The organism is Aeromonas sp. ASNIH8, from assembly GCF_002919855.1.
GTDB classification, from domain to species: domain Bacteria; phylum Pseudomonadota; class Gammaproteobacteria; order Enterobacterales; family Aeromonadaceae; genus Aeromonas; species Aeromonas caviae.
Window position 1 is genome coordinate 1 of sequence record NZ_PQLN01000035.1, and the last position, 41,887, is coordinate 41,887.

General features: G+C 62.1%; 48 protein-coding genes, 2 pseudogenes and 1 riboswitch. Of the genes and pseudogenes, 22 read left to right on the forward strand and 28 right to left on the reverse strand.

What is annotated here, in order from left to right; genetic code table 11:
• A pseudogene (locus C3418_RS10985) lies at window positions 1-173 on the forward strand (IS1595 family transposase); the annotation flags it as partial.
• A gap of 229 nt (window positions 174-402) precedes the next feature.
• Window positions 403-615 (forward strand): hypothetical protein, encoded by a 213-nt coding sequence (locus C3418_RS10990; protein WP_103858497.1) that lies wholly within the window; start codon window positions 403-405, stop codon window positions 613-615.
• Window positions 616-733: 118 nt separating this feature from the next.
• Here the strand turns inward: C3418_RS10990 and C3418_RS10995 are convergent, their stop codons facing one another.
• Both C3418_RS10995 and C3418_RS11000 read right to left on the reverse strand, forming a co-directional pair.
• Window positions 734-1,108 (reverse strand): hypothetical protein, encoded by a 375-nt coding sequence (locus tag C3418_RS10995; protein ID WP_103858498.1) that lies wholly within the window; start codon window positions 1,106-1,108, stop codon window positions 734-736.
• A gap of 148 nt (window positions 1,109-1,256) precedes the next feature.
• A complete protein-coding gene (locus tag C3418_RS11000) occupies window positions 1,257-1,508 on the reverse strand; it encodes a hypothetical protein (RefSeq protein WP_039039818.1) in 252 nt (83 codons plus the stop codon).
• Between the two features lie 245 nt (window positions 1,509-1,753).
• Here C3418_RS11000 and C3418_RS11005 point away from each other — a divergent pair, with 245 nt between their 5' ends.
• Window positions 1,754-2,077: a hypothetical protein gene (locus tag C3418_RS11005; protein ID WP_103858499.1), complete on the forward strand. Its 324-nt coding sequence runs from the start codon at window positions 1,754-1,756 to the stop codon at window positions 2,075-2,077.
• Between the two features lie 85 nt (window positions 2,078-2,162).
• Here the strand turns inward: C3418_RS11005 and C3418_RS11010 are convergent, their stop codons facing one another.
• Genes C3418_RS11010 through C3418_RS11025 form a run of 4 tightly spaced genes read right to left on the reverse strand, consistent with a single transcriptional unit; the run spans window position 2,163 to window position 4,707 of the window.
• Entirely contained in the window at window positions 2,163-3,065 is a 903-nt protein-coding gene (locus C3418_RS11010; protein ID WP_103858500.1) for a hypothetical protein, read from the reverse strand.
• Between the two features lie 11 nt (window positions 3,066-3,076).
• On the reverse strand, window positions 3,077-3,844 hold the full coding sequence (locus C3418_RS11015) for a hypothetical protein (protein ID WP_026035107.1): 768 nt from the start codon (window positions 3,842-3,844) through the stop codon (window positions 3,077-3,079).
• A 12-nt stretch (window positions 3,845-3,856) separates the two neighbouring features.
• Window positions 3,857-4,399, reverse strand: a complete 543-nt coding sequence (locus C3418_RS11020) for a hypothetical protein (protein ID WP_042864495.1) — start codon at window positions 4,397-4,399, stop codon at window positions 3,857-3,859.
• 23 nt (window positions 4,400-4,422) lie between these two features.
• Window positions 4,423-4,707, reverse strand: a complete 285-nt coding sequence (locus C3418_RS11025; RefSeq protein WP_024943298.1) for a DnaJ domain-containing protein — start codon at window positions 4,705-4,707, stop codon at window positions 4,423-4,425.
• 267 nt (window positions 4,708-4,974) lie between these two features.
• On the opposite strand from C3418_RS11025, the gene C3418_RS11030 reads away from it, so the two are divergent.
• Complete coding sequence (locus C3418_RS11030) at window positions 4,975-5,385, forward strand: EF-hand domain-containing protein (RefSeq protein WP_041212307.1); 411 nt, start codon at window positions 4,975-4,977, stop codon at window positions 5,383-5,385.
• A gap of 76 nt (window positions 5,386-5,461) precedes the next feature.
• Here the strand turns inward: C3418_RS11030 and C3418_RS11035 are convergent, their stop codons facing one another.
• The 4 genes from C3418_RS11035 to C3418_RS11050 are packed head-to-tail and all read right to left on the reverse strand — an operon-like array spanning window position 5,462 to window position 9,219.
• Complete coding sequence (locus C3418_RS11035; RefSeq protein WP_103858501.1) at window positions 5,462-5,986, reverse strand: protein disulfide oxidoreductase; 525 nt, start codon at window positions 5,984-5,986, stop codon at window positions 5,462-5,464.
• A gap of 3 nt (window positions 5,987-5,989) precedes the next feature.
• A complete protein-coding gene (locus C3418_RS11040; RefSeq protein WP_010672791.1) occupies window positions 5,990-6,730 on the reverse strand; it encodes a DsbA family protein in 741 nt (246 codons plus the stop codon).
• Between the two features lie 10 nt (window positions 6,731-6,740).
• The gene (locus tag C3418_RS11045; RefSeq protein WP_181023091.1) at window positions 6,741-8,783 is read right to left on the reverse strand and encodes a protein-disulfide reductase DsbD; all 2,043 of its coding nucleotides are present in this window, start codon (window positions 8,781-8,783) and stop codon (window positions 6,741-6,743) included.
• Window positions 8,784-8,838: 55 nt separating this feature from the next.
• Window positions 8,839-9,219, reverse strand: coding sequence for a hypothetical protein (locus C3418_RS11050; protein WP_039039817.1), 381 nt, complete (start codon window positions 9,217-9,219; stop codon window positions 8,839-8,841).
• A 163-nt stretch (window positions 9,220-9,382) separates the two neighbouring features.
• Between C3418_RS11050 and C3418_RS11055 the strand changes: the two genes are divergently transcribed.
• The 4 genes from C3418_RS11055 to pspG all read left to right on the forward strand — a co-directional run bounded on the left by C3418_RS11055 (window position 9,383) and on the right by pspG (window position 11,455).
• The gene (locus tag C3418_RS11055; RefSeq protein WP_039039739.1) at window positions 9,383-10,111 is read left to right on the forward strand and encodes a 1-acylglycerol-3-phosphate O-acyltransferase; all 729 of its coding nucleotides are present in this window, start codon (window positions 9,383-9,385) and stop codon (window positions 10,109-10,111) included.
• Between the two features lie 206 nt (window positions 10,112-10,317).
• Window positions 10,318-10,980, forward strand: coding sequence for a phage shock protein PspA (pspA, locus tag C3418_RS11060; protein WP_010672795.1), 663 nt, complete (start codon window positions 10,318-10,320; stop codon window positions 10,978-10,980).
• Window positions 10,981-10,982: 2 nt separating this feature from the next.
• Entirely contained in the window at window positions 10,983-11,189 is a 207-nt protein-coding gene (locus C3418_RS11065) for a PspC domain-containing protein (protein WP_010672796.1), read from the forward strand.
• Window positions 11,190-11,236: 47 nt separating this feature from the next.
• Window positions 11,237-11,455 carry an envelope stress response protein PspG gene (pspG, locus tag C3418_RS11070; protein ID WP_010672797.1) on the forward strand — a complete coding sequence of 73 codons (219 nt, stop codon included), beginning with the start codon at window positions 11,237-11,239 and terminating at the stop codon, window positions 11,453-11,455.
• Window positions 11,456-11,505: 50 nt separating this feature from the next.
• On the opposite strand, the gene C3418_RS11075 is transcribed toward pspG, so the two are convergent.
• Window positions 11,506-11,841 carry a GIY-YIG nuclease family protein gene (locus tag C3418_RS11075; protein WP_069785614.1) on the reverse strand — a complete coding sequence of 112 codons (336 nt, stop codon included), beginning with the start codon at window positions 11,839-11,841 and terminating at the stop codon, window positions 11,506-11,508.
• Window positions 11,838-12,731 (reverse strand): EamA family transporter RarD, encoded by an 894-nt coding sequence (gene rarD, locus C3418_RS11080; protein ID WP_103858503.1) that lies wholly within the window; start codon window positions 12,729-12,731, stop codon window positions 11,838-11,840. The genes C3418_RS11075 and rarD overlap by 4 nt, the downstream gene beginning before the upstream one ends.
• 102 nt (window positions 12,732-12,833) lie before the next feature.
• Between rarD and C3418_RS11085 the strand changes: the two genes are divergently transcribed.
• Window positions 12,834-13,424 carry a uracil-DNA glycosylase family protein gene (locus C3418_RS11085; RefSeq protein WP_103858504.1) on the forward strand — a complete coding sequence of 197 codons (591 nt, stop codon included), beginning with the start codon at window positions 12,834-12,836 and terminating at the stop codon, window positions 13,422-13,424.
• Here C3418_RS11085 and C3418_RS11090 read toward each other — a convergent pair.
• A complete protein-coding gene (locus C3418_RS11090; RefSeq protein ID WP_103858505.1) occupies window positions 13,421-14,278 on the reverse strand; it encodes a DMT family transporter in 858 nt (285 codons plus the stop codon). The genes C3418_RS11085 and C3418_RS11090 overlap by 4 nt on opposite strands.
• Before the next feature lie 91 nt (window positions 14,279-14,369).
• On the opposite strand from C3418_RS11090, the gene C3418_RS11095 reads away from it, so the two are divergent.
• Complete coding sequence (locus C3418_RS11095; RefSeq protein WP_042079379.1) at window positions 14,370-15,287, forward strand: LysR substrate-binding domain-containing protein; 918 nt, start codon at window positions 14,370-14,372, stop codon at window positions 15,285-15,287.
• Window positions 15,288-15,383: 96 nt separating this feature from the next.
• On the opposite strand, the gene znuB is transcribed toward C3418_RS11095, so the two are convergent.
• Both znuB and znuC read right to left on the reverse strand, forming a co-directional pair.
• A complete protein-coding gene (gene znuB / locus C3418_RS11100) occupies window positions 15,384-16,163 on the reverse strand; it encodes a zinc ABC transporter permease subunit ZnuB (RefSeq protein ID WP_103858506.1) in 780 nt (259 codons plus the stop codon).
• Between the two features lie 9 nt (window positions 16,164-16,172).
• Window positions 16,173-16,937 carry a zinc ABC transporter ATP-binding protein ZnuC gene (znuC, locus tag C3418_RS11105; protein ID WP_039039733.1) on the reverse strand — a complete coding sequence of 255 codons (765 nt, stop codon included), beginning with the start codon at window positions 16,935-16,937 and terminating at the stop codon, window positions 16,173-16,175.
• A gap of 94 nt (window positions 16,938-17,031) precedes the next feature.
• Here znuC and znuA point away from each other — a divergent pair, with 94 nt between their 5' ends.
• Together znuA and C3418_RS11115 are read left to right on the forward strand one after the other, a co-directional pair.
• Entirely contained in the window at window positions 17,032-17,970 is a 939-nt protein-coding gene (gene znuA, locus C3418_RS11110; protein ID WP_103858507.1) for a zinc ABC transporter substrate-binding protein ZnuA, read from the forward strand.
• A 76-nt stretch (window positions 17,971-18,046) separates the two neighbouring features.
• Complete coding sequence (locus C3418_RS11115; protein WP_041212317.1) at window positions 18,047-18,721, forward strand: transglutaminase-like cysteine peptidase; 675 nt, start codon at window positions 18,047-18,049, stop codon at window positions 18,719-18,721.
• Here C3418_RS11115 and C3418_RS11120 read toward each other — a convergent pair.
• Together C3418_RS11120 and C3418_RS11125 are read right to left on the reverse strand one after the other, a co-directional pair.
• On the reverse strand, window positions 18,716-19,657 hold the full coding sequence (locus tag C3418_RS11120) for a TAXI family TRAP transporter solute-binding subunit (protein WP_103858508.1): 942 nt from the start codon (window positions 19,655-19,657) through the stop codon (window positions 18,716-18,718). The genes C3418_RS11115 and C3418_RS11120 overlap by 6 nt on opposite strands.
• Window positions 19,654-20,955: a LapD/MoxY N-terminal periplasmic domain-containing protein gene (locus C3418_RS11125; protein ID WP_103858509.1), complete on the reverse strand. Its 1,302-nt coding sequence runs from the start codon at window positions 20,953-20,955 to the stop codon at window positions 19,654-19,656. The genes C3418_RS11120 and C3418_RS11125 overlap by 4 nt, the downstream gene beginning before the upstream one ends.
• A gap of 270 nt (window positions 20,956-21,225) precedes the next feature.
• Here C3418_RS11125 and mepM point away from each other — a divergent pair, with 270 nt between their 5' ends.
• A complete protein-coding gene (gene mepM / locus C3418_RS11130) occupies window positions 21,226-22,563 on the forward strand; it encodes a murein DD-endopeptidase MepM (RefSeq protein ID WP_041212320.1) in 1,338 nt (445 codons plus the stop codon).
• A 63-nt stretch (window positions 22,564-22,626) separates the two neighbouring features.
• On the opposite strand, the gene C3418_RS11135 is transcribed toward mepM, so the two are convergent.
• On the reverse strand, window positions 22,627-23,571 hold the full coding sequence (locus tag C3418_RS11135; protein ID WP_043152907.1) for a D-2-hydroxyacid dehydrogenase: 945 nt from the start codon (window positions 23,569-23,571) through the stop codon (window positions 22,627-22,629).
• A gap of 161 nt (window positions 23,572-23,732) precedes the next feature.
• On the opposite strand from C3418_RS11135, the gene C3418_RS11140 reads away from it, so the two are divergent.
• From C3418_RS11140 to C3418_RS11150, 3 genes and pseudogenes are all read left to right on the forward strand, one after another.
• A complete protein-coding gene (locus C3418_RS11140) occupies window positions 23,733-24,314 on the forward strand; it encodes a YjaG family protein (RefSeq protein ID WP_042864483.1) in 582 nt (193 codons plus the stop codon).
• Between the two features lie 225 nt (window positions 24,315-24,539).
• Window positions 24,540-25,883, forward strand: a pseudogene (locus C3418_RS11145) (potassium channel family protein).
• Between the two features lie 237 nt (window positions 25,884-26,120).
• Window positions 26,121-26,720: a Yip1 family protein gene (locus C3418_RS11150; RefSeq protein ID WP_029314835.1), complete on the forward strand. Its 600-nt coding sequence runs from the start codon at window positions 26,121-26,123 to the stop codon at window positions 26,718-26,720.
• A 114-nt stretch (window positions 26,721-26,834) separates the two neighbouring features.
• Here the strand turns inward: C3418_RS11150 and C3418_RS11155 are convergent, their stop codons facing one another.
• Window positions 26,835-27,167 carry a hypothetical protein gene (locus C3418_RS11155; RefSeq protein ID WP_039039727.1) on the reverse strand — a complete coding sequence of 111 codons (333 nt, stop codon included), beginning with the start codon at window positions 27,165-27,167 and terminating at the stop codon, window positions 26,835-26,837.
• A 383-nt stretch (window positions 27,168-27,550) separates the two neighbouring features.
• Between C3418_RS11155 and C3418_RS11160 the strand changes: the two genes are divergently transcribed.
• Window positions 27,551-29,044, forward strand: a complete 1,494-nt coding sequence (locus C3418_RS11160; protein WP_103858510.1) for a histidine-type phosphatase — start codon at window positions 27,551-27,553, stop codon at window positions 29,042-29,044.
• Window positions 29,045-29,096: 52 nt separating this feature from the next.
• Here C3418_RS11160 and C3418_RS11165 read toward each other — a convergent pair whose 3' ends face one another.
• Window positions 29,097-29,972 carry a DMT family transporter gene (locus C3418_RS11165; protein ID WP_103858511.1) on the reverse strand — a complete coding sequence of 292 codons (876 nt, stop codon included), beginning with the start codon at window positions 29,970-29,972 and terminating at the stop codon, window positions 29,097-29,099.
• Between the two features lie 96 nt (window positions 29,973-30,068).
• On the opposite strand from C3418_RS11165, the gene C3418_RS11170 reads away from it, so the two are divergent.
• Window positions 30,069-30,527 (forward strand): Lrp/AsnC family transcriptional regulator, encoded by a 459-nt coding sequence (locus C3418_RS11170; protein ID WP_103858512.1) that lies wholly within the window; start codon window positions 30,069-30,071, stop codon window positions 30,525-30,527.
• 81 nt (window positions 30,528-30,608) lie between these two features.
• Here the strand turns inward: C3418_RS11170 and C3418_RS11175 are convergent, their stop codons facing one another.
• From C3418_RS11175 to treR, 4 genes are all read right to left on the reverse strand, one after another.
• Window positions 30,609-31,229 (reverse strand): sugar O-acetyltransferase, encoded by a 621-nt coding sequence (locus C3418_RS11175; protein ID WP_043152895.1) that lies wholly within the window; start codon window positions 31,227-31,229, stop codon window positions 30,609-30,611.
• Window positions 31,229-32,893 (reverse strand): alpha,alpha-phosphotrehalase, encoded by a 1,665-nt coding sequence (treC, locus tag C3418_RS11180; protein WP_103858513.1) that lies wholly within the window; start codon window positions 32,891-32,893, stop codon window positions 31,229-31,231. The genes C3418_RS11175 and treC overlap by 1 nt, the downstream gene beginning before the upstream one ends.
• Window positions 32,894-32,981: 88 nt before the next feature.
• Window positions 32,982-34,412, reverse strand: a complete 1,431-nt coding sequence (gene treB, locus C3418_RS11185) for a PTS trehalose transporter subunit IIBC (protein WP_103858514.1) — start codon at window positions 34,410-34,412, stop codon at window positions 32,982-32,984.
• Window positions 34,413-34,598: 186 nt separating this feature from the next.
• Window positions 34,599-35,546 (reverse strand): trehalose operon repressor TreR, encoded by a 948-nt coding sequence (gene treR / locus C3418_RS11190; protein WP_041211765.1) that lies wholly within the window; start codon window positions 35,544-35,546, stop codon window positions 34,599-34,601.
• Between the two features lie 134 nt (window positions 35,547-35,680).
• Between treR and C3418_RS11195 the strand changes: the two genes are divergently transcribed.
• The 3 genes from C3418_RS11195 (at window position 35,681) to ansB (ending at window position 38,125) form a co-directional block, all read left to right on the forward strand.
• Entirely contained in the window at window positions 35,681-36,631 is a 951-nt protein-coding gene (locus C3418_RS11195; RefSeq protein WP_103858515.1) for an AEC family transporter, read from the forward strand.
• Between the two features lie 111 nt (window positions 36,632-36,742).
• A complete protein-coding gene (locus tag C3418_RS11200) occupies window positions 36,743-36,937 on the forward strand; it encodes a heavy-metal-associated domain-containing protein (protein WP_042015137.1) in 195 nt (64 codons plus the stop codon).
• Window positions 36,938-37,066: 129 nt separating this feature from the next.
• Window positions 37,067-38,125 carry an L-asparaginase 2 gene (gene ansB, locus C3418_RS11205; protein ID WP_010675782.1) on the forward strand — a complete coding sequence of 353 codons (1,059 nt, stop codon included), beginning with the start codon at window positions 37,067-37,069 and terminating at the stop codon, window positions 38,123-38,125.
• Window positions 38,126-38,219: 94 nt separating this feature from the next.
• On the opposite strand, the gene C3418_RS11210 is transcribed toward ansB, so the two are convergent.
• Window positions 38,220-39,206, reverse strand: coding sequence for a sodium:calcium antiporter (locus C3418_RS11210; RefSeq protein ID WP_244053665.1), 987 nt, complete (start codon window positions 39,204-39,206; stop codon window positions 38,220-38,222).
• 89 nt (window positions 39,207-39,295) lie between these two features.
• A riboswitch (yybP-ykoY riboswitch) is annotated at window positions 39,296-39,402 on the reverse strand.
• 191 nt (window positions 39,403-39,593) lie between these two features.
• Here C3418_RS11210 and C3418_RS11215 point away from each other — a divergent pair.
• Complete coding sequence (locus C3418_RS11215; protein WP_010675780.1) at window positions 39,594-40,181, forward strand: superinfection exclusion B family protein; 588 nt, start codon at window positions 39,594-39,596, stop codon at window positions 40,179-40,181.
• A 63-nt stretch (window positions 40,182-40,244) separates the two neighbouring features.
• Here the strand turns inward: C3418_RS11215 and C3418_RS11220 are convergent, their stop codons facing one another.
• The 3 genes from C3418_RS11220 to C3418_RS11230 form a co-directional block, all read right to left on the reverse strand.
• Window positions 40,245-40,703 carry a methylglyoxal synthase gene (locus C3418_RS11220; RefSeq protein ID WP_041211864.1) on the reverse strand — a complete coding sequence of 153 codons (459 nt, stop codon included), beginning with the start codon at window positions 40,701-40,703 and terminating at the stop codon, window positions 40,245-40,247.
• A 250-nt stretch (window positions 40,704-40,953) separates the two neighbouring features.
• Entirely contained in the window at window positions 40,954-41,433 is a 480-nt protein-coding gene (bfr, locus tag C3418_RS11225; RefSeq protein WP_103858517.1) for a bacterioferritin, read from the reverse strand.
• Between the two features lie 131 nt (window positions 41,434-41,564).
• Window positions 41,565-41,759 (reverse strand): (2Fe-2S)-binding protein, encoded by a 195-nt coding sequence (locus tag C3418_RS11230; protein ID WP_103858518.1) that lies wholly within the window; start codon window positions 41,757-41,759, stop codon window positions 41,565-41,567.
• Window positions 41,760-41,887 lie beyond the last annotated feature (128 nt).

The window sequence follows — 41,887 nt, forward strand, 5'->3', positions numbered from 1 at the left end:
GCAGTTGTCATAAGCTCGGAGCGAAGCATTTACCAAGGCATCTTGCTGAATACTGCTTCCGGTTTAATCATCGTTTTGACCTCAAGAGTATGTTTGTTGAATTGGGGCATGCAGTCGTGGCAAGCCCTCCGATGCCATATCGGCTCTTGAAGCTGGCTGAGGGTCATGGGTAATCAGGTAATGGTATGTCGAGTTTACATATAGGGCTGTAGGTCTGATTAGCGAAGCGTAATCAGACGTTCGCGAAAACCGGTTGCCCCTATCCTGCTGTAACCCATTTTATCTTCCCGTTTTCCACACGCCACTGGGCCAATTGCGGGGACGATTACGCTGCGCTAATCGACCCTACTTTTTCCCGCTCGCTAAGCTTAAAGGGAGCAGCACAGTGCCAGGAGGCCAATCATGAAGATCGACAAAGCCATCGGACTGATCGAGGCCCACGGAGTCTTTCACGGGGATCACTACAGCTTCAACAGCGGCGAGTTCGTGCAGTGGTGCCAGGAAGATACTCACCAGACCCTTAGCCTGGAGCAGGCCAATCACGATCTGGCACCCTTCTGCATCCGGGTCGGTTTTGCCGAACCGGTCCGGTCGTGGCGTTACTATCTCACCTGAACTACCTCACCTGAGGGGTGACGCAGAGGGCGGGACGAGCCGCGCGATGCGGTGAGTCAGTGAAAAAGGAGCCGGCAAGGCTCCTTTGTTGTGATGGGCAGGGCGCTGGGCGAGGGCCCTAGTTGTCGAAGTTCCAGGCGATGGGCAGCTCAAGATCGAAAACAAGCTGATCCCCGTCGAGGGTGAAGGCCACGCTGGTCTGGTGCTGGTCGTATTCGTCGAGAAGGCGGCAGCTCTCGGAAAAGTTGGATTCGTAGCCGAGGCGGGCAGTGCCGCCGGTACGAGCCTCGTCGAGTTCCACCCCCAGCACCCGCAGGGGATCCTTCTGGCTGAGCTTGACCCGGCTGTCACCCACATCCACCAGCCGCTCCAGCAGGGGGAAGAAGTCCTGCTTGTTGGCCTCGATGGCCCGGGAGATGGCTTGCTCCAGCTCGGTGGCGCTGGCAAGGGCGGGATCCAGCGTGTAGCGGGTCTGGATGCTTTCCTGAGTCATATTGTGCTCCTTGGGGCAATGAACCTGCGTCGGCCATCAGCACGATAGGCGGTGAACAAGGCGTGCCTAGCCATTAAATAAGGTGGTGATTCATTCTGGTGGATAAAACCATCACAAAAAACCGATAAAGGCAGCATATTGCTTCTCATCAGGCGGGAATGCGGCCATTGCGCACCAGGGCCCGGCGAATATTTTTGCACATCTTGCCGAAGCGGTTGAGCTCGTCGAAGCTGGGCGGGATGCCGCGATCGATCTGATATTGCCAGTAGCAGAGGTCCGTATCCACCAGCTCCATCAGCTTCTTGGGGCAGCCGATGCAGGTGTTGTCCGGCCCGCATTTGAAGGTATCCGGTTGATAGAGCGGAAATTCCGCCTTCACGGCGTCGATGATCTGCTGCATGGCGGTCATGCGGTCCGGCTTTCTGCTCACGGCTCGTTCCCCGGCGGCTTGTATGGGGGAGTCATTATATCCCTGACAAAATGTGGGCCAATGACGCTTAGGAGGTAGTCCGCCTTGCGTGCACGCCACCGCGCACCGGATCCTGCGCCTGCTTCCCCCTGGTGGCCTCTTCTGTCTGGCGCCGTTTCGGGTCATGATGAAAGCCCCGAACGAACCACTTTTTGACTGACCCCTCTGGAGGTGTGATGAGACCCTGTGCCCTGCTGTTGCTTTTTCCCCTGGTGTGCCAGGCCGAGGTCAGCCCGAGTGAACCCGTGCAGGAAGGTACCCTGGCCAATCAGCAGCTGATCCGGGATGCCATGGTGGGGGTCGCATCCTGGGTGGCCACCAAGGGGTGTGACGCGCCGGAGCGCTTCGTGCCCGTGGTGCTGCAACTTCCCGAGGGGGAGCCGGGCAGTCGCCACTGGCAGGAGCGCTGGACGGTGACGGGCTGTGGCAACGACTATCCCGTGGTGATCGATTTTCGGGAGACCGGGATGCAGAGCGCCATGTGGACCATTGCCCGATAGGGTCGGCGCCGCCATCTGCGAGCTGCAAAGATGACAACGCCCGGCAAGCCGGGCGTTGGGACAGGGTGAAGGGGAAAGCCCGTCATCAGAAGTCGTGGTAGAGGGGCCAGCCGAGCAATGGATGCTTGAGACCGGCGCGCATCTCCATGTTGTCGAGCTTCTCCGGCGAGGCGTCCTCTTTTTGCAACTCCTGGTACTGACGCACAAACCCCAGGGTATGCAGCAGGTTGGGCACAAAGCCCGGGCTCAGCTCCTGACGCAGGGCGGCGGCCATGTCGGCGGGCAACGCGCTCAGCATCAGGGTGAGCTGGGCGGCGAGGTAGTCGGTGTCGTACCAGCCCTCGTCGAGCTCAATCTCCCGCGCCAGCTTGCGCTTGAGATCCTGCTTCACCCTGAGGGGGGCGGCGCCACTGCCCTTGCCGCAGAGGATGCGGTAGAGCAGCGCCTCGGCCAGCTTGTCCTCCATGGTGGGGTGGTCGCTCTCGCAGGCGAAGAAGTGCTGGTCGATGAGCGCCATCAGGCGGCTCTTGTTGTGCTCGGTCAGCGCCTTCTCGTACTCCTGCCACCCTTGCCACTCCTCCACATCGGGCGGGCTCGAGATCTTGTCCAAGAGCCGCGCATCCACGTCACCGTATAGGCTGTTGCCAGCCTGCTTGGGGCTGACGGTGATGAGCATCGACCAGCCCTTCTGGAACGGCTTGATGGGGCCTTCCGGCGCCTGCAACAGGGCCAGTGCCTTGGCCGGATCCCGTTGGGAGAGCTCCTGCAGACCGAGGCTCACCACGCCGATGACGTCGTGGGCGGCCTGCTCCAGCAGGTGCATCTTGTACTTGTTGTAGTACTTGTCGGCGAATTTGAGGCTCATCAGTACCGCCTTGCCCTTGATGGCGGCGAGCTGCTGCTGACTCAAGAGTTCGTTGTCGCGGCCAAAGCGCAGCACCTGGGTCAGAAAGGGGCCCTGGTTGGCATCGCGAATGACTAACTGCATGAATGGGCTCCTTAATCCAGAAAGCTGAACATGTCGTCGACGTCACCGTACTCGTCTTCCTCGACCTTGTTCTTCTCTTTGGCCTGCATCACCAGCTCGGCGGCAAACTTGTTGATGATGCCGTCCCAGGTGGAGTGCTCGTTGCGCAGCAGCGACTTGATGGATTTTTCCACCTCGGGGGCCAGCTCGCGAATGAGCATCAAGAGGCTGCGCGGGTCGTCCAGCGCATAGTCGTGGCTGTCTTCGGCCTGCTGGCGCTCGCTGTAGCGCAGGGACTCTTCGAGATCTTCCTCTTCGGCGTGCAGCACGTCGCGATAGCCTTCGTCCTCTTCATAGCGATCGCCGCGATAGAACTCGATAAAGGGGATGGCGAGGTAGAAGAGACCGGCCGGATCTTCGGCCACGCACTCGAGGATCTCCCGCTGCTTGGCCTCGCTATCCTGGGTGCGGATCAGGTAGTTGAGGAAGTCGAAGGTGTGCTGTTGCAGCTCGTCGGCGTTGTTCTTGATCGCCTCTTCCCAGTAGAGGGGCTGCTGGCAGACGATGTCGCGGATCCGCTCCGGGGTCATCAGCTCGGAGATGATGGAGGGGAAGGAGATGTCGTGCTGGCCGTTAATCTGGGTCAGGGTAACGATATCAATGTTTTCAATCACTTCTGCCAACTGGTCGTCAGACATGGTCTTGGCGATCAGCTCGAACTTCTCGCTGGCCTGCTTCGGCTCGATGACGGCCAGCTCTTTGATCTCGATGGCGGTAATTTCTATCAGACTGTTGCTCATGCCTTGCCCCAATTAGAAACGGACTTCGTCGTACATATCCTGATCGCCGTCGTCATCACCATAGCGGTCACTGCCGCCGTGGTAGTCGGCGTCGGCATCTTCCCCGTCTTCCTCTTCTTCATCGCGCAGCTCGTAATCGTCATCAGCGCGGTGGCTGCCGCGGGGCAGCGGGTTGTCCAGCAGGAACAGCACGGCGCAGGCTTCCATCAGCTGATCTTCGCTCTGGGCCCGCACCGCCTTGACCAGCGGCAGGATGGCATTGTTGAAGCCGACACTCACCTTGAACTCGTCCCAGGAGGGCTGCTCGCCGCTGGCGAGCCACTTGTTCCACTGCGACTTGGCCTTGGGCGGGAACTGCACCCGGCCATAGAGGGCAAGCGGCAGGTATTCGGGCATGAACTCCAGCATGCTCATGTCGGCCAGCAGCAGGGCCTTCATCTTGTCGGTGAACTGCTCGAGCCCCTTGGGGTCATCCTGATCCCGGTAGGATTCGATGTTCTCGCTGGCATCGCTTTGCAGGGCCTTGAGCCGTGCCTGGTCCCATTTTTTTTGCATAGTCGCTCTTCTTGCCTGGTGGCTCAGGGGTAGAACTGGTCCCACATCTCCTGCATGGCAGCAGCGGGATCGGTCACGATGACGTTGTTGAAATCCTTGATAAAGGCGGCCCGCTGTTTCGGATCGGACAGCACTTCATAAGCCTGCTTTACCTGGTGCAGCCGGGCGGCTGCCTGCTCTTTCTCTTCTTCGCTCGCCCCGTGCAGCTTGTCGGGGTGGTACTGGTTCGACAGCCGTCGATAGGCTTTTTTGATGTCGTTTTCACTGGCATTGGACTTGACGCCCAACACCCGGAAGTAGTTGTTCATGACGGATCCTGCCTCACTGGCATGGTGGAATTCATCCTGTGTCGACCTGGTGGCGCAACGTCGGCAAACCAGGCTCGGCAAAAACCGGAGATTTTAACGGAAAGCCGGCGCCTCTGCCATGAAAGTGCGGTCTTTCTGTACGAAAAGAGTGGGCGGTGCGAGATGGCGGCGGGGCTACACTGGCAGAGGGGGGCGGCAGGCCCCGGCGTTGCCCGGCCCCCTCTTGTCCGAACCATCCGGATTCTGCCGTCACAAGGAGTCATCGCCATGGTCAAGTCCGCGTTTTTCGTGCTCGCGCTGGCAGGCAGTGCCGCCTCTGCCAGCGACATATTGCCCGTCTCGCCGCTGATGGGGGATGTCACCAGGGCCCAGTTCATGGAGCGCGCCGCCCAGCGCTTTGCCCTGCAAGACAAAAACGGTGACGGCGTGCTGTCGGTTGCCGAGAAAGAGGCCAATCTGGCAAAGCTGGCTGGCGTGATGCAGCAGGCTGGCAAGCCGGTCCCGGAGCGGATGAGCCAGCTCAAGCCGTCGCGGGAGACCACCAGGGCCCAGTTCATGGCGCGGCAGGAGGCGCTCTTCTCTCGCCTGGACAAGAACGGTGACGGGGTGATCGGGGAGTCTGAGCGTCTCGACATCAAGGCCAATCTGGAGAAGCGGGCGATGGAGGCCGCCCAATAGGGCGGGTTGTCAGCCCTCTGATGAAAAAGAGCCCGGTAGCGATACCGGGCTCTTTGCATCTCTGGCATGAAGGGGGCTACCAGCTTGCCCAGAGCAGCCGCAACCTGAGCCCCCAGGCGCTGCTCCAGCCGGTGGTGCTGCTCACCAGAGCCCCATCCTTGATGACGAGGAAGGTTGGCGTCACCCCCACCTGCCAGCGGGCGGCCAGATCCCCGGACTCGTCGTTGTGGGTGGGGAAGGTCAGCCCCTTCTTCGCCATCCCGGCGCGCAACGGCTCATCGCTGCCGGAGCGCAGGGCCACCGTCAGCACATTTTCACCCTCCTGCCAGAGCTGCTCCACCGTGGGAGTGGTGAAGCGGCACACCCCGCACCAGCTGGCCCAGTAGTAGACCAGCAGGGGCTTGCCGCGGCTCTGCTCGGCCAGAGTGGTGGTGGTGCCGTCCTGCAGGGTGAAGGGGGCCTCCATGGCACCCGCCGGCAGGGTGGGGCTGCGCCACAGATCCACCAGGGTGGTGATGACGAGCGCCATCAGCAGCAGCCAGAGCGCCTCCTTGCCCCAGCGGCGCCAGCGGGGGGCCCTTATGCCTGTATCCTCGGCCATGGCTTAGCTCCGCTTGGCCAGCTCGGCTTTGACCAGCTGCTCCAGCTCGTCATAGGGAATGGCACCCGGTACCAGCTGGTTGCCGATAAGGGTCGCCGGGGTGCCTTGCACGCCGAGCAGGGTGCCGATGCGCAGGCTGTTGCGCAGCTCTTCGGTGGCCTTGCCTGCGGGCTTGAGGGTCAGGTTGTCGGTGGCGGCCAGCGCCTTGTTGATGTCCGTCTCGGTCAGCATCCCCTGCTTGCTCATGAGCTTGTCGTGCAGGGGGAGGAAGCGGGCAGGATCCTGTTGCCACAGGGTCAGGCTGTACTGGGCTGCCTTGGCGGAGGTCTGCCCCTTGAAAGGCAGCAGCTTGATCACCAGCCCCAGATCGTCCGGATAGGCCGCGAGCAGCTTGGCGACCGCCGGGTCGAACTGCTTGCAGTAGGGGCAGTTGTAGTCGGTGAACAGCACCAGGGTCAGCTTGGGATGCTTGGCGCCGAGGCGCGGGCTGGTGGGGCTGTTGAACAGCACGTCCTGGTTGCCCTTGATGAAGTCACCCATCTGGGCTTGCTGGGTCGCGGCGTTCTGTTTCTCCCAGGATTCGGCTGCCTCGTCGAGGATCCCGGGGTTGGCGATCAGGGTCTCGCGAATGAGCTCCTTGATGCGGGCCTCCTGCTCCGGGGTGAAGGGGGCGGCGTGCAGCGTGGGGGTGCCCAGGGTGGCGGCTACCAGGGCGGTGCAGAGGGTCAGGGTTCGCAGTCTCATGGCATTCTCCTTAGAAATGGGTGGCATCGGCCTGAACGAGGCCGGCCTTGTGCAAGCTGTCGAGCAAGTCGGCCTTGTCCAGCAGGGGAGAGAGGATCTCCCCTTCCGGCAGGCCGGGCCCGTAGATCTGGTTGAAGGGAACGGCGGCGGCGCCACGCTGGCGCAGGAAGGCGGAGATGGCATCGCTCGGCCGGCTCCAGTCGCCGCGAAGGGCCACCACGTCCGGGGCCGACAGGGCGCGCTGCACCTCGTCACGCAGCAGCACGTTGTATTTGTTGGCCTTGCAGGTGACGCACCAGTCGGCGGTGACATCCACGAAGACCCGCTTGTTCTGGGCCAGGGCGTCGGCGATGGCCTGTTCGGAGAGCGGCTGCCAGGCGATGCGATCGACGCTGCCACCCCCTTTCACCGTGAGGGCGCCCCCCAGCAGCAGGGCGCCGCCGATGAGTGCCGAGAGGGAGAGGGCCAGGGTGAAACCGCGCAGGCCATAGCGCCAGAGGATGCCCATCAGCAGTGCCAGCACCATGGCGGCCATCAGCCAGCCGGTGGCCGTGCTGCCCAGATGGTTGCCAAGCAGGCTCGCCAGCCAGAGGCTGGAGCCTAGCATCATCAGCCCGAGCAGGATGCGCAGTTGCCCCATCCAGCGCCCCGGTTTGGGCAGCCAGAGGGCGAGGCGCGGCAGGGCCGCCACCAGCAGCCAGGGCAGGCTCATGCCAAGGCCGAGGGCCGTGAAGATGAGCCAGAGCTGGCCGAGCGGCGCCGCCAGGGCAAAGGCCACCGCGGTGCCGAGGAAGGGGGCCGAGCAGGGGGTCGCGAGCAGGGTGGCGAAGCTCCCTTGCAGGAAGTGGCCGCCGAGCCCCTTGCCGCCGAGGGTGGCGAGGCGAGTGCTGAGATTGCTGGGCAACCTTATCTCGAACAGCCCCAGCAGGTTGGCGCAAAACAGCAGGGTCACCGCCACCATGAAGCCGATGAAACCAGCGCTCTGGAACTGGATCCCCCAACCTACGGCCCCTTGTGTGGCGCGCAGCAGGCTGCTCATGGCTGCCAGCACCCAGAAGGAGGTGATTATCCCGGCGCTGGCGGCGAGGAACTGCTTGCGCACGCCTCCTTGTTCGCGCCCCTGCTGCTGCAACACGGTACCGAGTTTCAGGGCCAGCACCGGCAGCACGCAGGGCATCAGGTTGAGGATGAGACCGCCGAGCAGTGCCGCCCCCAGCAGCCAGAGAAGTGGCTGCTCGGGGGCCGGCAGGGCGAGGGGCCCGGCGATGGTGGCGCGGGTCTGCCAGGCCTGCTCGCCGCTGGTGAGCAGCAGGCCGAGGGATTGGCCACGCAAGTCAGGGGCATCCCCCTGCCAGCCGTCGCTGACCGGCACCCGGGCGATCAGGGTGGTGCCGCTTACCTCGAGCGCGGGCTTGCCGAACTCGGCCCCCTCCAGCGCATCGATGAAGAGCGCAGGTTCCTGCCAGCCTTCTGCCCGCTCGGCCCGCAGTTGCAGCTGGTTATGCTGGTAGCCGAGCTCGACCCGGGTGTCGGCGGGCAGCGTCTGTGGCAGGGTGCTCATAGCCCGGGCCCAGGCGAAGTCGAAACCGGCCGGCGCCTGCCCATCCGCCGCCAGGGTGAAGGGGTAGTCGGTCAGGATGCAGACATTGCTGCAGGTGGAGAGGCGCAAGGTGCCCTTGAGCGGCTGTCCGACCGGGTAGCCCAGGTTCAGGGGGAAGCGTACCTGCTCCTGATAGCCCTGGGTGCTGAGCCCGGCGACCTCAAAGGGGCGCGGAGTGGGCCAGTGCCACTGGAAGTCGCCGACCGGCTCATCCCACAGGATCTGGGGCGCTATGCCCCCTTCACCCGGGCTGTGCCAGTAGGTCTTCCAGCCTGACGCCAGCTGGACATCGAGCAGGATGCGGGTCTGATCCGGGACGCTGCGGTCGGCTTGCAGCCTGACCTTGGCGTGACTGTTCTGGGGGCGGGTGAGCCACCCCGTATCGCTGGCCAATCCGCTGGATTGCCACAGCAGGCTGCCCAGTAGCAGGGCCGCCTTGAAGAGATTCGACATGTGTTGGGTCTCGCAAAAAAATGAGTGACAGCAGGCTGAAAAAGCGCGGCTGAACTCATTCCCGCCAGACGCAGAGGGTGAGGTGCAGTCGCCGCTCCGGCGGCGAGACATTGATGGGGGGAGGCAGTGCCGGCGCGCGCCGTGACAGGGGCACCAGCAGGGCAATCACGAAGGCGATGGCGAAGAAGAGTTGCTCCACGCACAGCAGACTGGCGGCGCTCAGCCACTTGCCGTTGAGCTGGCAGCTGTTGGGCTGCACACTGGCGGGCGTGCCCTTGTCGGCCTGGTCGTCGGCTGAGGCAAACTGGGGCAGGGTCTGGCAACTCACTGCGTGATCGAGCAGGGCGAGGCGGGCCAGCGGCTGGGCCGCGCAATTGAGCACCAGCAGGCAGACCAGCAGCAGGAGTCGTGTCGCCGCGCGTTGTTGCAAAATCATGCTCGCCCCGTTCATCAAGATGGCCACATCCTAGCGGGCAATGGCGGGTGGGGCAAGCCGGGGTGGCCGGTGGCGTCCGGGGCTGGTCGGTTCTGTCTGGCGAACGCTTGTTCGCTAAAAGGGGGACCAGTATACTGCGCCGAGTCAAATTCCGAGGTGTTCGATGCTCAAACTTGCCCGTGTGCTGCTGCTGGCACTGCTGCTCGTCTTCTGGTTCCTGTTCGGCCTGTTGCTTTGTCTGGTGCGCCCGCGCCACCCGAACAACGTCTATGTCTTCGCCCGCATGTATCATGCGGTCTGCCCGCTCATCGGCCTCAAGGTCCGGGTGACGGTGGCCGACGAGGTCAAATCGGTGGGACCTGCGGTCTACGTCTGCAATCACCAGAGCAACTACGACATCTTCACCGTGACCGGCGCCGTGCAGCCCGGCGTGGTGGCCGTGGGCAAGAAGAGCCTGCTGTGGCTCCCCTTCTTCGGTCTCATCTTCTGGCTCTCCGGCAACGTGCTGATCGACCGCTCCAACCGCTCCCGCGCCATCGGCACCATCGGCCAGGTGGTGGATCGCATCAAGCATCGCGGCACCTCCATCTGGATGTTCCCGGAGGGGACCCGCTCCCAGGGGCGTGGTCTGCTGCCGTTCAAGGCGGGGGCCTTCCACACTGCCGTCCAGGCCGAGGTGCCGGTGGTGCCCATCGTCTGCTCCAGCTACTTCGGTCAGGTCGATCTCAACCGCTGGGACAACGGCGAGGTGCTGCTGGAAGTGATGGCCCCGGTGTGCAGCAAGGAGCACGGCGCCGCCGGCATCCGCGAGCTCTCCGACACCTGCCGGGAGAAGATGGAAGCCAAGCTGGCGGAGCTGGATGGCAAGCTTGGCCATCGGCCGGCGGCCTGAGCCCGGTTGCAGAGAAGAGAGGGAGCCGCTGGCTCCCTTTTTTATTGGTGAAAATCACCATCTTGTTGGTTTTTTTCACCACGCTGTATCCAATGAACATCCATCGTTAACTTTCATCTATTTGTAAATAAAAGAAAAAATATTCTGGCACGGCTCTTGTAATGTCATGGGAAGAGAGTGACACCCCATCAACAAGGAGCCAGACCATGAGCGTATTCAGCCGCCTGACCGACGTGATCAATGCCAACCTGCACAGCCTGCTCGACAAGAGCGAAGAGCCGGAGAAGATGCTGCGGCTGATGATCGAGGAGATGGAGCAGGTCCAGGTCGAGATGAGAACCCAGGCCGCCCGCGTCATCGCCGAACAGAAACAGCTGGAGCGCCATCAGCAGGCGCTGCGCAACCAGATCCAGGAGTGGGCAGCCAAGGCCGAACTCGCCATCCAGAAGGGCCGCGAAGATCTGGCCCGTGCCGCCCTCACCGAGAAGCTGGCGGAGATGAAGCAGTGCGAGCGGCTGGAAGAGGACAAGGCGCGGGTGGCCGAAGTGCTGGCCCAGCTCACCGCCGACAGCGAGCGGCTGGCGGCCAAGCTGACCGAGGCGCGGGAGAAGCAGAAGATGCTGACCCTGCGCGAGCAGACCGCCCACAGCCGCATCCGCGCCCGTGCCCAGGTGGACAACCAGCGCATGCACGAGCTGGTGGCCCGCTTCGACGGCTTCCAGAACCGGGTCGATCAGCTGGAGGCCCAGCTGGAGGCGGCGACCCTGGGGCAGAATCCGTCCCTCGAGGCCCAGTTCCGCGAGCTGGAGCTGAACGACGAGATTGAGCGGGAACTGGCCCGGCTCAAGGGTCAGAAGGTGGAGGCATAACCATGACACCCTGGCCCAAGGATCTCGCCCATCGCAAGCTGACCGGGGTCTGCGCCGGTCTTGCCAGAGGGCTGGGGGTGTCCAGAGTGACGGTGCGGGTGGTGGCCCTGCTCGCCCTGATCCTGATGCCGCCGCTGGCCCTGGCGCTCTATCTGGTGGGGGTGCTCGTCATGCCTCCCCGCCGTGAACTTCAACGCTGGCTGGGGTGATCTCCGGATCGTCCCGTCGGCAAGTGCAAGCCCGTGAGGAGCACAACATGCTGGAATTTATCGTCTTGATCCTGGTGCTGATCGGCATGGCGCTGACCGGATTCACCGTGCTGGCCATGCTGCTGGTGAGCGGGGTCTTCGTGCTGTTTGGCGCCCTGGCCGGCATGTTTGCCCTCATCATCAAGCTGGCGCCCTGGTTGCTGGTGGTGCTGGTGGTGTGCTGGCTACTCAGCAACAGGCGCAAGCAGTCGAACACCTACCGTTAAGCCTCCCTGATTTCGCATCCTTCCTTGGCCACTGCTTGCAGTGGCCCTTTTTATGGGGGCGACACAGGGTCGGTGTGCGGGGTGGCAAGCCAGGAAAGGCTCCAGCCGTGCCACAGCGCCGGCTCGTGCACCAGGCGCTCCTTGAATGCCTTGCTCTGCTGCTTGAGGCGGTACTCGAGGCGCAGCGCCTCGGGTTTGCCGGGGACCTCCTGCTGCCATACCAGGGAGAGGGGGCCCTTGCCGCGCAGGGCTCTGGCACCCTTGCCGCTCTGGTGCTGACGCAGTCGCCGCTCGGGATCCGTGCTGATCCCCGCATAGAGTGCCCCGGCGCCAGTGCGCACCAGATAGACAAACCAGCGGGAGGGAGTGGGGGTGGCGAGGGTCACGAGGTGCGCCACCTGGCCCGCTGGCGCCCAAGCCGGTGCAGGGGCAGCAGGCTCACCAGCAGGCCGGCCCAGACGAAGGCAAAGCCCACGGATTTCACCGGATCCGGGATCTCGCCAAACCAGAAGAGGGCGAGCAGGAAGGCGAGGCTCGGCTCTATGTATTGCAGCAGCCCCACCGTGCTCATGGGCGTGCGCGCCACCGCATAGCAGAACAGCCCCACCGGCAGCAGGGTGGCGGGGGCACTGCCCATCAGCAGCAGGCGCTCGGTCCAGTCACCGGCCATAAACTGGCTGGTGCCCTGCAAGGTCAGCCAGCCGATGATCAGCAGGGCGACGGGCAACTGCACCAGGGACTCCAGATAGAGGCTGGTACCGGCGTCCAGTCTCACCTTCTTCTTGATGAGGCCGTAGAGGGCGAAGTTGGCCCCCATCACGAGGGAGAACCAGGGCAGCTCGCCGTAGGAGAAGAGCATGTAGGCGAGCCCCGCCAGGGCGAGCGCCACCGCCAGGTGTTTTTGCGGGGTGAGCTTCTCTTTGAGGAAGAGCACCGCAAAGGCGATGTTGAACAGCGGGGTCATGAAGAAGGCGAGGCTGGTGGCCAGCACCTGGCCCGTGGTCAGGCACCAGGTGAACATGCACCAGCTGATGGACATCAAGGGGCCCGCCAGCAGCACGAGGCCGAGCTGCCGGGGATCGCCGCGCAGGGCCCCCCAGGGTACCCGATGGCCGAGGAGCAGAAGCAGGCCTCCCAGCAGCACCACGGACCAGAGCACCCGGTGGGAAAGCAGTTCCCACATGTTGATCTCGGGCATGAACTGGTAATAGAGGGGCAGCATGCCCCACAGCACGAATGAGAGGGCCGCGCTGCCGGTGCCCATCCAGTTCTTCATCTCTCTCCGTTTATTAAACTAAACAATGGCGGCTGCATGATAAGTATCCGCCGCCACTTTCACAAGCGGGAGCGGGGAGAAAACTCTGGTACTATCGGGTCCATGAACCGACTCGATATCCTGTTTGAACAGATCCGGGCCTGCCGCCTGTGCGAGGCCCACCTGCCGCTCGGCCCAAGGCCGGTGATCCGCGGCAACGAGCGCGCCCGTCTGCTCATCATCGGCCAGGCCCCCGGCACCCGGGTACACGCCAGCGGCATCCCCTGGGACGACCCCTCCGGCGATCGGCTGCGCCAGTGGCTCGGGGTGGACAAGAGCGTCTTCTACGACGAATCCCGCATCGCAATCATGCCCATGGGGCTCTGTTACCCGGGCCGGGGCAAGTCGGGGGATCTGCCCCCAAGGCCGGAGTGCGCCCCCACCTGGCACGACAAGGTGCTGATGCTGTTGCCCAACATCGAGCTGACCCTGCTGATCGGCCAGTATGCACAGGCTTACTACCTGCGGGAGGCGGCGAAAGGGTCGCTGACCGAGACGGTGCGACACTGGGCGGACTATGGCCCGGCCTGGTTGCCGCTGCCGCACCCGTCACCGCGCAACACCCTCTGGCTCAGGAAGAATCCCTGGTTCGAGCAGGCCGTGATCCCCCATCTGCAGCAGAGGGTCGCCCCCCTGCTTGACCCGGCAGGCTAGAGCGCCGGCTCGGCCTGCGGCTTGGGCTTGCTGCGGGCCATGGCGACCAGCGGCAGTATGATGCACAGGCACCCCAGCAGCAGCGGCAGCCCCGGCTGCTCGTCAAACAGCCAGACCCCGATGGCGACTGCCATCAGCAGCCCGGTGTACTCCGCCGAGGCGATCTTGCTCGCCTCCGCCTTGCGATAGGCCATCACGCACAGCCCCGCATAGACCATGATGAGCGCCGAGGAGCCGAAGGCGGGCCACCACATCTGCCACTGCCAGTCGCCCCCTTCCCACCAGGCCAGCGCCAGGATGAAGGGCATGCTCAGCACATTGGTGAAGAACAGGGTCTGGGCGATGGGCTGCTGGAGCGGGATCCGCTTGATCAGCAGATTGTTGACCGCCAGGGAGAGCGCCACCCCCAGGGCCGCAAGGGCGGCCCAGTTCACCTCGGTGGGGCGCAGCACGATCAGCACCCCGACAAAGCCGATGAAGGCGGTCAGCACCTTCTGGCGCGAGATTGCTTCCCCCGCCAGCCACACCGCCAGCGGCACCATCATCAGCGGCGCCGCATAGAAGAGGGCGTTGGCGGTGGCGAGCGGCAACCGGGTGAGGGCGATCACCATCAGGCAGACGCCGACGGCCCAGATATGGGCTCGCAGCAGGTGCCACTTGAGCGCCACCGGCGGGTTGCGACGCCATGACCAGAGCAGCCAGGGGGCCAGCAGGATGGCGGCGGAGAGCTGGCGGAAGAAGACGAACTGGAACACCGGCTGGTCCGGCTCCAGCACCTTGACCAGGGCGTCGGAAAAGACCGCCACCATATTGCCCAGCACCAGATAAAGGATGCCGATCCCCACTGCATTCATACCACCTCCCATGTTTGATGAGGGAAGGGTAGCCCGCGTGCCGTTATCCAGTAAAATGATAAAAAGTCACCATGCATGAGAATTTTGGATAATGAAGCTGCCCCCCCTGCGTGCCGTTCAATACTTCGAAGTGGTTGCCCGTCTGCTGAGCTTTTCCCGCGCGGCCCTGGAGCTCAACGTCAGCCAGAGCGCGGTGAGCCACCAGATCCGCCTGCTGGAGGATTTCCTCGGGGAGCGGCTGCTACTGCGTCAGGGGCGACTGCTCTCCCTGACGCCCCAGGGGGAGACCTATTTCGAGGGGATCTCCGCCGGGCTGGTCCAGATAGCCCAGAGCAGCGAGCAGTTGCGCGGCGGCGGCGAGATGCGGGTGCGGCTAGCTGTCTACAGCTCCTTTGCGGTGAAGTGGCTGATCCCCCGCCTGGCCGGGCTGCGCCAGCTCCATCCCGAGCTGGATCTCAGTCTGGAGATGGTGGCGGAAGACCCCGAGCTCTCCGACAGGGTGGCGGACGGCTTCATCACCGTCTCCCCCGAGGGGCCCGGGTACCTGCACGATCTGCTCTATCGGGAGCGGCTGATGCCCGTCTGCAGCCGGCGCCTGTGGCAGCAGGTGGAGGGGGAGTGGCCCGCGACCCTGTGGCAGTTGCCGCTGCTCTCCATCCAGGCGATCTACAAGGAGAAGGGAGAGGACTGGCGGCGCTGGGCCGAGGTGGGGGGCCTGACCATTCCCCCCGAGGCGAGGGTGCACCATTTCAGCCATATCCTGCTGGCGCTGGAGGCGGCGAACTGGGACCAGGGGATGGCGCTCATCAACGACTACATGCTGCAGCCGGAGGACCCTCGCCTGGTGCGGCTGCCGTTGCACGCCCTCGAGACCGGCGACAACTTCTATTTCGTCTGCAAGCGCTCGCGCGCCCATGAACCCGCCATCAGCCGGCTGCGCCAGTGGCTGTGGCAGGAGTCGCAGGCGAGCCTGAGGCCCGGGGAAAACGAGCCCCTCAGGCGCGTCTGAACCGACTTGGTACGAAGAGGCTGGCGGCGCAGACCACGACGGACTGGCCTGGATTGCGGGGGCTGATGGCGCTGGCGAGACCAGCGCCATCGATCTTCACGTTCGCTTGAACTGGCTCAGTACAAACAAGGTGGTGGCGCAAACCACCACAGATGGACCCGCCGGGGTGTCCTGATACCAGGAGAGGGTCAGCCCGCCGAGTACGGCGAGGCAGCCGATGAGGGCCGCAAAACCGGCCATCTGCTCCGGGGTCTGGCTGAAGCGGCGGGCGGTGGCGGCGGGGATGATCAGCAGGGAGGTGATGATGAGCGCGCCGACGAACTTCATCGCCACGGCGATCACCAATCCGATCAACAGCATCAGCACGCAGCGCAGCACCTCGACCCGCACCCCCTCTACCCGCGCCAACTCTTCCGAGATGGTCATGGAGAGCAGGGGATCCCAGAGCCGCCACAGGGTGAGCAGCACCAGGGCGCCGCCGCCGTAGATCCAGAGCAGATCCATGGGCTGTACCGAGAGCAGGTCGCCGAACAGGTAGGCCATCAGATCCACCCGCACGTTGTCCATGAAGCTCAGGGTCACCAGGCCGAGCGACAGGGCGCTGTGGGCCAGGATGCCGAGCAGGGTGTCGGTGGCCACCTGCTGGTTGCGGCTCATGATCACCAGCAGCATGGCCATGGCGAGGCAGCAGACCACCACCGCCAGGGTGAGGTCCACCTGCAGCAGGATGCCGAGCGCTATGCCGAACAGGCAGGCGTGGGAGAGGGTGTCGCCAAAATAGGCCATCTTGCGCCACACCACGAAGCTGCCGAGGGGGCCGGCCAGCAGGGCGATGCCGAGGCCGGCCGCGAGGGCGTATAACAGAAAGCTGTCCACGTGAAGATCCTAGTTGTTGCGAGAGGGCAGGCGGATGACGGGAGCCTGCGGTTCATGATGATGGTGTTCGCCATCGCAGTGGTGATGGTGGGTATAGACCGCCAGCACCTCCCGCTCCGGCCGCCCGAACAGGCGGGCAAATTCCGGGTGGCGGGCCACGCTCTGTGGCTCGCCGTGGCAGCAGACGTGGCGATTGAGGCAGATCACCTCGTGAGTGCTGGCCATCACCAGGTGCAGATCGTGGGAGACCATCAGCACGGCGCAGTGGAACTCGGCGGCCAGCTGGCTGATGAGGGCATAGAGCTCGATCTGGCCCGTGATATCTACCCCTTGCACCGGTTCGTCCAGCACCAGCAGCTCGGGTTTGACCAGCAGGGCGCGGGCCAGCAGCACCCGCTGCATCTCGCCACCGGAGAGCTTTTGCATCCGGTTGTCCAGCAGATCCTGGGCACCGACCCGATTGAGCGCCTCCTCGATGGAGAGGCGGCTGTTCTTGCCAAGTTGCAGGAAGCGGCGCACCGTCAGGGGGAGGGTGGGGTCCAGATAGAGGCGCTGGGGTACATAGCCGACCCGCAGATCGCGGCGGCGAACGATGTCCCCCGAATCTGGGCTGAGCAAGCCCAGCACCAGCTTGCTCAGGGTGCTCTTGCCCGCCCCGTTGGGGCCGACCAGGGTGGTGATTTTGCCTTTGTTCAGGGTAAAGGAGACCTTGTCGAGCACGAGTCGTCCGTCAAATGAGAGACAGACCTCTTTCAGCTCCACCAGTTGGGTCATGACAGCTCCGGGGTTTACAGCCTGTGAGAGTTATAATATAACAGCGACGTTGGTTTGTTATATTATCACACACACACACCCTGACGAGACCTCTATGCGAATTCTTGCTCTGATCACTGCCCTGATGGCGGTGAGTCTGCCTGTCCGTGCCCTCGAGGTGCTGACCACCATCAAACCCCTGGGCTTCATCGCGGCGGCGATCACCGATGGCGTGAGCGAGCCCGGGGTGCTGCTGCCCACCGGCGCGTCGCCCCACGATTTTTCCCTGCGCCCTTCCGATATTCGCAGCATCAACGAGGCCGATCTGGTTGTGTGGGTCGGTCCCGAGCTGGAAGGCTTCATGGCCAAACCCCTTGCCCGGCATCCTCATGTATTGACCCTGACCCAGGTTCCCGGCATGCCGCTGTACAACTATGCGACCCAGGGCGAGCATGACGAGCATCACCATGATGACAAGGATCATGACCATGCCGCCCACGACCACGGCGCGCACGACGAGAGCCATGAAGGGCACCACCACGAAGGGGTGGATCCCCACATCTGGCTGGGTCCAACCCAGGCCAAGGTGATTGCCAAGGCGATCGCGACCGAACTGGGCAAGCTGGATCCTGCCAACCAGGCGCGCTATGCCGCCAATCTCGCGGCCTTCGAGGGCAAGGTTGACGCCCTGGACAAGGTGATCGCCGTGCAGATGAAGGCGGTGGATCAGAAGGGCTACTTCGTGTTCCACGAAGCCTATGGATACTGGGAGCGCCACTACGGCATGAGCTCCAAGGGACACTTCACCGTGAGCCCGGAGCGTCGCCCGGGAGCCAAGACGCTGATTGACATCCGCAAGGCGCTGGAAGAGAAAAAGGCGAGCTGCATCTACGCCGAGCCGCAGTTCTCCCCGGCAGTGATCGAGTCGGTCGCCCGCAATACCGGGGCCAAGGTGCTGCTGCTGGACGAAGTCGGCGAGCAGGTGCCGCTCGGTCCGGACGGTTATCCGCAATTCATGCAGCAGTTGGCGGACGCCTTCGCCCAGTGCCGCTAAGCCTTGCCCAACATTGACGATAGAGGTGACGCGGCCAACTATACTGACCTCCAGCATCTGATATGGAGTGTCAGTCATGAAATGGTTGCTCGTCTCTGCCTGCACGCTGACCCTGCTGGGATCCGGCATACAGGCATCCGGTCTTTCCGAACACATCGCCAGCCCGGAACTCAGGGCAAAAATGCAGGCGGTCTATGGCGCGAGAGCGATCCAGCGGTCCGAGGCCTTCTCTCGTCTGCTGACGCCAAGGGCCGGAACGACGGACCAGCAGAAGCTGGAGCTGGTGAACAACTACTTCAACAACCTGACCTACAGCGAGGATCCCAGACTGTGGGGGGATGATGATTATTGGGCCAATCCGCTGGAGTTCATCGGGGCGAGAGGTGGGGATTGCGAGGACTACAGCATCGCCAAGTACTACACCCTGATGGAGCTGGGGGTCGACGAGAAGAAGCTGCGGCTGGCCTATGTGAAGGCAATTCGTTACAACCAGTTCCACATGGTGACGTTGTACTTCCCGACCATCAAGTCAGATCCCCTGGTGCTGGACAACATCAATGGCCGCATCCTGCCGGGGAGCAAGCGCAATGATCTGCAGCCGGTTTACAGTTTCGATGCCAAAAGCATCTGGATCATGAAATCCCGCCGCGAGGGAACCCTGGCGGGGAGTGCCGATCGCCTGGCCCAGTGGACCTCGATGCAGAGCCGGTTCTCCAGCGAGCATCTGCGCTCCCCCCGTCGCCAGCTATAACTTGCCCGCCGCCTTCAACTCCTCGAAATATTTTCCCGCGCCCGGATGCTGTTCGACACTCAGCACCGGGCCTATTTTGTTGCGCGCCTTGTGAAACAGGTTCGCATAGCCATAGGTCTGTTCGTTGAAACTGGTTTGCTGGCTCAGCATGGCCCGGGTCAGCCGATAGACCTCGTCATCGGGAGTGGCGGCATTGGTCACCAGGGTGGCGGCGATGGCGAAGGTGGGGGTTGCCTTGAGGTTGCCCGGGTAGATGCGTGCCGGCACCTGGCTGCGCTGGTAATACCTGACCCCTTTGAGCAGCTGGTCCCTTACGGGCCCCTCGATCGCCAGGAAGCGCACGGCGCAGCGCTTGGCGGTGTCCAGCACGATGCGGTTGGGATGACCCATGACAAGGCCATAGGCATCGATCTGTTTATTGCACAACGCTTCGGAGAGATTGGCGACGCTCTTAAAATCGAGATCCTGCTCCTTTGCGCCCAGAACATTGAACAGGGCCAATGCCGTTTGACGAGTCCCTGAACTCTTCAGGCCCATGTCGATGGGGGCCAGCTTGAGCTGCTCCAGGGTGGTGATATCCCCATCGGCTCGCACCACTATGGTGAAAGGTTCGGCGTGGGTGGCAAAGAGCGCCCTCAGCTCGGGTTGTGGCTGGGCAGCGAAAGGCCCGGTGCCCTGGCTGGCCTGATAGAGCCAGTCGGACTGGACGAGCGCATAGGGTACCTCTCCCGTTTTCAGCTGGCGGAGATTTTCGATGGACCCGGAGCTGGCCTGTAGTTTGCAGGGCATCGTGGGGTCACTTTTTTTGGCCAGTCTGCAGAACTCCTTGATGACCTGGTAATAGATGCCTTGCTCCCCCCCTGTGCCTATGGTCATGGTGGTCGCGTGCAGGGTCGGTTGCCACAGCAGGGCGAGCAGCAGCAGCGGGATCCTCATGATGCATTCTCCTGAGTGGCATAACCATCGATGCCCCAACTGCGCAGCATGTCCACATCGCTTACGTCGCCGGCTTCCGCCAGCAAGGTGTAGCCGGAAGCATGGAGGCATTGGGAGAGCAGGTTCCAATAAAGGGGGGACTGGGTGAGCTGGCAACTGATGAAGACGGGTCTGATGGGGTCGAGCCTGGCCAGATTGTCGTTGTTCATCGGGATGTTGCTGAATGCCAGCTCAATCCCCTGGGACTGGAGTGCGGTCAGTCGTTCCTCGGCCAGGGGGGGGAAGATCGCCAGATCCCAGCGCCAGTCCAGCGTCTTGCCACGAGCGCTGGTCAGCACGGGGGCAAACTGCGCCCAGTCTGGGTGGCCGAGCAGGCTGAGAGGCAGCTGGAGCCCTTCCGCCTTCTGGGTCAGCCAGTTGTTGAGCAGCCCCCGAATTTCATCCGGCGAACTGTCCGTGGTGGGGGGGTGCTTGGGTAGCAGGCGGCTGTAGAGCCTGATACTCCCCTGAGTGGAGAAGAAATGCTGCTGATAGGTGTTGCCATCGGTGTCGACCAGCCCAACGAGCTTCTGGTGGGTCGGGAGAGCGTCGTGCTTGCCAAGCTGGGTGATCTTGAGCCGCTGTTGCAGCAGGTCCCGCTTGCGTTCAGAGACCAGCTGGTTGATGGAGACAACGACTTCCTGCAATTCGCGAAGCCACGGGGTTGGCAGGTTGCCGCTGAACTGGCGTTTGCGGATCCGGGCCAGTTGCAGACTGATCTGTTCGAGGGGGCGCAGCAGGCGGCGGCACACCCAGGTGATCACCAGGCTGAACACCAGCAGGCCGGCGAGCAGCGCAAGTCCGGTACGACTGATGGCGTTCCACAGATGCTGGTAGGCGTAACCCTTGTGTCCCTCGAGCGTGAGGGTACCGAGAATGCGCCAGCCGTCGGTCAACTCCTGCTCAATCTTGACCGGTGGCATGTCGATAACTGAGGGGAGCCAGCCTGGAACATTTTGCTGTGCGGTGTGGAACACCTTCTGGAACAGCACCTGGCCATCCGGATCCAGCAGAACGACGGAGTTGACGAAGCCTCCGTCGAACATGGCGTTCACTATGGTCTCGGCAAGGACCTTGTCATCTTTGAGCAGAGTGCCCTGCAGCACCAGCCCCAGTGCGGTGATGGCGGTTTCAAGGTTGGCCGACATCTGGTCGAGAATAGACTGTCGTACCGTCGTGATCTCCAGCACGAGCAGCAGCGCGGCGCCGATGGTGAAGAGGATTAGGATGATTACATTTAACAATTTTGCCAATGACATACCCACTCCATGGAGATGTTTTTGCAACATTTTCTGGGCCGGAGAGCACCACAACCGGACTTGATTCTTAAAAATAGAAAAAAATGGCTGAAAATGACGATCATTTCTGCCCATGCTGGAAGGTTATGCATAAAATGTGAGTTTCGTGCATGGAGCTATGAACTTTTTGTAAGTATTTAGGTCTAAAAGCCAGATATTCGGTTTTCATAATAAAAACTCATAAAAACAGACCCACAACCACCACCCTTAGATCTAATAACAGGATAGCGGATGAAACGTCTCCGTCCCTTGGTAGCCCAGGCTGCCAATTGGGAACCCCCGGTTCCCCGCAAGCATTTCTATGCCATGCTATTGCTCACGGCCATGACGCTGTCAGCGGTAGCCGTATTGCCAGCTCCCGGTGACATCCTGGAGCGGCCACTGCGTCTGGAGTTGCCGATCGCCACCACGGGCACCGCAACCAACGAAGACAACACCGACTTCAACGACATTCCGGATCACGAGCTGGTCGAGTCAGCCGCTCCCGAAGACGACATCCCGGCGGATGCCACGCCTCAATGGCAAGATTACCGGGTTCGCAATGGCGAGAACCTGACCACCATCTTCAACAACCTGGGGCTGTCCACCACCACCCTCTACAAGGTGCTGGATGCGGATGCCAAGAACAACCTGGCGCGTCTCAAACCCGGTCAGACCATCGAGTTGCTGATCGATCAGGACAACATTCTGCAGCAGTTGAAGATCCGCCTGAACATCAAGCAGACCCTGGTGCTGGAGCGTACCGACGACACCTATAGCGCCAACATGCTCAATGAAGAGGTAGAGTGGCAGCAGAAGAGCTATGACGGTGTCATCAACGGCAGCTTCTACGTCAGCGCCCGCAATGCCGGTATCCCGGCCAACCACATCCAGAAGATTGCCAACCTGTTCCAGTGGCGCCTCAACTTCGCCAAGGATTTGAAAAAAGGTGACAAGTTCAAGGTGCTGGTCCGTCAGGAGACGGTCGACGGTAAGAGTACGGGCAATACCCAGTTGCTGGGGGTCGAGGTGTTCAGCCAGGGCAAGGCCGTGTCAGCCTGGTTGTCGGAAGATGGCAACTATTATGACGGTCAGGCAAACAGCCTGGAGCGCGGCTTCCGCCGTTATCCGACTCACAGCCGTTACCGGGTCAGCTCCAGTTTCAACCCGAATCGCCGTCATCCCATTACCGGGCAGGTCCGGCCCCATGAGGGGACCGACTTTGCCCTGCCGGTAGGCACGCCCATCATGGCGACCGGTGATGGTGTGGTCCTCAAGGCAACCAGCCACCCGCTGGCAGGCACCTATGTTGTGATCAAGCACGGCCGTACCCTGATGACCCGTTATCTGCACCTGAGCAAGCTGCTGGTCAAGCCGGGTCAGAAGGTGAAGATGGGTGACAAGATTGCCCTCTCCGGCAACACGGGCCGCTCCACCGGTGCTCACCTGCACTACGAGGTGCGCATCAACAACCGCCCGGTGGATCCCATGAAGATCAAGCTGCCGATGGCGGAGCCGCTCTCCGGTAAGGACAAGCGTCAGTTCCTCGCCAAGGTGAAGAGCTACCGCAAAGAGATGGAGGCGGGCTGAACGGCTCCCTCCTGACGAAAAAGGCCCCGCAAACTGGCGGGGCCTTTTCATTGCAGAACGGCTTCAATAACCCTTGTCAAAGTCGATCCTGCCGTCCAGCTGCTGACCATCGATGAAGCGGATGTAGTTGCGGATGAAGATCTGGGCCACATCTTCCGGGAAGCTGTAGGCGCTGTTGTGGGGCGTCACGATGAGATTGGGCTGGTGCCAGAGCGGGCTGTCAGCGGGCAGGGGTTCCTGCTCGAACACATCGAGCACCGCCATGGCGGGCTTGCCGGCTTGCAGTGCCGCCAGCAGATCCCCCTCATGGACGGCATTGCCCCTGCCGACGTTGAAGAAGATGGCGCCCGGTTTGCAGTGGCCGAAGCGTTCGGCGGTGAAGAGATGGCGTGTCTCGCGGGTGGCGGGCAGCACGCTGACGATGACATCGGCCTGGGCCAGCATCTTGTTGAGTGCCGGCAATTGGTACACCTGATCGAACCCGGCACGCTCACGGCCACTGTGGCTGATGCCGAGCACCCTCATGCCAAAATGTTTGCCGGTGTGGGCGATATGCTGCCCTATGCTGCCGGTGCCGAGCAGCAGCAGCGTCTTTCCCTTCAAGCCCTGATAGGGATGGCTCTGCCAGACGCCCTGTTGCTGCTGCTCGCGATAGAGTGGCAACTGGCGGGTCAGGCTGAGCAGATGGCCGAACACATACTCGCTCATCAAGGGGCCGAAGATGCCGCGGACATTGGTGAGCAGGTAGTCGCGGCGGCAACTGGCGTCCAGCAGCACGTCGACCCCGGCATAAGTGGACTGGAGCCAGCTGAGCTTGCCGGCCTTGGCCAGCAGCGGCTTGGCCCGGGCAGGCTCGGCCATCAGGATATGAGCGTCACCGATAAGCTGTTCGGCCTCGGCCTGATTGTCGGCCCGAAGAATGTGCAGATGGGGAAGATGGGCCGCCTTGAGCAGGCGTTCATAGTGGCTGTTGTCCTGACTCAACAGCAGCAGGGTACGTTGGCTCATACTCTTGTTCCTTATCGTGTTTATGGCAAGGCGAGAGGGATGCTGTCTCCATCTTACCCCAGTTGATCGGGCAAGATAGTCGAGCAGGGCGCTTTTTCATTTTTAGACGGGGCCCTCGTGGGCTACAATCTGCCCCACATTTTGCAAAGGATCCGACTCCAGTGTTTGGTGACAAGTTTTATAAGCGACTGGCCGAGCTGCAGCCCTGGCAGCAAACCGTCTATACCCTGGCGCTGGCAGAGCGCATGTACCCCAACTATGTGCTCTTTACCCAGGCCTCCGGTTTCGGGGATGCGAGGGCATTCCGTCACGCGCTGGATCAGATGTGGAACTACCTGACGGTCAAGGGATCCCGCGTCAATCTTGGTGCCATTCTGGAAGCGTTTGAAGTCTACATTCCCGATCCCCGCAAGTTTGAATCCTACGGCGCCTATCCGGCACTGGACGCCTGCGTGGCGCTGGGTTGTGCCTACAACTCGGTGATCTGCCGGGTGGGGGAAGAGGCCAACGACGCCAGCCATGCGTCTGTCGGCACGGTCGCCGGCTTCATAGAGATGCTGGAAGAGCGGGATCTCAGCGATGAGGAGCTCTATGAGCACGAGTACATGGAGGCCGAGCTGGAGTTCCAGGTCGAACTGCTCAAACGGGTGGCCCATGAACGGGACAGCGATCGCATCCTTGCCATCCGCGCCTTCGCGGCCCAGGACGGCGTCTCCAACATCGGCATCAGCCTGGAGGCGTAACGCCATCGCGTACTGCCCATAGAAAAAGCTCCCGGTCGGGAGTTTTTTTTATCTCTGAGCGTTCATTTTTTGGTGTGTGAGAAAGCATTTATGCATTTTTTTCAAATGGTTAACTTTTTTTCTCCTGATTCTTAGGGGCCATTCGTTGCTGTTGTAAGCTCGCTTCTATTGGTTGCACTTGACAGAGAATCACCGACGAGAACAACTCCATTACTGAGGTCATCTATGAATGCAACAGAGCTTTGGCTGCTTTCCCCCGAGCAATTCAACGAGTGACGGCGTGAGAACGATTATCCCCGTATCTGGGCGCTGCTGGTGGCGTCGCTGCCCCATTTCGACGACTGGATGGCGGAGCAGAAGATAGAAAAAAGCGTGATCTTCCAGATCGGCATCGCCCGCTTCATCAGCTCCCGCTGCGTGCTGAGCCTTTGTGTCTACATGAGCGACGACAAGGTCCGCCTGTATGAGAGCGCCTCGAGTGCACTGGAATCCCTGCGCAAGAGCGGCCTCATCCGCTCGGAGACCCGTTTCGAGCCTTACAGCATGTGGCTGGCGGGAAAACATGGCAATGACGAGGTGAAACGGGTGCAAAGCCTGCTTTCGGTCTCGGAGAACAACAAGGGGGAGGCCCAGGTGCTGGGCAAGCATCGTTTGCTCAACATCGGCGGTGTTACCCTCAAAAGCCCCATCATCTCCGGCCGGTTGCTCGATTTTACCTGTCTCGACGAGCTCTCTCTCGATGGGGCCGTCAACAACTCCAAGGTTTATCTGTGGCACTGCTCGGCCAAGGGGGTCAGGGTCAATGGCGGGGTGATCGGGCTCGATCTGTTCGACTCCCTGCTGTGGGACCACAGGGCCTGGGCCAAGAAGCGGGAGCTGGCGCTGGAGGACGGGGTCTTTCAGGACTTCACCATAGAGTGCGAGGAGATCCGCTTCCACTCCTCCCGGGCGGTGCTGAAAAACTTCAGCGTCAGCGCCAAGAACTTCGATGCCACCATGGAGCACACCAACCTGGACAAGGTGGAGGTGGTCTACAACGACAATGGGCGGATCGACCACAACGAGGCGAGCAAACTCTATCGCAATGCCAAGCGTCTCTTCTCCAGCGTGGGTGACACCGTCGACGCCGGCGAGTGCTACTACAAGGAGAAGCTGCACGAGATGAAGTCCCTGGCGAGCCCGCGGGAGCTGTTCCGGGAGCGCTGGTTGCGCAGCGGTCCGATGACGAAGTGCTGGCTCTCCCTGTTGTGCTATCTCAAGTACGCGGGCAAGTTCATCAGCTTCATCACCTGGGGGTTTGGGGAGCGTCCCATCAGAAGCCTGCTGATGTCGATGGGGGTGATCCTGCTGGCGACCCTGACCTATTTCCTGGCACCGGAGTCTGCAACCCACGGCCATCTGGGGCGCTCCCTCTATTTCAGCATCGTCACCTTCGTGACCCTGGGTTATGGGGACATCTCCCAGACCTCCTCGCCGCTGCAACTGCTGTCGGCCATCGAAGCCTTCTGCGGCATGTTCCTGACCGGTCTCTTCCTCGCGGGTTTTGCCTCTAAAACCAAGCAGTATTGACGGGAGCGCCGACGGCGGGTGCCATCAGTGCCCGCCTCCGGTGCCCTCCTGCTGTCTTCCCATCCCTCCCGGCTGTCCCGGCGACCTTGCTTGACGCAGCGGCGGTGGAGCGACTTTATTTAAAGTCATCGCATGCCATGACAAGCGATGGCGCCACCAGCGCCCGGACATGACGCAATCAGAGGAGAAAGCCCGGTATCGATCCGCCAACCACCGATGTAGAGAAGGAATAACGCTATGATATTGAATCACTTATGGGGATTGTATGCCCATCCCCACACCGAATGGCATACCATAGACGAGCGGCACGACAGCTTCAGAAACAGTCTGACCCACATCCTGCTCGTGGCCCTTATCCCTCCCATCTGCGCCTACTATTCCGCCGTTCACATCGGCTGGAGCATCGGGGTCGGCGATCCCATCACCCTGACCGCCAACAGTGCATTCAAGCTGTCGGTCGCCATGTACGTGACCCTCATCATCGGCGTGCTGGCACTCTCCTATCTGGTGCACTGGATGGGGCATACCTTCGGCTCGGATCCCAGCTACACGACCTCGCTGGAGCTGGCGGCCTACACCTCCACGCCACTCTTCATGGTGGGCTTCTCCGCTTTCTTCCCGCATCTCTGGTTCGTGATGCTCATCGGTTTGGTCGGGCTGACCTATTCCGTCTACCTGCTCTATATCGGCGTGCCCATCCTGATGCACATCACCAAGGAGCAGGGATTCATCTACGCCAGCTCAGTGGTGACGGTCGGTTTGGTGCTGCTGGTCTGCGTGCTGGCTGCCACGGCCATCCTGTGGGGATCCGGCTTCGGTCCCGTCTTCACCCAGTAGCCGTGTATGCCGACGGCAACGACGACAAGGGCGCCTTGATGGCGCCCTTGTCGTTGATCTCTCACCTGGTCGGCGTGTCTTTGCCAGACCCGGGAGGGACGTCGTCTGCGTTGATCAGCGGGGATTGCCGCTGCCGATGCCGAACGGGATGCGGTAATCGCTGCTCTGATCGCCGAGGCTGACGGTCAGGTTGCCCTGGGCGCGGCTCGGGATCTGTACCTGTTGGGTACCCATCAGGTTGGCGTGGACGGAGGCCACCAGATCACCGGATTCATCGCGCACCTCCAGCATGGGGTTGGCCTTGCCGGCCATGGCGGCGCTGGCATGCCAGTTCACGAACAGCACACCCGGGGTGGCGTTGAAGTCGGCGGGGACGGAAGCCTGGGCAACACCGGCGCTCATCAGGCCTGCAACGGCCAGCATCTTGATCACGTTTTTCATGTTCATTCACTCTCTTGGTTTTTATGTCATTGGCAAGGCCTGACAGGCCTGCATCAATGCATCCTTGCAAGAGGTCATTCAAATGGTGTGTTGTTTTGTCACGGATGTTTGTCACCCATGTGTATGGGGGACTGCCATGAACGACCAGTTGTTTTGCGGCTTGGCGCTCCTGCCTAAGCGATGTGTGAATATTAAGCGCCTCACCCGGTCATTGTTAGCGAGATAAACTGGCCTACACGTTCAAAAAATGTGAATGATGTTTTGTGGGGAGGAAGCAGGCAGGTTGGAGGGGGGTCACCCTTCCGGAGAGAGGTGCATGTCCCAGACCTGACACCGGATTGTCACATCCGGTGCGTACTGTGCGGCTTCATTTTCACACTTGTTCAAGGATGACTATGTTTCGCGTTTCCTCCCTTGCCGCCTGCGTGGCGGCCACCCTGCTGAGCGGCTGCCATTCGGGCAATGACTCCTCCTCGCCCGCCGTCGGCGACTATCAATACAGCACCAAGGCGGTCTATGCCGCCCGTCAGGCAATGAACAGCTATGAGGTTGCCCCTGAAGGCTTTAGTCCCGTCTTCACCGAACTGGTGGCACGCCACGGCTCCCGCTCGCTGTCCAGCCCCAAATACGACGTGCTGACCAAGCTGGTGTGGGAGGAGGCCGCGAGACAGGGGGCCTTGACCGAGCTGGGCCAACGGCTCGGCGCCAAGGTGGACGCCGTCACGGCCGCCAACCAGACCCTCGGCTATGGCCTGCTGAGTGCGCTCGGCAAGGAGGAGCACGCCAACCTGGCGACCCGGCTCGCCGAACGGCTGCCCATCCTGCTGACCGCTGAATCGACTCCCCTCTGCCTCAAGGTCGAGACATCGGGCAAGGATCGCGCCAACGAAAGCGCCTACTTCTTCATGCAGAGCCTGGCCAAACGGGTCTCTCTGGTGACAGACAGCCCCGACTGTTACGTAAGCCAGGAGAACCCTTCCGAGATCGACAAGGGGCTGCGCAACAAGTTCGAGCTCTACTTCCACAAGACCGAGCCGCAGGGGGAGTACACCCGGTATCTGCCCACCTTCCAGGCCTATCAGGCCTTTGTCGGGGACGAAGACAACGGGGTGGCTCCCGCTCCCGAGCTGACCGAGGCCCTCGATGCGCTCAAGGCCCTGCCCAGGACCCGGGTGATGGCCCGCGAGATGCTCGAGCGTCTCTACAGCAAGGCCTTCGTCGACGAGCTGGCCGCCGGGGTGGATTACGTGGCGGTGAATCCGGAAGACGGCGGCAAGACCCATGTGCGCGACGAGGTGGACGCCGCCCTCATGCTCTACAACCTCTTCATCATCGGCCCGGGGATGATCCGGGAGGCGCAGGCACAAGGCGGGTCCTGGGATCTCGAGCAGTTCATCACGCCAGAGGAGTCTGCCTGGTTCTCCTACCTTTCCGATGCCGAGGACTTCTACGAGAAGGGGCCGAGTCTTGCCAGCCAGAGCGCCACCTACGCCGTGGCCCAGCCCCTGCTTGACGGCCTCTTCAACGAGGTTCAGACCCAGGTGGTGGAAGAGGCGGGTGAGCATGTCGCCAAGCTGCGCTTCGCCCATGCGGAGACCCTGATCCCGCTGGCGGCCCTGATGAAGCTGGAAGGGAGCCGCCAGAGCGCCCAGCCCGGCGTGCTGATGAGCCAGGAAAACAACGAATGGCGTGGCGGCTGGGTCTCTCCCTATGCGGCCAACATCCAGTGGGATGTCTACCGCAACGAGGCCGGCCGGGTGCTGGTGAAGATGCTTTACAACGAGAAGGAGCTCGCCTTCAAGGCAGGTTGCGCCCCCATTGCTGTGGGCAGCTTCTTCTATGACTTCGGCGAGCTCAAACGCTGTTACGACTACTCGTCCTGACGCGCTCGTACCATCCCCGGGGCCGGTCATCGCCGGCCCCGATTTTTTTGGTTCAGGCGGAGCCGGCTTGTCGACGACCCGCCTGCCAGGTGGTGCCCATGGAGGCGGCGATGATGGCGGTTATCCCGAGCCATTGGGACGGGGGCAATTGTTCGCCCAGCCATACCAGTCCCATCAAGGCTCCCATGGCCGGTTCACCGCTGGTGAGAATGCCGTAGCTCTTGAGGGGAAGGCGGCGCAGGGCAAACATCTCGAGAGAGTAGGGGATGGCGCTCGAGAGCAGCCCCACCCCGATGATGGTGAGGATCACGGGGACGGTGAATGACGCCTCGATCGCACCCTCCAGCCCGAAGGGCAATACCAGCAGGGTGCCCACCCACATGCCCAGCGCCGGAGCCTGTGAGCCCAGCAAGGCTCCTGCCCGCTTTCCGGTGAGCATATAGAGCCCCCAGAAGAGGCCAGCCCCGAGAGCCAGTGCTGCACCCAGGGGATCGATGGCCTGCTGTGTTGCCCGCAGGGGCAAGAGCAGCAGCAGCCCGGCGATGGCCAGTATCAGCCAGATGAAGTCTGCCCGGTGGCGTGAGGAGAGCAGGGCCACCGTCAGGGGGCCGATGAACTCGATGGCCAGGGCAACGCCGAGGGGAATGCGTGCGATGGCGAGATAGAAGAGCAGGTTCATGGCCCCAAGCGACAGGCCGTAGGGGATGGCGCCCAGCAGGGTGCGTCGGTCGAGGGGGGCACGCCAGATGCGAAACACCAGGGAGAGAAGGAGGGCGGCGCACCCCAGCCGGAACAGGGTCGTGCCTGCGGCTCCGAGCAGGGGAAACAGGGATTTGGCTAGGGAGGCGCCGAGGGTGATCGACAACATGGCGAGCAGGACGGCCAGAAGAGAGGAGAGGGCATTGGGATTGGGTTGCATGGTGTTCATACCGAGCAGGACGATGGGCAGTAAAATATATCTGGAGACTTGGGTAAAACCGGTCTAATACTGGCCTTGTGCGATAATTTTTATCTAATGAACCCCATGACCGACAAATTTGATCTGCTCATCCTCGCCGAGCTGCAACAGGATGCCCGTCTGCCCACGACGGAGCTGGCCCACAGGGTCGGTCTTTCCGCCCCAGCTTGCTACCGCCGCGTCCGCGCCTTGCGGGAGTCCGGTCTCATCGAGCGGGAAGTGGCGCTGGTGGCACCGTCCACCATGGGCTGGCCCATCACCATGCTGGTGCTGGTGACCCTGGAGCGGGATCATGGCCGCATCGTCGATGAGATGATCGCCAGCCTGCAGCGGGAACCCGAGGTGATGGATCTCTGGTATGTGACGGGGGAGCAGGACTTCGTGCTGCAAGTGGCCGCCAGGGACATGCAAAGTTACGAGCAGTTCACCCGTCGGGTGCTCCATGCCAGGGATCAGGTACGCAGTTTCAAGACTCTGGTGGCCATGGGACAGCACAAGCGTTGCGGCGCCTTGCTGCCCGGGTAAAGAGGGGGTTGCGCCGAAGCCTTGCCGGCAGAGCGCCGTCAGGGAAAGGAACAGGGGCAGGTACGGCCTGCCCCCTCTGTGTCAGCCTGGTTCCCCGGGCGCCAGCTCCTCTGCCGTCATGGGGCGCAAGACCCGGCAGGGATTGCCGACCGCCACTACGCCTGCCGGAATGTCTCTGGTGACAACGGACCCCGCCCCGATGACGCTGTTGTCCCCTATGGTGACGCCCGGGCAGATGACGACGCTGCCCCCAATCCAGACGTTGTTGCCGATACGCACCGGTTTGCCGAACTCCACCCCCTTGATGCGCGGCGCTACCGCCACCGGGTGGGTAGCGGTGTAGATCTGCACTCCGGGGGCCAGCAGCACGTTGTCGCCTATGTGTACCTCGCACACATCCAGGATGGTGCAGTTGAAATTGGCGTAGAAATTCTCGCCGACAAAGATGTTGGCGCCATAGTCGCAGAAGAAGGGGGGCGTGATGAAACAGCGTTCTGCGCGGCCACCCAGCAGGCGGGTGAGGCGCTCATCCCAGTCAGGGGCATCGGTTCGCTCCCGGTTCAGTTCTCCCAGCAGGGCGCGGCACTGCTCCCGCGCAGCCCGCAGTTCGGGGTCCCCTGCATCATAGGGCGCTCCCGCCACCATCTTCTGCCACTCGGGGCCACGCACGGCGGGCCGCTGCACTGTTGTTGCGTCAGTCATCATTGCTCCATCAGCCAGATCAGGGATTCGTAAGGGCGCAGCTTGCAGGATTGCGGGCGGGCCGGGCTATCCGGGTAGTTGCCAAGCAGCAGCCGCGCCTCCCCGCTTTGCAGCTCGGCAGGCAAGGCAAACTCCACCGGCTCGCCGTAGAAGTTGCTCACCACCAGCAGGGTCTGACCGTGGGCGCGGCGGGCATAGGCCCAGATCTGCGGGTGCCCGGTCAGCAGCTCCTGATAATCCCCCTGAGTGAAGATGGGGTGCGCCTTGCGAAGGGCGATGAGATCCCGATAGTGCCAGAACACCGAGTGCTGGTCGGCGAGCGCCGCCTCGGCGTTGATCTCGGGGTAGTTGGCGGCTGGCTTGAGCCAGGGCGTCCCGCTGGTGAAACCGGCGTTGGGGGCGGCACTCCACTGCATCGGGGTGCGCGAGTTGTCCCGGGACTTGGCGCCGAGAATGGCGAGGATCTCGGCCTCGCTCATCCCTTCCGCCTGCTTGATGGCGAAGATGTTGCGGCTCTCCACATCCTGATAGTCGTCGATGTGCTGATAGCCGGGGTTGGTCATGCCGATCTCCTCCCCCTGATAGATGTAGGGGGTGCCTTGCAGGCCGTGCAGCGTGCTGGCCAGCATTTTGGCGGCGACCACCCTATGCTCGCCCTCATCGCCGAAACGGGAGGCGATGCGCGGCTGATCGTGGTTGCACCAGAACAGCGCCGACCACCCCTTGCCATGCATACCGCTCTGCCAGTGGTTGAAGATGCGCTTGAGTTCGAGGAAATCGAACGGGGCCTTGGTCCACTTGTCGCCGCCCGGGTAATCCACCTTGAGGTGATGGAAGTTGAACACCATGGAGAGCTCGGAACCATCCAGCGCGCCATAGCGCTGGCAGTGTTCCAGGCTGGTGGAAGACATCTCGCCCACCGTCATGGCCCCCACGGGGGCGAAGACGTCGCGGCTCACATCCTGCAAAAATTCGTGGATGCGCGGCCCGTCGGTGTAGAAGCGGCGGCCATCCCCCACCTCGTCGTCAGGGAATGCCTGATCCTTGGAGATGAGGTTGATGACGTCGAGGCGGAAACCGTCGACCCCTTTCTTCGCCCAGAAATGGATGATCTTCTTCACCTCGGCGCGCACGGCCGGGTTCTCCCAGTTGAGATCCGCCTGCTCGCGGGCAAAGAGGTGCAGGTAGTACTGGCCGGTGGCCGGATCCAGCTCCCAGGCGCTGCCGCCAAACTTGGATTGCCAGTTGTTGGGCACGCCGCCGTCCACCGGATCTTTCCAGATGTAGTAGTCGCGATAGGGGCTGTGCTTGTCCCCCAGCGCCGACTTGAACCAGGCGTGCTCGGTGGAGGTGTGATTCACCACGATATCCATCACGATGCGGATGCCGCGCGCATGGGCGGCGCCCAGCAGGGCCTCGAAATCGCTCATGGTGCCGTAGGCGGGATCTATGTTGAGGTAATCGGCGATGTCGTAGCCGTTGTCCACCTGGGGGGAGACGTAGACCGGGGTCAGCCAGAGGGCATCGACCCCCAGCGTCTTGAGATAGTCGAGGCGGGCCATGATCCCCTTGAGATCACCGGTGCCACGGGCGCCGGAATCCTGAAAGCTTTTGGGGTAGATCTGGTAAATCACGGCGCTTTGCCACCAGGGTGTCTGTGTCATGGTTGGTTCGCTCATTGGTTGAAACCGGATTAGTTGGAACAGGGCAACGATAAAGGGCGGAGCCAGGGCTCCGCCGAGGTTGTGTGGATCAGGCCGTGGCCAGATCCAGCTTGCCGGCAGCCTGCTGGCGCTTGTAGACCAGCAGGGTCAGCAGGGCGGGGACCACGATGGCCACCAGCATGGCGACGGCGTAGATGCCCCAGTATTGCGGCTGGATGGAGAGGATGCCCGGCAGGCCGCCCACCCCGATGCCGTTGGCCATCACACCGGTGAAGCCGCAGATGAGAGCCGCACAGCTTGAGCCCACCATGGCGCACAGCATGGGGAACTTGTACTTGAGGTTGATGCCGTACATGGCCGGCTCGGTCACCCCGAGATAGGCGGAGATGGCGGCCGGGACCGAGATCTCCCGCTCGTTCTCCTTGCGGCTGATCAGGATGATGCCGACGACCGCAGACGCCTGGGCGATGTTGGAGAGGGCGATCAGCGGCCAGATGGGGGTGCCGCCCATGCTCTGCATCAGTTGCAGGTCCACCGCGTTGGTGGTGTGGTGGATGCCGGTGATGACCAGGGGCGCATAGAGGAAGCCGAACAGGGCGGCGCCGATGGGGGCAAACGAACCCGTCATGGCCGCCTTGGCGGCAAAGCCGACGCCGTCACCAATCCAGCGGCCGAACGGACCGATCAGGGCGTGTGCCACGATCACCGCCAGCAGCAGGGAGATGAAGGGCACAATCACCAGGTAGAGATAGGCCGGGATGATGCGCTTGAGGCTGGTCTCCACCCAGGCGAGGAAGACACCCGCCAGCAGGGCCGGAATGACCTGGGCCTGATACCCCACCTTCTGGATGACGAAGAGGCCGAAGTCCCACACTTCCGGGGTCTGCTGGCCGATGCCATAGGCGTTCATCAGTTGCGGCGACACCAGCGTGATACCCAGCACGATGCCGAGGATCTCGGAGCCGCCCATCTTCTTCACCGCAGACCAGCAGACACCCACCGGCAGGAAGTGGAAGATGGCTTCACCCAGCAGCCAGAGGAAGGCGTGCACCTGGGCCCAGAACTGGCTGATCTCGATGAGGGTGTGGGTGCCGTCGTCGAACATCTTGATGTCGCCGATGACGTTGCGAAAGCCCAGGATCAAACCACCGGTGATGATGGCGGGCAGCAGGGGGACGAAGATCTCGGCCAGGTGGGAGATGCCGCGCTCCAACGGGTTCATGTTGTGGCGGGCGGCCTGCTTGGCGGCCTCCTTGCTGCCACCGCTCACGCCGATCTCCTGGGTGAGCGCCTTGTACCACTGATCCACCTCGTTGCCGATCACCACCTGGAACTGGCCGCCCTGGGTGAAGCTCCCCTTCACCGAAGGGATGGTCTCGATGGCCTTGGGGTCGGCCTTGGCCGGATCGGCCAGCACGAACCTGAGCCGGGTCAGGCAGTGGCTGACAGTGGTGATGTTCTCTTTGCCGCCGATCCGCTCGATCAGCTGCGCCAGATGCTGTGTGTTGACTTTTGACATGAGCCTTCCCTCTGTGACTCCATGAATAATGGTCGTGTCTTTACCGGCTGGCCAAGGACCGCCCGTTTATTGGTATCGTTCCCAATCAGCATGAAGCCAGTGGCTGGCATCGGCAATGGGAACGTTCCCAATTCGTGGCGCTGGTCACAAAAAGCGCAAAACGCCGGGAATGGAGGAAAAGATAGACTACAGGGGCTGACAGGGGGCGATGGTCGCTCTGGGGGGCTGCCCCTCTTCAATCTGATCGAGCAGCTGTCTGGCGGCCAGTATACCGGCATCCTTGTAGCCGAAATCCAGGCTGAGGGTGTTGGCAAAGAGGAAAGTCAGCATGGGATTGCTGCCAAGGCCGCTCACCAGGATGTCGGTGCGACCCTGCTCCTGCAGGTATTTGGCGGCGCCGATGGCCAGGGTGTCGCTGGCACAGACCATGGCCTGAGTGGTGGGGGTGAGCAGCTCGGCCGCGAGCCGATAGCCGCTTTGCAGACCGAGATCCCCGAGGGCGCTGCGGGGCGTGCGCCCCTGTTCCCGACAGTAGTCGAGGTAAGCCTGATGCCGACGCAACCCGGTGGTGAGATCGCTGCGTTCCACCCCGAGATAGGCGACCTCGGTCAGGCCACGCTCCCCGAGGTGGGCAAGCACGGCGCGCACCGCCCCGTCATCGTCGAAGCAGACCGACGAGAAGCCGGGGCGCTCGCGGGCCATCAGCACCAGTTTCTCCCTGAGCGGCGCCATGGCGGCATAGTCCAGATCGTTGAAGGCAAACAGGATGATGCCGTCCACCCCGCGCCGCTCCAGCACCGCCAGGTGCTCGCTCACCTTGGCGGGGGAGAACTTGCTCTCCATCAGCACAGCGTCGTAGCCACGCTGGTAGAGGGTCTCCAGCATGCCGCGCACCGCCTGGTTCTCGGAGCTGGAGTCGAGGCGCGACACCACGATGCCGACCACCTGCTGGCTCTGGCTGCGCATGGCCCGCGCCGATTTGCTCGGGACGAAACCGTGCTGGGCGATCACCGATTCGACCCTGGCCCTGGTCTGGGCATTGACCTTGGGATCCTGATTGAGCACCCGGGAGACGGTCGACTTGCCGACCCCGCTGAGGCGAGCGATATCGAGGATGGTCAGTTTCTTTTCCATGGGGGATCCGTGACAGGGGAGGGCGACAATCGGGATGCAGACATTGTTGTGATTAACTCCTGTGAATACAAGCCCATGGCGTTAGAATGCCCTTTCCCAGGCGACTTTCTTCGCCGTTGCACAGGACGCGCATCATGTATCTGTTGGCAAGTCTGCACTTCTCTCTCTCCATCACGGGCCCCATCTGTCTGGTGCTGGTACTCGGCATCTGGCTCAAGCGGCTGGGTCTCTTGCCCGACAGCTTCGTCGAGTCCGCCTCCCGTCTGGTGTTCCAGGTCACCCTGCCAGCTCTCTTGTTCCTGAGCATGGTGCGTACCGATTTTTCCACCATGCCGAGCCCCTGGCTCATCCTCTATGGCCTGCTCGGTACCCTCGCCGGTTTCCTGGTGCTGGAGGTGCTGGCGGCCCGTTTCATCAGCGAGCAGAAATTGCGGGGCATCTTCGTGCAGGGCAGCTTTCGCGGCAACATGGGGATCATGGGGCTGGCCTATGTGCAAAACGCCTACGGCCCGGAGGGGATAGGGGCCGCCGCCCTGCTGGTGGGCTCCATCACAGTGCTCTACAACGTGCTCGCTGTGATCACCCTGACCCGCAGCCTGGGGGGCGGAAAGGGGCTCGCCCCCATACTCAAGGGGATCGTCAAAAACCCCCTCATCATCGCCATTCTGGCGGCCCTGCCCTTCGGTCTGCTCGGCATCGAACTGCCCCAGCTGGTCATCACCACGGGCAACTATTTCGCCAACATGACCCTGCCGCTGGCCCTGCTGTGCACCGGCGCCAGCCTCAACCTCAAGGCCCTGCGCGGCGGCGCCATGCTGACCGGCTGGGCCACGGTCAACCGGTTGTGCTGCATCCCCGTGCTGCTGGTGCTGGGGGCCTGGGCGCTCGGCTTCAGCCCGCAGGCCCTCGGCATCCTGTTTCTCATCAGCTCAACCCCCACCGCCGCCGCCAGCTATGTGATGACCCGCGCCATGGGCGGTGACAGTGCCCTCGCGGCCAACATCATCGCCACCACCACCCTGGGCTCGCTCGTCACCACCAGCCTGGGGGCCGCCCTGATGAACTACCTGGGACTGATGGGGTGATGGGGCGCCGCCATGATGCACGACCCGGGGTTGACGGGATCGGCATTCACCCTTGACCTTGCCGGAGGCGGCAGCTTTAGGCTGAGGTCACATCGACAGAGGAGAGAGCCCATGACCATCGAACTCACCGTTACCGGCATGTCCTGCGGCGGTTGCGCTGCCAGCCTGCAAAAGGCCTTGCTGGCCCAGCCAGCAGTCCGCACCGCCACGGTCGACTTTGCCAGCCGCCAGGCCGTCATCGAGAGCGAGCTGAGCAAAGCCGAGTTGATCGCCCTGATCGAGGCGAGAGGCTTTCAGGTAGAGTGAATTATCACTTAATTGGTATAAATCAGACTAATATTCTGCTTACTTCTTTTTATTGGTGAGAGTGATCACTTAAATCCCGTTTAAAAAGAATAAAAATGCTGCAATTCCCTCATCCAAAAGGATTGCAGCATGACCCTTCCCATTCGCAAGACCCTGATCGCCGCCGTGCTCGGCCTGACCCTCTCCCCCATGGCCATGGCGCTGCCCAGCGTGCACATTCTGGCCACCGGCGGCACCATCGCCGGGGCGGGCCAGTCCGCCACCCAGTCCAACTACGAGGCCGGCAAGGTGGCCATCGAGACGCTGATCGCCGCCGTGCCCGAGATGAAAAACGTGGCCGACGTGCAGGGTGAGCAGGTGGTCAAGATCGGCTCCCAGGACATGAACGACGAGGTGTGGCTCACGCTCGCCAAGCGGGTCAACGCGCTGCTGGCCAGGGATGACGTGGACGGCATCGTCATCACCCATGGCACCGACACCATGGAGGAGACCGCCTACTTCCTCAATCTGACCGTCAAGAGCGACAAGCCGGTGGTGCTGGTGGGCGCCATGCGCCCCTCCACCGCCATGAGCGCCGACGGCCCGATGAACCTCTACAACGCCGTGGTGACCGCCTCCGACCCCGCCTCAAAGGGACGTGGCGTCATGGTGGCGATGAACGACACCGTGCTGGATGCCCGCGACGTCACCAAGACCAACACCACAGGAGTGCAGACCTTCGCCTCCCCCAACTTCGGCCCGCTCGGCTACATCCACAACGGCAAGATCGACTACCAGCGCAGCCCGGCCCGTCTGCATACCAGCAAGACCCCGTTCGACGTGAGCAAGCTCGACAAGCTGCCCCAGGTCGGCATCGTCTACAGCTACGCCAACGCCTCGGACCTGCCGGCCAAGGCCCTGGTGGATGCCAAGTTTGACGGCATCGTCAGCGCCGGGGTGGGCAACGGCAACCTCTACCACACCCTGTTCGACACCCTGGCCAAGGCGAGCAAGGACGGCATTCGCGTGGTGCGTTCCGCCCGCGTGCCGACCGGTTCCACCACCCTGGATGCCGAGATCGATGACGCCAAGTACGGCTTCGTCGCCGCCGAGACCCTCAACCCGCAGAAGGCGCGGGTGCTGCTGATGCTCGCCCTGACCCAGAGCAAGGATCCGGCCCAGATCCAGCGCTGGTTCCAGCAGTTCTAAGACCTCGGCTCGGTCTGATTGACACTACCCCGTGAGATGAAGGGCAGGATGGGATCCTGCCCTTTCTTGTTGCGCCAGAGGCAGAGGCCGGCCCTCAGCTCATCATCAGCCAGCCGCAGAAACCCAGGTAAACCAGTCCCACCAGGGCGAGCCTGCCCGCCGTCATCCGCTCCCGACTGAACCCCCACCACAGCAGCGTGACCGCCAGCAGCGTCACCAGGGAGGAGGCCATCATGGTGCTGTCCAGCAGCCAGGGAGTGAACAGCAGGCAGAACGCCTTGGGAATGGTGCCCTGGATCATCATGGCGCCGGAGATATTGGCCAGCGCCAGCCGGTGTTTGCCCTGCCGCACCCAGATAAGCACGTTCATCAGCTCGGGCATTTCGGTGGCCACCGGGCTCAGCAGCAGGGCCGCCTGCACCGGAGAGAGACCGAACAGCTCGCCCATGTTCTCCAGCTGGTGAACGAACAGCTGGGCCGCCAGCGCCACCACACCGAGCGCCACCAGGGTTTGCAGCAGCACCTTGCCGAGCGCCGGGATCCTGGCGTGCGGATCCAGCTTGAGGGGGGAGGGCAATTCCGCATCGTGGCTGTCGGTCTGTTTCAGCTCACGTCGCACATAGAGGAGGTACATCAGCACGAACAGGGGGGCCAGCCAGGTTTTACCGGTGAAGGCCACCATGCCAAGCAGCACGGCCAACAGGAAGATGCCGGCAAACCAGGCCTGATCGCGGCCTATCTCCCGCTGCACCTCGCCATTGATGGCTCTGTGCTCCCGGCTCATGCACAGCAGCAGGGTCACGCCGACGGCAGCATAGCCAAGGGTGGAGAGCACCAGGGGACCGCCGAGGGCCGCACCTATGCCTATCTGCTGCTGGGCGGGGGCATCCCCCATCAGCAGGGCGGTCAGGGTGACGATGCATTCGGGCAGGGCCGTGCCGAGGGCGGCCAGCAGAGAACCGGTGGCGCTTTGGGACAGTTTGAAATGATGGCCGGTCCATTCGATGCCGTTGACGAAGTATCCGCAGGCCAGATAGATGGTGACGGCAGAGATCAGAAATAACAGCAAGGTTATCAGCATGATGAGTAACCGCCAGGCGAGCAGAACAACCGATGGACCCGATACGGCTCGCCCGGCTGGCGTGCATATCGAGGCCAAAGGTCTTGCAGGACGATAGGTGCTATCGCCGCCCATGCCATGGATCTGCGGATCCAAGAGTGTTGACATGGGCCCTGCCCGGATTTCGGGCGGGTTGCTACTCCCCAGTGACAGTGCGGGCTTTTTACCAAGTGGCTCGGTGAGTCGCAAGGCCAACAGGAGATGATCCGCGCGACAAGTTGTAAAAGGATGTGACAACCCCCTCGACTCTCCCGTCCGGGATCCTGATCTTTTTACGGGGATCCTTGTGCTGGCACAGCGATTGCTACGAGTTGGCTACTGTCCACATTGACTTGGGAAGGGTGAACGATGAAACGGTGGATCCAACATTTTTACCAGCTTAATCGCCTCAACTGGCTGATGGTCTGGCTGCTGCTTTGCTGCAGCATCATCCTGCTGTTTCCGGCCGGATTGATGAAAGGTGCCGTGAGCCAGTGGGCCACGGCTCATGCGGCCTGGCTTGGGGTCGGCATGTTGATCGCCATCTCCTATTTCTGCAGTCAGGGCTTCCTGATCGCCTGGGAGTGGGCCTGTGACGAGTGGCAGTCCCGCCGCCAGCAGGATCAACTGGCCCAGATGATTGGCTTCCTCGACTTCAACGAGAAGGCGGTGCTGCGGGAGTTCGTACTGCAACGGAAAAGCGTCATAAACCTGCCGATCACCGAACCCGCCGTCAAAAACCTGATGGATGCCGGCGTGCTCACCTACGCCTACGGCAAGCCGACGCGAGAGAAGGAGGACGAGAACCAGATCCGCGCCCTGATGATCGCCCTGCCAGCGCGCCCTCTGCTGACCTACAAGGTTCTGGGGCTGTCGCGGGGCAAGATGAGCGACGAGCAGGTGGAGCAGATCATGAATGCCAGGCCCAAATTCGCGCAGAAAAGCCTCCAGCGCTGACCTTTCCCCCCATGAAAGAAAAGAGCCGGACATCTGTTCCGGCTCTTTGCTGTCTGGCGTTGCTTATTCGGTTCTGGCCTTGAGGTAGCCGGCGTAGTCGGGCACCTGGACGCTGAATGCCTGCTGCATGTGCGGGCTGTCCATGATGAAGTCCGCCGTCGCCTCGTTGGTGGCGACCGGGATGTTCCAGACGGCCGCGAGGCGCAGCAGGGCCTTGACGTCAGGATCGTGGGCGGCGGGATTGAGGGGATCCCAGAAGAAGATCATCACGTCTATCTTCCCTTCGGCGATGAGGGCGCCGAGCTGTTGATCCCCTCCCATGGGGCCGGAGAAGAGGCAGGTAATGGGCAGCTGCGCCTTCTTGCCGAGCAGGGTGCCCGTGGTGCCGGTCGCATAGAGATGGTGGAGCTTGAGCTCCTCCTTGCGGCGCAGCACCCAGTTCAGCAGAGGGGCTTTCATGTTGTCGTGAGCCACCAGGGCAACCCGTTTGTGGGGCGCCATCTCGCGTGCAATCAGTTCCATGGAGGTCATCCGTAGCAAAATGATGGGAATGGGGTCGTATCCTAATCGAAAGCGGCGCCTGCCGCTGCCCCATGCATCGTAACTGTGATCCCGGAGGCGGTTCAATCCGGCGCCTGCCACCCTGGCAGCCTCTGGCCTGCCTTGTCAGCAGCCAGGTTGGCTACCGTATCGTAGGGCAAGATCTCTGCCGCTGGTGCCATGAAAAAACCCGCCTGGGCGGGTTGGGATTGTCTCTTGATGTCATCGCGATTCAGGATGACTCGGCATGGAGCTGGGATTGCTGGTAGTTTTCCAGACCGATACGAGCGATGAGATCGAGCTGGGTTTCCAGCCAGTCCACATGCTCCTCTTCATCTTCCAGGATCCCCTGAAACAGGTCGCGGCTGACGTAGTCCTGCACGGACTCGGCATAGGTGATGGCGACTTTCAGGTCGGGGATGGCGTCCATCTCCAAAGACAAGTCACAGCGCAGCATCTCTTCCACCGTCTCACCGATGCGCAGCTTGCCCAGATCCTGCAAGTTGGGCAGCCCTTCCAGAAACAGCACCCGCTTGACCAGCTCGTCGGCATGTTTCATCTCATCGATGGATTCGTGATACTCCTTGTGCCCCAGCCCTTTGAGGCCCCAGTCATCATAGATGCGGGCATGCAGGAAGTATTGGTTGATGGCAACCAGCTCATTGGCCAGCACCTTGTTGAGGTGGGCAATGATTTTGGGATCTCCTTTCATCGACATTACTCCTCGTGTTCGAGCCTAGGCAACGATCACTAGAGCTTAGTCCAGAAACATGACCATAACGTGATGGGGAAAGTCGTCCCCTGGAGGGCAGAAGGAGAGATGAAGACGAGAAGTCGGCGGTTTTACGCCACTTCGTAATAGAGCGGTGCCTGCTCTGACCTCATCTTGTCGATTTCGGTAGCGATGATCTCCATCGCCATGCGCACACATTTACCACATTGGGCACCGACTTCCAGCGACTGTTTCAACTGTCTGAATTCAGTCTTGCCTGCCTGTACCGCCTTGCGGATCTGGTTATCTGTGATGCCGCGGCACAAACCTGTCTCTTGATCAGATCTTGATCCCCTGTGCCATCAAATCCTTGGCGGCAAGAAAGCCATCCAGTTTACTTTGCAGGGCTTCCCAGCCTTCCCAGAGGGCGCCCCAGCTGGCAATTCCGGTTCGC

Bases quoted from the DNA above. Each gene is read 5' to 3' on its own strand.
- C3418_RS10990 (WP_103858497.1), top strand. From the start codon at position 403: ATGAAGATCGACAAAGCCATCGGACTGATCGAGGCCCACGGAGTCTTT.
- C3418_RS10995 (WP_103858498.1), bottom strand. From the start codon at position 1,108: ATGACTCAGGAAAGCATCCAGACCCGCTACACGCTGGATCCCGCCCTT.
- C3418_RS11000 (WP_039039818.1), bottom strand. From the start codon at position 1,508: ATGCAGCAGATCATCGACGCCGTGAAGGCGGAATTTCCGCTCTATCAA.
- C3418_RS11005 (WP_103858499.1), top strand. From the start codon at position 1,754: ATGAGACCCTGTGCCCTGCTGTTGCTTTTTCCCCTGGTGTGCCAGGCC.
- C3418_RS11010 (WP_103858500.1), bottom strand. From the start codon at position 3,065: ATGCAGTTAGTCATTCGCGATGCCAACCAGGGCCCCTTTCTGACCCAG.
- C3418_RS11015 (WP_026035107.1), bottom strand. From the start codon at position 3,844: ATGAGCAACAGTCTGATAGAAATTACCGCCATCGAGATCAAAGAGCTG.
- C3418_RS11020 (WP_042864495.1), bottom strand. From the start codon at position 4,399: ATGCAAAAAAAATGGGACCAGGCACGGCTCAAGGCCCTGCAAAGCGAT.
- C3418_RS11025 (WP_024943298.1), bottom strand. From the start codon at position 4,707: ATGAACAACTACTTCCGGGTGTTGGGCGTCAAGTCCAATGCCAGTGAA.
- C3418_RS11030 (WP_041212307.1), top strand. From the start codon at position 4,975: ATGGTCAAGTCCGCGTTTTTCGTGCTCGCGCTGGCAGGCAGTGCCGCC.
- C3418_RS11035 (WP_103858501.1), bottom strand. From the start codon at position 5,986: ATGGCCGAGGATACAGGCATAAGGGCCCCCCGCTGGCGCCGCTGGGGC.
- C3418_RS11040 (WP_010672791.1), bottom strand. From the start codon at position 6,730: ATGAGACTGCGAACCCTGACCCTCTGCACCGCCCTGGTAGCCGCCACC.
- C3418_RS11045 (WP_181023091.1), bottom strand. From the start codon at position 8,783: ATGTCGAATCTCTTCAAGGCGGCCCTGCTACTGGGCAGCCTGCTGTGG.
- C3418_RS11050 (WP_039039817.1), bottom strand. From the start codon at position 9,219: ATGATTTTGCAACAACGCGCGGCGACACGACTCCTGCTGCTGGTCTGC.
- C3418_RS11055 (WP_039039739.1), top strand. From the start codon at position 9,383: ATGCTCAAACTTGCCCGTGTGCTGCTGCTGGCACTGCTGCTCGTCTTC.
- pspA (WP_010672795.1), top strand. From the start codon at position 10,318: ATGAGCGTATTCAGCCGCCTGACCGACGTGATCAATGCCAACCTGCAC.
- C3418_RS11065 (WP_010672796.1), top strand. From the start codon at position 10,983: ATGACACCCTGGCCCAAGGATCTCGCCCATCGCAAGCTGACCGGGGTC.
- pspG (WP_010672797.1), top strand. From the start codon at position 11,237: ATGCTGGAATTTATCGTCTTGATCCTGGTGCTGATCGGCATGGCGCTG.
- rarD (WP_103858503.1), bottom strand. From the start codon at position 12,731: ATGAAGAACTGGATGGGCACCGGCAGCGCGGCCCTCTCATTCGTGCTG.
- C3418_RS11085 (WP_103858504.1), top strand. From the start codon at position 12,834: ATGAACCGACTCGATATCCTGTTTGAACAGATCCGGGCCTGCCGCCTG.
- C3418_RS11090 (WP_103858505.1), bottom strand. From the start codon at position 14,278: ATGAATGCAGTGGGGATCGGCATCCTTTATCTGGTGCTGGGCAATATG.
- C3418_RS11095 (WP_042079379.1), top strand. From the start codon at position 14,370: ATGAAGCTGCCCCCCCTGCGTGCCGTTCAATACTTCGAAGTGGTTGCC.
- znuC (WP_039039733.1), bottom strand. From the start codon at position 16,937: ATGACCCAACTGGTGGAGCTGAAAGAGGTCTGTCTCTCATTTGACGGA.
- znuA (WP_103858507.1), top strand. From the start codon at position 17,032: ATGCGAATTCTTGCTCTGATCACTGCCCTGATGGCGGTGAGTCTGCCT.
- C3418_RS11115 (WP_041212317.1), top strand. From the start codon at position 18,047: ATGAAATGGTTGCTCGTCTCTGCCTGCACGCTGACCCTGCTGGGATCC.
- C3418_RS11120 (WP_103858508.1), bottom strand. From the start codon at position 19,657: ATGAGGATCCCGCTGCTGCTGCTCGCCCTGCTGTGGCAACCGACCCTG.
- C3418_RS11125 (WP_103858509.1), bottom strand. From the start codon at position 20,955: ATGTCATTGGCAAAATTGTTAAATGTAATCATCCTAATCCTCTTCACC.
- mepM (WP_041212320.1), top strand. From the start codon at position 21,226: ATGAAACGTCTCCGTCCCTTGGTAGCCCAGGCTGCCAATTGGGAACCC.
- C3418_RS11135 (WP_043152907.1), bottom strand. From the start codon at position 23,571: ATGAGCCAACGTACCCTGCTGCTGTTGAGTCAGGACAACAGCCACTAT.
- C3418_RS11150 (WP_029314835.1), top strand. From the start codon at position 26,121: ATGATATTGAATCACTTATGGGGATTGTATGCCCATCCCCACACCGAA.
- C3418_RS11155 (WP_039039727.1), bottom strand. From the start codon at position 27,167: ATGAACATGAAAAACGTGATCAAGATGCTGGCCGTTGCAGGCCTGATG.
- C3418_RS11160 (WP_103858510.1), top strand. From the start codon at position 27,551: ATGACTATGTTTCGCGTTTCCTCCCTTGCCGCCTGCGTGGCGGCCACC.
- C3418_RS11165 (WP_103858511.1), bottom strand. From the start codon at position 29,972: ATGAACACCATGCAACCCAATCCCAATGCCCTCTCCTCTCTTCTGGCC.
- C3418_RS11170 (WP_103858512.1), top strand. From the start codon at position 30,069: ATGACCGACAAATTTGATCTGCTCATCCTCGCCGAGCTGCAACAGGAT.
- C3418_RS11175 (WP_043152895.1), bottom strand. From the start codon at position 31,229: ATGACTGACGCAACAACAGTGCAGCGGCCCGCCGTGCGTGGCCCCGAG.
- treC (WP_103858513.1), bottom strand. From the start codon at position 32,893: ATGACACAGACACCCTGGTGGCAAAGCGCCGTGATTTACCAGATCTAC.
- treB (WP_103858514.1), bottom strand. From the start codon at position 34,412: ATGTCAAAAGTCAACACACAGCATCTGGCGCAGCTGATCGAGCGGATC.
- treR (WP_041211765.1), bottom strand. From the start codon at position 35,546: ATGGAAAAGAAACTGACCATCCTCGATATCGCTCGCCTCAGCGGGGTC.
- C3418_RS11195 (WP_103858515.1), top strand. From the start codon at position 35,681: ATGTATCTGTTGGCAAGTCTGCACTTCTCTCTCTCCATCACGGGCCCC.
- C3418_RS11200 (WP_042015137.1), top strand. From the start codon at position 36,743: ATGACCATCGAACTCACCGTTACCGGCATGTCCTGCGGCGGTTGCGCT.
- ansB (WP_010675782.1), top strand. From the start codon at position 37,067: ATGACCCTTCCCATTCGCAAGACCCTGATCGCCGCCGTGCTCGGCCTG.
- C3418_RS11210 (WP_244053665.1), bottom strand. From the start codon at position 39,206: ATGCTGATAACCTTGCTGTTATTTCTGATCTCTGCCGTCACCATCTAT.
- C3418_RS11215 (WP_010675780.1), top strand. From the start codon at position 39,594: ATGAAACGGTGGATCCAACATTTTTACCAGCTTAATCGCCTCAACTGG.
- C3418_RS11220 (WP_041211864.1), bottom strand. From the start codon at position 40,703: ATGGAACTGATTGCACGCGAGATGGCGCCCCACAAACGGGTTGCCCTG.
- bfr (WP_103858517.1), bottom strand. From the start codon at position 41,433: ATGAAAGGAGATCCCAAAATCATTGCCCACCTCAACAAGGTGCTGGCC.